The sequence below is a fragment of the Pseudooceanicola atlanticus genome, assembly GCF_000768315.1.
GTDB classification, from domain to species: Bacteria; Pseudomonadota; Alphaproteobacteria; order Rhodobacterales; family Rhodobacteraceae; genus Pseudooceanicola; species Pseudooceanicola atlanticus.
Genome location: NZ_AQQX01000004.1, coordinates 1 through 56,904 on the forward strand (window position 1 = coordinate 1; position 56,904 = coordinate 56,904).

51 protein-coding genes (1 of these 51 only partly in view) are annotated in these 56,904 nt (G+C 63.4%); 22 read left to right on the plus strand and 29 right to left on the minus strand.

Annotated elements, in window-relative coordinates; translation table 11 throughout:
* Window positions 1-437: 437 nt before the first annotated feature.
* From drt3b to ATO9_RS25050, 4 genes are all read right to left on the minus strand, one after another.
* Window positions 438-2,609 (minus strand): antiviral reverse transcriptase Drt3b, encoded by a 2,172-nt coding sequence (gene drt3b, locus ATO9_RS11165; protein WP_081979544.1) that lies wholly within the window; start codon window positions 2,607-2,609, stop codon window positions 438-440.
* Window positions 2,593-2,784, minus strand: a complete 192-nt coding sequence (locus ATO9_RS24270) for a hypothetical protein (protein WP_156127844.1) — start codon at window positions 2,782-2,784, stop codon at window positions 2,593-2,595. The genes drt3b and ATO9_RS24270 overlap by 17 nt, the downstream gene beginning before the upstream one ends.
* 273 nt (window positions 2,785-3,057) lie before the next feature.
* Window positions 3,058-3,975, minus strand: coding sequence for an antiviral reverse transcriptase Drt3a (gene drt3a, locus ATO9_RS24275; RefSeq protein ID WP_156127845.1), 918 nt, complete (start codon window positions 3,973-3,975; stop codon window positions 3,058-3,060).
* A 14-nt stretch (window positions 3,976-3,989) separates the two neighbouring features.
* Window positions 3,990-4,319 carry a hypothetical protein gene (locus ATO9_RS25050; protein WP_156127846.1) on the minus strand — a complete coding sequence of 110 codons (330 nt, stop codon included), beginning with the start codon at window positions 4,317-4,319 and terminating at the stop codon, window positions 3,990-3,992.
* A 535-nt stretch (window positions 4,320-4,854) separates the two neighbouring features.
* Here ATO9_RS25050 and lexA point away from each other — a divergent pair.
* A complete protein-coding gene (gene lexA / locus ATO9_RS11175) occupies window positions 4,855-5,556 on the plus strand; it encodes a transcriptional repressor LexA (RefSeq protein WP_043749689.1) in 702 nt (233 codons plus the stop codon).
* Here the strand turns inward: lexA and ATO9_RS11180 are convergent.
* Window positions 5,550-7,586 (minus strand): ComEC/Rec2 family competence protein, encoded by a 2,037-nt coding sequence (locus ATO9_RS11180; protein ID WP_043748804.1) that lies wholly within the window; start codon window positions 7,584-7,586, stop codon window positions 5,550-5,552. The two genes, lexA and ATO9_RS11180, sit on opposite strands and share 7 nt — an antisense overlap.
* Window positions 7,587-7,683: 97 nt before the next feature.
* Here ATO9_RS11180 and gltX point away from each other — a divergent pair, with 97 nt between their 5' ends.
* Both gltX and ATO9_RS11190 read left to right on the plus strand, forming a co-directional pair.
* The gene (gene gltX, locus ATO9_RS11185; RefSeq protein WP_043748806.1) at window positions 7,684-9,099 is read left to right on the plus strand and encodes a glutamate--tRNA ligase; all 1,416 of its coding nucleotides are present in this window, start codon (window positions 7,684-7,686) and stop codon (window positions 9,097-9,099) included.
* Window positions 9,100-9,169: 70 nt separating this feature from the next.
* Window positions 9,170-10,465, plus strand: coding sequence for a citrate synthase (locus tag ATO9_RS11190; RefSeq protein WP_043748807.1), 1,296 nt, complete (start codon window positions 9,170-9,172; stop codon window positions 10,463-10,465).
* 69 nt (window positions 10,466-10,534) lie between these two features.
* Here the strand turns inward: ATO9_RS11190 and ATO9_RS23465 are convergent, their stop codons facing one another.
* The 11 genes from ATO9_RS23465 to ATO9_RS11245 form a co-directional block, all read right to left on the minus strand.
* Entirely contained in the window at window positions 10,535-11,686 is a 1,152-nt protein-coding gene (locus ATO9_RS23465; RefSeq protein WP_052418258.1) for a Hint domain-containing protein, read from the minus strand.
* Between the two features lie 137 nt (window positions 11,687-11,823).
* Window positions 11,824-12,600 (minus strand): enoyl-CoA hydratase-related protein, encoded by a 777-nt coding sequence (locus ATO9_RS11200; protein WP_043748810.1) that lies wholly within the window; start codon window positions 12,598-12,600, stop codon window positions 11,824-11,826.
* Window positions 12,601-12,665: 65 nt separating this feature from the next.
* Complete coding sequence (locus ATO9_RS11205; RefSeq protein ID WP_043748812.1) at window positions 12,666-13,115, minus strand: cytochrome c-type biogenesis protein; 450 nt, start codon at window positions 13,113-13,115, stop codon at window positions 12,666-12,668.
* Window positions 13,112-15,085, minus strand: coding sequence for a heme lyase CcmF/NrfE family subunit (locus ATO9_RS11210; RefSeq protein WP_043748814.1), 1,974 nt, complete (start codon window positions 15,083-15,085; stop codon window positions 13,112-13,114). The genes ATO9_RS11205 and ATO9_RS11210 overlap by 4 nt, the downstream gene beginning before the upstream one ends.
* A 122-nt stretch (window positions 15,086-15,207) precedes the next feature.
* On the minus strand, window positions 15,208-15,744 hold the full coding sequence (locus ATO9_RS11215) for a holin family protein (protein WP_043748817.1): 537 nt from the start codon (window positions 15,742-15,744) through the stop codon (window positions 15,208-15,210).
* Complete coding sequence (locus tag ATO9_RS11220) at window positions 15,735-16,349, minus strand: holin-associated N-acetylmuramidase (RefSeq protein ID WP_043748821.1); 615 nt, start codon at window positions 16,347-16,349, stop codon at window positions 15,735-15,737. Before ATO9_RS11220 ends, ATO9_RS11215 begins: the two co-directional genes overlap by 10 nt.
* A 62-nt stretch (window positions 16,350-16,411) precedes the next feature.
* A complete protein-coding gene (gene ccmE / locus ATO9_RS11225; protein ID WP_043748824.1) occupies window positions 16,412-16,870 on the minus strand; it encodes a cytochrome c maturation protein CcmE in 459 nt (152 codons plus the stop codon).
* Window positions 16,871-16,879: 9 nt separating this feature from the next.
* Window positions 16,880-17,908 (minus strand): N-acetyl-gamma-glutamyl-phosphate reductase, encoded by a 1,029-nt coding sequence (argC, locus tag ATO9_RS11230; protein WP_043748827.1) that lies wholly within the window; start codon window positions 17,906-17,908, stop codon window positions 16,880-16,882.
* A 71-nt stretch (window positions 17,909-17,979) separates the two neighbouring features.
* Window positions 17,980-18,792, minus strand: a complete 813-nt coding sequence (locus tag ATO9_RS11235) for a glutamate racemase (protein WP_043748830.1) — start codon at window positions 18,790-18,792, stop codon at window positions 17,980-17,982.
* A 9-nt stretch (window positions 18,793-18,801) separates the two neighbouring features.
* Window positions 18,802-19,731: a lysophospholipid acyltransferase family protein gene (locus ATO9_RS11240; protein WP_052418259.1), complete on the minus strand. Its 930-nt coding sequence runs from the start codon at window positions 19,729-19,731 to the stop codon at window positions 18,802-18,804.
* Between the two features lie 81 nt (window positions 19,732-19,812).
* Entirely contained in the window at window positions 19,813-23,235 is a 3,423-nt protein-coding gene (locus ATO9_RS11245; protein ID WP_043748832.1) for an indolepyruvate ferredoxin oxidoreductase family protein, read from the minus strand.
* Between the two features lie 153 nt (window positions 23,236-23,388).
* Here ATO9_RS11245 and ATO9_RS11250 point away from each other — a divergent pair, with 153 nt between their 5' ends.
* Window positions 23,389-24,312 carry a LysR family transcriptional regulator gene (locus ATO9_RS11250; RefSeq protein ID WP_043748834.1) on the plus strand — a complete coding sequence of 308 codons (924 nt, stop codon included), beginning with the start codon at window positions 23,389-23,391 and terminating at the stop codon, window positions 24,310-24,312.
* 211 nt (window positions 24,313-24,523) lie between these two features.
* Here ATO9_RS11250 and ATO9_RS11255 read toward each other — a convergent pair whose 3' ends face one another.
* Entirely contained in the window at window positions 24,524-25,045 is a 522-nt protein-coding gene (locus tag ATO9_RS11255) for an RICIN domain-containing protein (RefSeq protein WP_156127847.1), read from the minus strand.
* A gap of 159 nt (window positions 25,046-25,204) precedes the next feature.
* On the opposite strand from ATO9_RS11255, the gene purL reads away from it, so the two are divergent.
* The 3 genes from purL to grxD all read left to right on the plus strand — a co-directional run bounded on the left by purL (window position 25,205) and on the right by grxD (window position 28,124).
* The gene (gene purL / locus ATO9_RS11260; RefSeq protein ID WP_043748838.1) at window positions 25,205-27,364 is read left to right on the plus strand and encodes a phosphoribosylformylglycinamidine synthase subunit PurL; all 2,160 of its coding nucleotides are present in this window, start codon (window positions 25,205-25,207) and stop codon (window positions 27,362-27,364) included.
* A 136-nt stretch (window positions 27,365-27,500) separates the two neighbouring features.
* Window positions 27,501-27,737, plus strand: coding sequence for a BolA/IbaG family iron-sulfur metabolism protein (locus ATO9_RS11265; RefSeq protein ID WP_043748841.1), 237 nt, complete (start codon window positions 27,501-27,503; stop codon window positions 27,735-27,737).
* A 24-nt stretch (window positions 27,738-27,761) separates the two neighbouring features.
* Complete coding sequence (gene grxD / locus ATO9_RS11270; protein WP_043748843.1) at window positions 27,762-28,124, plus strand: Grx4 family monothiol glutaredoxin; 363 nt, start codon at window positions 27,762-27,764, stop codon at window positions 28,122-28,124.
* 121 nt (window positions 28,125-28,245) lie between these two features.
* Here grxD and ATO9_RS11275 read toward each other — a convergent pair whose 3' ends face one another.
* Window positions 28,246-28,671, minus strand: coding sequence for a cell division protein ZapA (locus tag ATO9_RS11275; protein ID WP_043748845.1), 426 nt, complete (start codon window positions 28,669-28,671; stop codon window positions 28,246-28,248).
* Window positions 28,671-29,351, minus strand: coding sequence for a hypothetical protein (locus tag ATO9_RS23470; RefSeq protein ID WP_052418260.1), 681 nt, complete (start codon window positions 29,349-29,351; stop codon window positions 28,671-28,673). Before ATO9_RS23470 ends, ATO9_RS11275 begins: the two co-directional genes overlap by 1 nt.
* A gap of 263 nt (window positions 29,352-29,614) precedes the next feature.
* On the opposite strand from ATO9_RS23470, the gene tkt reads away from it, so the two are divergent.
* Together tkt and gap (ATO9_RS11290) are read left to right on the plus strand one after the other, a co-directional pair.
* The gene (gene tkt, locus ATO9_RS11285) at window positions 29,615-31,630 is read left to right on the plus strand and encodes a transketolase (protein WP_043748849.1); all 2,016 of its coding nucleotides are present in this window, start codon (window positions 29,615-29,617) and stop codon (window positions 31,628-31,630) included.
* Window positions 31,631-31,948: 318 nt separating this feature from the next.
* Window positions 31,949-32,950, plus strand: a complete 1,002-nt coding sequence (gene gap / locus ATO9_RS11290; RefSeq protein WP_043748852.1) for a type I glyceraldehyde-3-phosphate dehydrogenase — start codon at window positions 31,949-31,951, stop codon at window positions 32,948-32,950.
* An 82-nt stretch (window positions 32,951-33,032) separates the two neighbouring features.
* Here gap (ATO9_RS11290) and ATO9_RS11295 read toward each other — a convergent pair whose 3' ends face one another.
* Entirely contained in the window at window positions 33,033-34,061 is a 1,029-nt protein-coding gene (locus tag ATO9_RS11295; protein ID WP_202902132.1) for a serine hydrolase domain-containing protein, read from the minus strand.
* Window positions 34,062-34,241: 180 nt separating this feature from the next.
* Here ATO9_RS11295 and gap (ATO9_RS11300) point away from each other — a divergent pair, with 180 nt between their 5' ends.
* The 3 genes from gap (ATO9_RS11300) to ATO9_RS11310 all read left to right on the plus strand — a co-directional run bounded on the left by gap (ATO9_RS11300) (window position 34,242) and on the right by ATO9_RS11310 (window position 36,541).
* On the plus strand, window positions 34,242-35,243 hold the full coding sequence (gene gap / locus ATO9_RS11300) for a type I glyceraldehyde-3-phosphate dehydrogenase (protein ID WP_043748854.1): 1,002 nt from the start codon (window positions 34,242-34,244) through the stop codon (window positions 35,241-35,243).
* 125 nt (window positions 35,244-35,368) lie between these two features.
* A complete protein-coding gene (locus ATO9_RS24575) occupies window positions 35,369-35,512 on the plus strand; it encodes a hypothetical protein (protein WP_043748857.1) in 144 nt (47 codons plus the stop codon).
* A gap of 24 nt (window positions 35,513-35,536) precedes the next feature.
* Entirely contained in the window at window positions 35,537-36,541 is a 1,005-nt protein-coding gene (locus tag ATO9_RS11310) for an alpha/beta fold hydrolase (RefSeq protein WP_043748859.1), read from the plus strand.
* Here ATO9_RS11310 and coaD read toward each other — a convergent pair.
* The 3 genes from coaD to ATO9_RS11325 form a co-directional block, all read right to left on the minus strand.
* Window positions 36,507-37,001 carry a pantetheine-phosphate adenylyltransferase gene (gene coaD, locus ATO9_RS11315; RefSeq protein ID WP_043748862.1) on the minus strand — a complete coding sequence of 165 codons (495 nt, stop codon included), beginning with the start codon at window positions 36,999-37,001 and terminating at the stop codon, window positions 36,507-36,509. The two genes, ATO9_RS11310 and coaD, sit on opposite strands and share 35 nt — an antisense overlap.
* A 206-nt stretch (window positions 37,002-37,207) precedes the next feature.
* Entirely contained in the window at window positions 37,208-37,642 is a 435-nt protein-coding gene (locus ATO9_RS11320; protein ID WP_043748864.1) for a CBS domain-containing protein, read from the minus strand.
* Between the two features lie 59 nt (window positions 37,643-37,701).
* Window positions 37,702-38,619 (minus strand): LysR family transcriptional regulator, encoded by a 918-nt coding sequence (locus ATO9_RS11325; protein WP_043748867.1) that lies wholly within the window; start codon window positions 38,617-38,619, stop codon window positions 37,702-37,704.
* 100 nt (window positions 38,620-38,719) lie between these two features.
* On the opposite strand from ATO9_RS11325, the gene ATO9_RS11330 reads away from it, so the two are divergent.
* From ATO9_RS11330 to ATO9_RS11360, 7 genes are all read left to right on the plus strand, one after another.
* Window positions 38,720-40,219 (plus strand): CoA-acylating methylmalonate-semialdehyde dehydrogenase, encoded by a 1,500-nt coding sequence (locus tag ATO9_RS11330; protein ID WP_043748870.1) that lies wholly within the window; start codon window positions 38,720-38,722, stop codon window positions 40,217-40,219.
* Window positions 40,220-40,341: 122 nt separating this feature from the next.
* Window positions 40,342-40,761, plus strand: coding sequence for a hypothetical protein (locus tag ATO9_RS11335; protein WP_043748872.1), 420 nt, complete (start codon window positions 40,342-40,344; stop codon window positions 40,759-40,761).
* An 80-nt stretch (window positions 40,762-40,841) separates the two neighbouring features.
* Window positions 40,842-41,981, plus strand: coding sequence for an acyl-CoA dehydrogenase family protein (locus ATO9_RS11340; RefSeq protein ID WP_043748873.1), 1,140 nt, complete (start codon window positions 40,842-40,844; stop codon window positions 41,979-41,981).
* Complete coding sequence (locus tag ATO9_RS11345) at window positions 41,978-43,015, plus strand: enoyl-CoA hydratase/isomerase family protein (protein ID WP_043748874.1); 1,038 nt, start codon at window positions 41,978-41,980, stop codon at window positions 43,013-43,015. Before ATO9_RS11340 ends, ATO9_RS11345 begins: the two co-directional genes overlap by 4 nt.
* A complete protein-coding gene (mmsB, locus tag ATO9_RS11350) occupies window positions 43,012-43,884 on the plus strand; it encodes a 3-hydroxyisobutyrate dehydrogenase (RefSeq protein ID WP_043748876.1) in 873 nt (290 codons plus the stop codon). The genes ATO9_RS11345 and mmsB overlap by 4 nt, the downstream gene beginning before the upstream one ends.
* A gap of 169 nt (window positions 43,885-44,053) precedes the next feature.
* The gene (locus tag ATO9_RS11355) at window positions 44,054-44,473 is read left to right on the plus strand and encodes a hypothetical protein (protein WP_156127848.1); all 420 of its coding nucleotides are present in this window, start codon (window positions 44,054-44,056) and stop codon (window positions 44,471-44,473) included.
* Between the two features lie 238 nt (window positions 44,474-44,711).
* Window positions 44,712-44,993 (plus strand): hypothetical protein, encoded by a 282-nt coding sequence (locus ATO9_RS11360; RefSeq protein ID WP_156127849.1) that lies wholly within the window; start codon window positions 44,712-44,714, stop codon window positions 44,991-44,993.
* Window positions 44,994-45,047: 54 nt separating this feature from the next.
* Here ATO9_RS11360 and uvrA read toward each other — a convergent pair whose 3' ends face one another.
* Window positions 45,048-47,945, minus strand: coding sequence for an excinuclease ABC subunit UvrA (uvrA, locus tag ATO9_RS11365; RefSeq protein WP_043748879.1), 2,898 nt, complete (start codon window positions 47,943-47,945; stop codon window positions 45,048-45,050).
* Window positions 47,946-48,102: 157 nt separating this feature from the next.
* Here uvrA and ATO9_RS11370 point away from each other — a divergent pair, with 157 nt between their 5' ends.
* Window positions 48,103-48,459 (plus strand): rhodanese-like domain-containing protein, encoded by a 357-nt coding sequence (locus tag ATO9_RS11370; protein WP_043748881.1) that lies wholly within the window; start codon window positions 48,103-48,105, stop codon window positions 48,457-48,459.
* 77 nt (window positions 48,460-48,536) lie between these two features.
* Here the strand turns inward: ATO9_RS11370 and ATO9_RS11375 are convergent, their stop codons facing one another.
* The 5 genes from ATO9_RS11375 to ATO9_RS11395 form a co-directional block, all read right to left on the minus strand.
* A complete protein-coding gene (locus tag ATO9_RS11375; protein WP_043748884.1) occupies window positions 48,537-49,097 on the minus strand; it encodes a class I SAM-dependent methyltransferase in 561 nt (186 codons plus the stop codon).
* A gap of 461 nt (window positions 49,098-49,558) precedes the next feature.
* A complete protein-coding gene (locus tag ATO9_RS11380; RefSeq protein WP_052418308.1) occupies window positions 49,559-50,371 on the minus strand; it encodes a heme ABC transporter ATP-binding protein in 813 nt (270 codons plus the stop codon).
* A gap of 5 nt (window positions 50,372-50,376) precedes the next feature.
* A complete protein-coding gene (locus tag ATO9_RS11385) occupies window positions 50,377-51,450 on the minus strand; it encodes a FecCD family ABC transporter permease (protein ID WP_043748887.1) in 1,074 nt (357 codons plus the stop codon).
* Between the two features lie 4 nt (window positions 51,451-51,454).
* Window positions 51,455-52,297 (minus strand): heme/hemin ABC transporter substrate-binding protein, encoded by an 843-nt coding sequence (locus ATO9_RS11390; protein WP_043748889.1) that lies wholly within the window; start codon window positions 52,295-52,297, stop codon window positions 51,455-51,457.
* On the minus strand, window positions 52,294-53,385 hold the full coding sequence (locus ATO9_RS11395) for a hemin-degrading factor (RefSeq protein ID WP_052418262.1): 1,092 nt from the start codon (window positions 53,383-53,385) through the stop codon (window positions 52,294-52,296). The genes ATO9_RS11390 and ATO9_RS11395 overlap by 4 nt, the downstream gene beginning before the upstream one ends.
* Before the next feature lie 214 nt (window positions 53,386-53,599).
* On the opposite strand from ATO9_RS11395, the gene ATO9_RS11400 reads away from it, so the two are divergent.
* Together ATO9_RS11400 and ATO9_RS11405 are read left to right on the plus strand one after the other, a co-directional pair.
* Complete coding sequence (locus ATO9_RS11400) at window positions 53,600-55,636, plus strand: TonB-dependent receptor plug domain-containing protein (RefSeq protein WP_043748891.1); 2,037 nt, start codon at window positions 53,600-53,602, stop codon at window positions 55,634-55,636.
* Window positions 55,637-55,817: 181 nt separating this feature from the next.
* On the plus strand, window positions 55,818-56,904 hold the 5' portion of the coding sequence (locus ATO9_RS11405) for a tetratricopeptide repeat protein (protein WP_043748892.1). Its footprint extends 575 nt past the window's final position; only the first 1,087 of its 1,662 coding nucleotides appear in the window; it begins with the start codon at window positions 55,818-55,820; its stop codon lies beyond the right edge, outside the window.

A 56,904-nucleotide genomic window follows, 5' to 3' on the forward strand; every position in this document is an offset into this window, starting at 1 on the left:
GTTGGCGCAGACTCTACATTAAGGTGAGGGATTTCGCGGGGGGCAGGTCAAGGGCCTTAGGCGCTGTCCAGAACAGCGCAGGTCGGCCCAATGCAGACTTTCATCGGTCGACATGTGGCCGCAGTGCAGCTTCACTAGCCCGGACATTCGAAGCGTCCCGCAGCATTTGTGACAGGGCAAGGTCGGAAATCAGAGGTTCGCGGCGCAGCGGCAATTTTAGAGGTGCCCCGCATTGATAGGGCAATCTACACATGCTCTGCTATGTGCGCCGAGGATCACGCCCCCATCCTCGGCAGCAGACTCCCTTTTGACAAGTTGGTCTGCGAAGGCCTTGTGTGTAAGCAGTCAGCGCTACACGACCATCAAATACCGAAGCATTAAAAGGCGAGCGACGCACATGCCATTTCCGTCGGGCGTGGCCTCCACCGTCAATACAACTAACGCGACCGTTTCTTGTCAAGCTCCAAGGTCAAGTCAAAGCCTGACCAATCAATGAACCAGTGCGTATGGCATTGGCCAAGGTCGCGCATGAAACTCGGTGACTTACCCGCCGCCTTTGACAAGGTTTGTTTTTCTACTGGCTTAAGATGCGGACAGGTCGCCAAGTCTAAAAAGGTTATGAGTAGCTCTGCGTCTTTCTGCAGGTCGTGCTGTCGATTTCTGAAACGCTCAGCGAGTGCATCAATCAGACCCTTTTTGAAATTAGAATATCTGGCCTGATTCCTGATGTATAGAAGGCATACATCAGCTGTAAACATATCAATGTCTGAAAAATTTATTTGCCCCGAGGCCCTGTCAAACTCGGCGCCCAAAAAAAGGCATAACTGCTCTTGATTGTACCGATAGTATCTCCCCAACTTCATGTTGGCCAAAATCAAGTAAAGAGTTTCGATTCGCCTCGTTTCGGAGCCGCTGTACTTTCGTAGACACCAATGCAGGTTGTCCGCAATAGATTTGAGAACCCTTTCCTTGGTGTCAAACCCAACAATGATCTCATGTATCTCATCTACAATCATGCAGATTAATCGAGTAAGTCTAACTGAAAAATTCACCTTGGGGGTGGTTGCAAAAACGAAAAAGCTGAATTCTATCAGGTTTTGAAGATTCCTGCTTAAATCCACTTCTGACAGCGGCATATCGGTTATACCGTTGTCCTGAAATTCTTTCATCGCCCTCTTGTGGGAGCGCAGCCATGAGGCAGTTCTCCACTCAAGGTTGGAAAGCGTGAAGTTTAGCAGACTTGCGTAGGTTGTGCTTGTAGACTTTATAGCGGCCTTGAATTCAACGATTAGCTTATTGGCGCTAATTTTGTGATCTGGATAGCGAATATCTCCGGCGGATTCTTGTGCATAATCTTTCTGCTCTGGATTTAGATGGCTGCTGAGAATCTCCTTAATCTTATTTTTTGCTATAGTCTCGTTTGTTATGATGGGTTTCTCAATCGTGTGCTGCTTCTCTCGGCTAAGAGACAGTTTGAAATCTCGTAGCTGCGCCTCCAAAGTGTCGCAAAACAGCTTTGATGTGGCCTCTGAGTTGTAAAAGAGGAAATAGTCATCGACATATCGAAAAGCCTCGTAGTCCTTCCTGTGAAACGCACTTTGCCCACTTACGCCCATTCTCAACTGCTTTTCGACTTCTCCATCTACCTTTTGAAGAATTAGCTCAGCAAAAATTCTAGATATTTCCGGCCCAATGATGATGCCATTTGTCTCGCCATCATTCATGTTTTGCATCAACTTATCAATTTTCGAGGCGAAAGTGCGCGAAGCGGTCGTATCATCCCTAGTGATCGCGTCCTTCTCAACTTCTTTTGACAGTATTGCCCAGGAGATGGAGTGCGAATAGATGCTATCGAAGCACCGACTGATGTCGAGCTTTAGAAGCTTGTCAAATTTTTTCTCGGCATTGTGGTATAGCTTGGATTCATAGAAGCGATAAACGTTGCTGTACCTGTGATATCTAAAGAAGGACCCTAGGTGGTCGTACTCTTTGTGGCTTTCCTCTAAGAAGTGAAAGCCCTGAGCCATTCTTTTTCCGTGAATTAGGTCATTGAAGTAAATTAATTGTGCTACAGAATCTGGCTTTCGGATGGAAAAAGGGCTGATTCCGGAGTAATAAAGTATATCTGAAGAGTATTTTCCGTAAAACTCAGACGCTAAAAATTGATTGACCGGGTGAGGTACGGATAGCCGTCGGAAGGACGCCTCTTTGTGGCTAATGTCAAATGAGTACGCGCGGTTCCGACTGGAATAGTCTTTTAGCTTTATACGTCGCATTTTTAAGGTGTCGCCGTTTCGGGTGAAGCGGCCGCCAGACGTACTTCCACCGTCCACAGCCACTTCAAAATGCTCCACGCGGTTAACGTCATCGATCCCTTGAAGCACAAAGGAAATAGCGGAATCATATTTTGAGTTGTTCGCTGACCACTCGATGTAGGTTTTGGTTTTCTTACTACCAGGAACTGCATGAGTTACTAGCTTGGGATTGGTTTTCTGAAGGAAGTCGAAGAAACCTCCAGAATTGAAACCTGGCGGCACCTCAAATGGTAGGAGCTCGGTGAGAACCGGTCGAAAGCTCCTCGACTTGGACAGACTAACCTTTTTCCGCATAGGACCACGCTCCAACAATTTTATTCATTTCATCGCGGTCGCCTGGCTTCTTATGCCGGTTAAACCTGACCATTCGACGACGCATGAAGCCGATTTCAAAAGAAAGCTTATTGACCTCTGATTTTAGTGTGGGTTTTGCGGAAAGCTCTCTCCAAGCCCAAAGCGACAGAATCATGTCCAAGTCCCTCAACTGAGTGAGGTCGGTTAAAATCGGATTTGAGAAATATATCCCAGTATGCGCATTGCGCTTGGCGTTGCTCAGTTGAGTGTTTCCTGTTAGAAAGCGAAGTCTAGCAAGAAGCGACCTATATGCTCGCTTTTCATTTATGGATTTGTCCCTCTGGTATTCTTTCAGGGTCCTAATCAGCCTGGTGCGGTATCGGTCCATCTTTTTTTGAGAGAGTGCGACTTTAGAATTTTCTCCGCTACAGTGAAACACGCAACCAAGTTACTCTAAATTTGGCCTCTTCGAGAGAGAGACCTCGTATGTCTTGCCCTCATTTACCTCCAGACCAAAGGAAATAATGACCTGAGAGACACTGGGAAGGCGTGGTTGACTGTCTAAGTGTTTAGGTTGTGCAAAGAATACAATAATGTCGTCAACATATCTTGCGTAAAAGCACACGCCTTCTAGCTGCTTTATTTTTTCATCTAAGTCGCGCATGTAGAGCTCAGCTAAATCCGCGCTCACGTTCACTCCTCTCGGGATGCCCTTGTCCGTTCCGCCATTTGCAGTCGCATAGGTCTCTAGTACTTGCTTCAATATTCTTCTAGATTTTATACTCAAAAGGGAATCAAATTCAAGCTTCTCGATTAGCTTTTCTTGTGGGGCAGACTCATAAAAGGTCTTAATGTCCGCTCGGACAATATGATACTTGTATCCGTCCATTGCCATATTTAGGATTTGCGAGCATATTGCACTCCCGCTCGATTGCTTCACCCTATAAATTCGCCGGATGTTAATCGCAGTCTGCTTTAGTGCATAGTATTCGTCAGGCGTCTCTCCATACGCATAAGTCGGCTTTCCATTCGCGAAACCTGAGTGGAGTGATACGGAGAAAGATTTGCTTGATATTATTTCAGATATTCGTTGAAGTTCGTGAGTAAGAAGCTCACGCTTTCTTTTCTTTTCTGTCTTTAGGTTTTTGAATAGATTTCTAGCTTGCTCCTTGCGGGCCGCGGTTAGCTTTGAGCTTTGGGAGCTGTGCTTTTTGTAAAAATTCCTAATCGCACGTGCCTTCCGGTCAATTCTTAGGTTGGCCCGGTGAACGTTTGGGAAAAAGTCCTTATCTTTATTGACGCCGTTGCGGTTGTCTAAGTCATTGACTTCGAGAAAGCTTTCTGCAGAGTAAGCTTGTTGGCTCACGGTTTTCGACTGTTTTAAAATTCTAGGACACTTCTGTGAGCTTCGATCGAAAGTGTCAGAATTTCAAGCCCTTGCTGGAAGGGGTTTCGTGCTTTGATGCAGATCAATGGCTGAATTGAGGTGATGCGGCTTGATGGGGCTGCGCGGGGTTCATCGGCTTCGGTTTGGGCGACGCCGTCGGTGAACGTGCCGCCTTCGATCGTGTGCGGCAACTGGTTCTGGCAGTTCAGCTGGCGCCATTTCTGCGCTCTGACCAGAGTGGAGACTATCAGTTTTGAGGTTTTCTGTGAGTGGGCTCCCTTAGTCTGGATAGTGCGATGACGGACAGTTGCTAAGAGGCTCATGATCAGATTCGAGGCCCTCAGGGCACCTCGATATCGTGTCTGGTTTCTACGCACGGCATCCAATTTTGATCCCTGCAGCGAATGTCGGCTACCCGCCCTCCCTGTAGGTGCCCCAGGGTTCCGCGGCGCGATCCTGGTCGAGTGTCCGCTTCCGTGATCTGGCTGAGCTCAGTTCGCACGCGCAGAGAAGGTCCGGAATCCGCCCTTCCGGCCCGCCTGCTGGCGCGTGAGTTGCCAGAGCTTCCTCCTCCCTACCGTAACTAGCAACTAAAGTACTTACATCCTTCGTCGGATACCGTCACGACACGCCAAGCTGTTCCGCAATACGATCCGATCTGAGGTCGATTGGGTGGGCTCGCCAGCCTCGCGTCCGAATGTGCCCCACACACGCAACCGACCGCGCACCGACGTAATACCGACGTTGTACCGACGTGATACCGACGTCCCGAAAAGCGCCCTGTTCCGCCGCCAGTTGACACAAAACGTGAACACGTGTAGAACAAACGTTAACAGAAAGGGCGAGGGAGTAGTGCCTGTGCTGACCAAGAAGCAACTAGACCTGCTGGAATTCATCCACAAACGGGTGCAGCGCGACGGCGTGCCCCCCTCTTTCGACGAGATGAAGGAAGCCCTTGATCTGCGGTCGAAATCCGGTATCCACAGGCTGATCACGGCGCTCGAGGAACGCGGTTTCATCCGTCGTCTCGCGCACCGCGCCCGTGCCATCGAGATCGTGAAACTGCCAGAAAGCCTCGGCGGTGACGCGAACGGCTTTGTTCCCCGCGTCATCGAAGGCGGCGCACCCGATCCCGAACCCGCGCTCAGCCCCTCCCTCCCCGTCGAACCTGTCCACGCGCTCGAGCTTCCGGTTATGGGGCGTATCGCCGCCGGTGTCCCGATCGAGGCGATCAATCAGGTGTCGCATCACGTCGCCGTGCCGGGCTCCATGCTGGCGGGCAACGGCAATCACTTCGCGCTTGAGGTCCGGGGCGACTCGATGATTGATGCGGGGATCAATGACGGGGACGTGGTCGTCATCCGTGAAACCCAGACTGCTGATAACGGTGACATCGTCGTGGCCCTCGTCGAAGACCAGGAGGCGACACTTAAACGCTTCTTCCGCCGCACCGGCCAGGTCGAACTGGTCGCAGCGAACCCTGCCTACGAAACCCGTGTCCTGCCCGCCGACAAGGTGAAGGTGCAGGGCCGTCTGGTGGGCCTGATCCGCACCTACTGATCGTTCGACGGCCAAAACGGCCTTTCGCGAATATCTTCGGTATTCCAAAGCCTTCGGCCCGCAACCTCGCGGGCCGTTTGCTGTTTCAACCCGGCTTCCGACCGGATCAGCGACACGGCCCCCATGTCCCGCAAACGCGCCGGAGAATAGACCGCGCAGGGCAAATCCCGCGGCGGATCATGGGTCATGACCAGAACCTCGCCCGCTGTGCAGGTCACCGAATCCGCGGCGCGCTTGCCGGTCAGGTGACGCACCCTGCCCTCGCCGGACCAGAGAGCCGCTGCAATGGCCTGATCCGCGGCCGAACCGTCATTTTCCAACCAGACGGAAGCGACGAACCCCGCCCCGCGCGGCTTGCTGAGGGCGCGACCCTCGGGGCCAAGCACGCCGACAAGCTCTCCGCGCGAGGCGATCAGGATGTCCGGACGCTGCGCCCCGGCCCAGAGCCAGATCATCGCGACCAGCGGCAGGACACCCAGCCATCGCAACCATCCCTGCCAAAGGACCAGGATCAGACCGCCGATAGCGTAGAGCGGCAGGACCGCCGGCCCGGGCGCCGGGACGTGTCGGACGGCCTCCGGCCAGGCAGCGACCTCTCTCGCCACCAGCAGGATCCAGTCGAGGCCCCAGCCCATGACCCAGAGGGGGATCGCCTCCAGACCGAACGGCATCAGCGCCAGTGCAACGACACCGGCCGGCATCACCAACACGCCCATCAGTGGCACCGACAGCAGATTGGCGATCAGCCCGTACTGTGACAGCGTGTTGAAATGCGCCGCGCCGACCGGGGCTGTCGCGCCCCCCGCCACGGCGGAGGAGAGGATGACCGTCAGCACCGCCGCCACCGGTTTCGGCAATCCGCGTCCCTTGCCGCGCAACAGCCCGAAGACCGCGACCAGCGCAGTCGTCGCGGCGAAGGACATCTGGAAACCCGGGGATAACAGCGCCTCGGGGCGCAGGATCAGCACGACCAGCGCCGCAAGGGCCAGCGCCCTGAGGGAAAAGGCCCGGCGCATCACGACCAGCGCCAACAGCGCCACGGCAGCCATGACATAGGCCCGTTCCGTCGCGATGGCCGCGCCGGACAGGACAAGATACCCGGTCGCCGCAGCAAGAGCCGCCAGCGCCGCGATGGACCGCAGCGGCCAGTTCAGCGCCACCGGCCGGATCGCCGCCCCGATCATCCGCAAAGCGGCAAAGACAAAGCCGGCCACCAACCCCATATGCAGCCCGGAAATCGCCAAGAGGTGCGCGAGGTTCGTCTGCCTGAGCGACTCGATCAGCGGCTGCGGCAGGGCGGAGCGGTCGCCGGTCAGGATGGCAGACGCGAAGGCCCCGGTCTCCTCCGGCATGGCCGCGCGTATGCGGGATGCCAGCGTCAGGCGCAGGGACAGCACGCGCATCGCACCGGGCTGCGCTGGATGCAGGGTCAGCACCGGCACGCGGGTGTAGCCGATGGCGCCAAGGCCCTGAAACCACGCATGTCTTTGGAAATCGAAGCCGCCGGGTTCAACCGGACCACCGGGCGGTGACAGATGCGCGGTGGCCAGTATGGTTCGGCCCGGCTCCAACCGCGTGAAGCCCTGGTCGCCGTGCAGGGAGATACGGACGCGGTCCGGCGTGCGGGCGGGCGCCACGTCATCCAGCCGCACCCGGTCGAGGGTCAGGCGCACAGCATCGGAGGCCGAGCGGTCGATCCCGATGATCCGTCCCTCCACCGGGCCATAATAGCGAAAGCCCAGCACCGGCGCGGCCATCATATGCGCGCGCACCGCCCCAAGAACCAGCCCCGCCGCGACGAGCGAAATCAGCCAGAGCGGCGGCCCGATCAGGGCCCCGCCGCGCAAGGCGAGGCCGCCGATGGTCACTGCGACAAGCCCGGCCAGACCGATCAGTGCAATCCCGGGTTCTTCGGGCAGCATGAAATAAAGTCCGATGCCGAATGCCAGGCAGACCGGCACCCAGGGAAACAAATGCCCGCGCTGGATCAGCAGCAGCTGGGCCAGACGCTGCCGTCGGGACAGGGGCATCTCGGACGGGTCCTGCGGCACTTGTCACCCCCCTTCGGGCCAGCTAGATAATGCCCAGCTTGGCCCTCCCCTGGTTAATGAAAGGTTACAATCGACCGTGTCCACTCAACCCGAGACCGTCGAAACCGTTACCCGTTTCGCCCCTTCCCCCACTGGTTTCCTGCATATCGGCGGCGCCCGTACGGCGCTGTTCAACTGGCTGTATGCGCGTGGCCGTGGCGGAAAATTCCTGCTGCGGATCGAGGATACGGACCGCGAAAGATCGACCCCCGAAGCGACCGAGGCGATCCTGAAGGGCATGGAATGGCTGGGGCTGGACCACGATGGCGACGTGATCAGCCAGTTCGACCGCGCCGACCGTCACCGTGAAGTCGCGCTGGAGCTGCTGGAGGCCGGCAAGGCCTACAAGTGCTTCGCCACCCAGGACGAGATCCAGGCCTTCCGCGACGCGGCCAAGGCCGAGGGGAAATCCACCCTGTTCCGCAGCCCCTGGCGCGATGCCGATCCCGCGACCCACCCGGACGCGCCCTACGTGGTGCGTTTGAAGGCGCCCCGCGACGGCGCCACGGTGATCCGCGACCAGGTGCAGGGCGACGTGACCATCCGCAACGACCAGCTGGACGATCTTGTCCTGCTGCGCTCGGATGGCACGCCGGTCTACATGCTGGCAGTGGTGGTCGATGACCATGACATGGGCGTGACCCACGTGATCCGGGGCGACGATCACCTGAACAATGCCGCCCGCCAGATGGCCATCATCGAGGCCATGGGCTGGCCTGTTCCCGTCTACGCACATATCCCGCTGATCCACGGCCCCGACGGAAAGAAACTGTCCAAGCGGCACGGCGCGCTCGGCGTCGAGGAATATCGCGACATGGGCTATCCGGCCGCAGGCATGCGCAACTACCTTGCGCGGCTGGGCTGGAGCCACGGGGACGACGAGTTTTTCGACGACGCACAGGCCAAGGAATGGTTCGACATCACCGGGATCGGCAAATCGCCGGCTCGGCTGGACTTCAAGAAGATGGACAATATCTGTGGCCAGCACATCGCCGCCACGGAGGATGCTGCACTGCTGCATGAACTGGAAGGTTTCCTGGCTGCAACGGGCCGCCCCGCCCTGGAACCGGCCAAGCGCGAGATGATGCTTTCGGCGATGCCGGTGCTGAAAGAGCGGGCCAAGACATTCCCCGAACTGCTTGATAAGGCTCACTTCTGCCTGACGGATCGCCCGATCGGGGTCGAAGACAAGGCCGCCAAGAACCTGACCGAGGACAGCCGCGCATGGCTGTCCGATTTGACGCCGCAGCTGCAAAGTGCTACGTGGGACCGTCAGACCTTGGAGGGCCTATTGAACAGCTTTGCCGAAGATCGGGGCCTCAAGTTTGGACAATTGGCAGGACCCTTGCGCGCCGCACTCGCCGGCCGGGCCGCCACACCCAGTGTTTTCGACATGATGCTTGTTCTCGGACAGGAGGAAACGCTCCTCCGCATCGGAGATGCAGGGGCGTAACGCTCCGGCAACTCGCACCATTTAGAAGGGGCGCGCGGCGCTTACCCGCGCGGAATAGAGGAAGGGAAGTATGACTGATACGAACAAAACGGCAACTCTGACACTCGATGGTCAGAACTATGAACTGCCTGTACTTTCGCCGAGCGCCGGACCCGATGTGATCGACATTCGCAAGCTGTACGGTCAGGCGGATGTGTTTACTTATGACCCCGGTTTCACCTCCACCGCGTCTTGCGAAAGCGCGATCACCTATATCGACGGCGAGGAAGGCGTGCTGCTGCACCGCGGCTACCCGATCGACCAGCTGGCCGGCAAATCGCATTTCCTCGAAGTGTGCTACCTGCTGCTTTACGGTGAACTGCCCTCCGCCGCGCAGCTGGAGGATTTCGAGAAGCGTGTGACCAACCACACCATGGTGCACGAGCAAATGCACCGGTTCTTCACTGGTTTCCGCCGTGACGCGCACCCGATGGCCGTCATGGTCGGCGTGGTCGGCGCGATGTCGGCCTTCTACCACGACAGCACCGACATCTCGGACCCTTGGCATCGCGAGGTCGCCTCGATCCGCCTGATCGCCAAGATGCCGACGATTGCTGCGATGGCCTACAAGTACTCGATCGGTCAGCCCTTCGTGTACCCGCGCAACGACCTCGACTACGCGTCGAACTTCCTGCGCATGTGCTTTGCCGTCCCGGCCGAGGAATACCAGGTCGACCCGATCCTGAGCCGTGCGATGGACCGCATCTTTACCCTGCATGCGGATCACGAGCAGAACGCCTCGACCTCGACGGTGCGTCTGGCGTCGTCCTCGGGTGCGAACCCGTTCGCCTGTATCGCTGCCGGCATCGCCTGCCTCTGGGGCCCTGCCCATGGCGGTGCGAACCAGGCCGCGCTGGAAAGCCTCAAGGAAATCGGCACGCCGGATCGCATTCCGGAATTCATCGCCCGCGCCAAGGACAAAGACGACCCGTTCCGCCTGATGGGCTTCGGTCACCGCGTCTACAAGAACTTCGACCCGCGCGCGAAGGTGATGAAGCAATCCGCAGATGAAGTGCTGGACCTGCTGGGGGTCGAGAACAACCCGATCCTCGCCGTCGCGAAGGAACTGGAAAAGCAGGCGCTGGCCGACGATTACTTCGTCGACCGCAAGCTGTTCCCGAACGTGGACTTCTATTCCGGTATCATCCTCGAGGCCATGGGCTTCCCGACCTCGATGTTCACCCCGATCTTCGCGCTGTCGCGCACCGTCGGCTGGATTTCCCAGTGGAAGGAAATGATCGAGGATCCGGGCATGAAAATCGGCCGTCCGCGCCAACTTTATACCGGTGCGACCGCGCGCGACTATGTCGAGGTCGAGAACCGCTAAGTCACTAGCTGACTGCACAAGATCAGGAACCGCCGGGCCCTGCCCCGGCGGTTTTTTCTTGGCCCGACTTTATAAGGCGGGGGCCAGGACCAGACCGTTCTGCCGCCGACCATGCGCCTTGCGGCGTGCGAAGCGGGCGGTCAGGTCGCGATACTCCCTGCCCCGCCCCAGGCGCCGGGCCGGCTGACGCGCGGGCGGGCAGGTGGTGAAATCGGGAAACAGCTCTTCCAGCTCGCGGCGATGCGCGCGGGGCAGATCGCGCGCAGCGGTTTCGCCGATCAGCATGCTTTCGGTGGGCATGCCGTTGGCATAGATGACCTCGTGCCGGTCCAGCAGGATATGCCGATAGGTGACCCCGTCCCCTGCCCCGATCCGCCGCACACCGGGCAGGAAATCCAGGTGCTTCACGGCGATCAGCAGGTCGATGTCGCCGCACATCTTCTCGACGATGCGGCCGCCGGTCAGCAGGCGGTGCTGAGGCGACAGGGTCAGGTCGCGCATCGGCAGCCCGGCCCCGAAGCAATCGGCCTTCACCCTGTAGGGGCGCAGGTGTTTCTTTTTCTCGAGATCGGCCCCGGTTAGGACTGTCGCCCCGATCCAGCGGATCGGTTGGGGTCCGTGATCACGGGTCATGACCAGATCACCCACCTTGAGCGCGGTGATCGGGCGGTTGCCCTCAGGCGTGCGGATCATCGCGTCGTCGGTGAAGCAGGCCACGAAATTCAGGTCGTCGCGGGTCGTCTGGAATAGCCCGCCGTAATCGGTGTTGTCGACGCTGGTGATCTGGAAGGACGTCACCGCGCGATCGTCCAGCGTGGTCTGGGTGTCCCAGATCGTCAGGAACAGCGCGCCGGTCTGATCCTGGAAGACAGCGAAGGTTCCGGATTCGGTCGACCCGTCGTTGTAGGTGATGATGCCCTGGACCTGGGCCGCGGAATCCATCTGTGTGGTGACCGGCCCGTCACCCACATCGTAGCTGATCGTGTCGGGCGTCCCCTGATCCGCATGATCCAGCGCCACCTGATCTTCGGCGTCGGAACCACCATCGCCGCTAGGGCTGTTGGTCGTCACGTCCGTGATGTGCTTGTAGAGCGGATCGCCCGAAGACCCGTAAGTGGTCACCAGGGCGCCCGGATTCTCCATGACATTGTTACCCTCATCCGTATCCAGATCGGCAAACGTGCCGAGATAGAGGGTGGAAATCGTGACGTTCAGTGCCATTTTCTGCTCGTTTGTGTGGCGGCTCGTGATTTGCCCCTTAGGTCACCCATCAAGCCGGCGGCACTATGAACAGAAAATGACAATATTGCGTTTAAGGTAATATTGTTTACCTGATCTTTACAACTCAAGGGTGCAGATCAGCGCCCCTCGAAATGCGGCGGGCGCTTTTCGATGAAGGACATCACGCCTTCCTTGAAGTCGCGGGATTGGCCGCAGGCGCCCTGTGCCTTGCCTTCGTGATCCAGCTGCCCTTCCAGGGTTTCACCCCAGCTGCCGCGCAGGGTTTCCTTGATCTTGCGGAAGGCCATGGTCGGCCCCTTGGCGAGGTAAGCCGCACGGGATTGCCATTGTTTTTCAAAGGCATCGTCCTCGACCGCTTCCCAGATCATGCCCCAGGCATCCGCATCCCGGGCCGAGATCTTCTCGGCGAACAGCGCCGCGCCCATGGCCTTGGGCGACCCGATCGAGCGGGGCAGCCAATAGGTGCCAGCTGCGTCCGGGATCAGGCCGATCCGGCTGAAGGCCTGCAGGAAATAGGCGCTTTCGCTGGCGATCACGACATCGCAGCTGAGCGCGATATTGGCGCCCGCACCGGCAGCGGCACCATTCACGGCGGCGATGGTGGGGATCGGGCTGTCGGCGAGGGCCCGGACCAGCGGCTGGTATTCGTCCCGCAGGGTGCGTTCGAGGTCGGGATTGGCCACGTCGCCGCTGTCGCTGAGGTCCTGGCCCGAGCAGAAGGCCGGCCCGTTCCCCGTCAGCACGATCACCCGCGCCTTGTCGGCAGAGCTGCGGACCGCATCGGTCAGTTCGGCCCGCATCAGGCCGTTCAGCGCGTTGTATTTTTCCGGGCGGTTCAGCCGAATGACCGCGATGTCGTCGGCGATATCCAGGGTGATGGTCTGATAGGTCATGGTGGCCTCCCTTGTCTCGGGCCCATCCAATCGGAACGGACCCGAGACGCAAGGAAAACCGAGCGTCAGCGGTCGAGAATTTCTTTCAGCCGCGCCTCTTCATCGGTGCTCAGCACCTCTTCCTGGCCCTGGCCCCGCTTGCGGACATAGGCAAAGCCGATCCCGAAGGCGAGCAGCAGCATCGCGGGCCCAGCCAGCCACAGGATCATGTTGGTCCCGCCGGTGCGCGGCTGCAGCAACACGTATTCACCGTAACGCTCGGTGACGAAATCGATCACTTCCTCATCCGTGTCGCCCGCCACCAGCCGTTCGCGCACCAGCAGGCGCAGGTCGCGGGCCAGGTCGGCATTGCTGTCGTCGATATTCTCGTTTCGGCAGACAAGGCAACGCAGGCCCTTGGACAGCTCGCGCGCGCGGGTTTCCAGCGCCGGGTCGTCCAGCACCTCGTCGGGCTGCACCGCGAGGGCGGTCATCGGCATCAGGACCAGCAACAGGATCGTCAGAAAGCGTTTCATTCCGCGGGCACCCCCTGCCCCTTGTTCGGCGTGGGCGTGCGACGGGCGCCAGCCGCAACGCGGTAGCGGCGATCCGACAGGCTGAGCGCGCCGCCGATGGCCATCAGGATGGCACCGCCCCAGATCCAGTTGGCCAGCGGTTTGACATAGCTGCGGAAGGCCCAGCCCCCGGCATCCTGCGGATCACCGATCACCACGTAGACGTCCCGCATGATGCCATTGTCGATCCCAGCTTCGGTGGTGGGCATCCTTGCGACCGGATAGAAACGCTTCTCGGGGTTCAGTTGTCCGATCTCGCGCCCATTGCGCGACAGGGTCACGTGCCCGGTCGTCGAGATATAGTTCGGGCCCTGTATCCGCTCCACGCTGTCCAGTGTGATGTCGTAGCCGGCGAGGGTCAGGCTGTCGCCTTCCTGCATGACGCGGATATCCTCGCTCTGCCAGGCCAGCATGGCGGCAATCCCGGCGACGGTGACGCCCAGACCCGCATGAGCCGTGACGCGACCGTAATCATTGCGTGGCAGACGCAGCAGTCGCCCCGCCCCGCTGCGCCCGGTGCGCGCCCACAGGTCCGTCGCGGCCCCGGCCACCAGCCACGTGCCCAGCATCAGGCCGATGGGCCCAAGCGCGGACCGCCCCGTTTGCAGCGCGAAGACCAGCGCCAGAACGGCCACGGCCAGGATCATGGCGGGCATCAATTGCCGCATGACGCGGCCCAGCTTGGCCCGTTTCCAGGCCATCATCGCGCCCACAGGCAATGCCAGGCCAAGGCCCACGAAGAAGGGGGTGAAGGCCATGTTGAAGAACGGCTCCCCGACTGAAAGCTTGCGGTCGAAGGCAAGCTCGGAAATCAATGGCCAGATCGTGCCGACGAAGACGACAAAGGCGGCCACGGCCAGCAGGATATTGTTCAGCACCAGCATGCTTTCCCGGCTGACCAGCGAAAACACCCCGCGCGAGGACAGCGCCTCGGCCCTTGCAGCGAACAGGGTCAGCGCGCCGCCCATGAAGATCGCCGTGATCCAGAGCAGGAATACACCCCTTTCGGGGTCCGTCGCGAAGGCATGGACCGAGGTGATGATGCCCGACCGGGTGATGAACGCCCCGATCAGCGAGAAACCGAAGGCGACGATGGCCAGAAGGATCGTCCAGCTTTTCAGGCTTTCGCGCTTTTCCACCACGATGGCGGAATGCAGCAGCGCGGCCGCGATCAGCCAGGGCATGAAGGACGCGTTTTCCACCGGGTCCCAGAACCAGAAGCCGCCCCAGCCCAGCTCGTAATAGGCCCACCAGGAGCCGAGCGCGATGCCGATGGTCAGGAACACCCACGCAGCCAGCGTCCAGGGCCGGACCCAGCGGCCCCAGGCCGCGTCCACGCGCCCTTCGATCAGGGCGGCTACGGCAAAGGAAAACGCCATCGAAAGCCCGACATAGCCCAGGTAGAGGAACGGCGGATGGAAGGCGAGACCCGGGTCCTGAAGCAGCGGGTTCAGGTCGTTGCCATCCAGCGGCGGCTCCGCCAGGCGCAGGAACGGGTTCGAGGTGAAGATCAGGAAGGCGAGGAAGGCCACGCCGATGGCCCCCTGGACTGCGATGACCCGCGCCTTGAGCGTGGACGGCAACGCCCCGCCGAACCACGCGGCGGAGGCACCGAACAGCGCCACGATCAGCACCCAGAGCAGCATGGACCCTTCGTGATTCCCCCAGACACCGGTGATCTTGTAGAGCATCGGCTTCAGCGAATGGGAGTTCTGCATCACCAGCCGCAACGAGAAATCGGACGTCACGAAGGCATGGGTCAGCGCGGCAAAACTGAACGCGATCAGCAGGAACTGCGCATTGGCCGCGGGTTCTGCCACGGCCATCCAGCCCGGCCAGCGCCGATGCGCACCGATAAGGGGAACGACCGTCTGCACGATAGCGACAGCCAGGGCGAGGATCAGGGCAAAGTGGCCGAGTTCATTCAACATGGGGCATGTATAAAGCCCCATGCGATTTCGGCCAATGACTTCGCACGGATCGGGCGGATCACATTGTCGCGGGGGCGCCTGGTGGCGGGGTCATTCGCCCCCGCCCGGACCCTGTCACCGCGTCACGCCGCACGACTGGCCCGCCAGTCGCTGAGGGCAGGATTGGGATCGCGCGCCGCGGCCTGCTGGGCCTCGTCCTCCAGGCTGCGCAAGACCTTGGTGTTTTCGACCACCTGTGGAACGCGGGCCATGGTATGGGCGATATCCTTCTGGAATTGCTGCCCTTTCACCTGGTGACGTGCCCCGAAATAAAAGCTGACCACCGCCCCCATCAGCCACCACAACGCCTCTGGGACCAGGGCGAGGCCCTGCATCCGTTCCGCGAACCAGATCGGGTCCACCATGGCGGCGACGAACAGGCCAAGCGTCCCGAGGGCCAGCATCGGGCGCGGCAGCCGGTTGATCCCGTCCATCACCTGGTCAAACCAGCCGCGGCGGGCCCGGAACTCGGCCTCGTGCTGGCGGATCACGGCGGCAAAGCGGTCGCTCTCCCGTTGCCCCGCGGCCTCGGCATTTTCGCGAAAGACCTCGGCCGTTTCGCGCACCGCATTGCGCCCGCCGCCGAAGACGAGCGTCAGAACCTGACCGATCAACCCCATGACGCCACCCGTTCCCGAAAGTCACGGTCGGACATGTGGTAGCGGGGGGATATGAACTCCTCCGCCCGCGTGATCCAGCCACCTTTGCCGCCTGCCCGGCTGCGTGCATATTTGCGGCTCGCAGGGCGGCGGTCGGCCAGGGCGAAGTAGTAATTGCGCCGCGCGATCCCATAGGCGTCGGCGATATGATCCGGGGCGGCCTGCGCCGCCGCATGGGCCGCTGCAATCGTCTGCGGCCCGATTGCGCCATCAACGGTGATGTCGTGATCCATCCGGCGCAGCAGACGTTGCAGGATCTTCACCGCGTTGCGACCGGCATTGACCTGCATGTCAAAGACGCTGGCCCAGAGGACCTCTGGCAGATCAGAGATGCGGGGGCCGTGAAAGTATTGGTCGACGAAGAGCTCGACGGCCTGATCCCGGCTGAGCGCGCGGACGTCACGGGGGGTCACCGCGCCATCGCCATCCAGGTCCAGCCCAAGCCGTCGCATGGTGCCAATGGTCACGCCGAAATTGGTGGCTCCGCCCGGATCGTCCGGGTCGTTCACATAGCCGCCTTCCCGGGCCACGATCGCCCGGGCCATCTGCCTGATCGTCTGATCCATGAGGCCCTCCCGCAAGACACATTTGATGCGGGAAGGCTGGGCAAGATGGGTTAACGGAGGCTCTAGCTACCGCCCGTTGCGTCCTCTGGCTCCTGGTAGACGCCCTGTTCCTTCAACGCGTCCACGACCTCTTTCGGCATGTAGCTTTCGTCATGCTTTGCAAGGATTTCAGTGGCTTCGAAGGTGCCGTTCACCAAGCGCCCGGTGCCGATCATGCCCTGGTTCTCGGCAAAGAGGTCGGGCAGCAGGCCGGTGAAGGTGACCGGGATCGTGGCGTTGCCGTCGGTCACGGAAAAGCGGATCGCCTCTCCCTGGCCGCGCTGCAACGACCCTTCGGAGACCAGCCCGCCCAACCGGAAGGTTTCGGACGGCGATGGCGGTTCCTCGGCCACCTGGGTCGGCGAGCGGAAGAAATTGATGCCGTCCTGCATCGCGTAACCCACCAGCCCGGTTGCGATGGCCAGGGCCACGAAGGCCAGGACGATGATCTGGATACGGCGTTTCTTCTTCAGACCCTTCATGGCGTCACCTCATGGGAAAAGCGGAGCCATCATCAGCCCGGTCGTCTCCTCGATCCCGAGCATCAGGTTGGCGTTTTGCAAAGCCTGGCCCGACGACCCTTTGCAAAGGTTGTCGAGCACCGTGACGATGGTCGAGCGGCCCTCGATCCGGTCATCCTTCACCCCGATATGCACGAAGTTCGAGCCGCGCACGTCGTGGGTCGACGGCATCTCGCCGAACGGCAGAACCTTCACGAAGGGCTCGTTGGCATAGGCATCGTAGAAGGCCTGCAGGATTTCGCCCGACTCGCCGCGGACATAGCAAGTCGACAGGATGCCCCGGTTGGCGGGGATCAGGTGCGGCGTGAACTGGACCGTGACAGGTTTGCCGGCGATGGCCGAAAATTCCTGTTCGAACTCGCCCATATGCCGGTGGGTGCCGCCCACGGCATAGGCGTTGTAGCCCTCGGACAGCTCGGCATGGAGAAGGTTTTCCTTCAGGCTCCGCCCCGCCCCCGAGACGGCGCATTTCATGTCGAGGATGATATTGTCGAGGTCGATCACCCCGGCCCCGATCAGCGGACGCAGCGTGAACTGGCCCGTGGCCGCGTTGCAGCCCGTGCCGGCGACCAGCGAAGCCGCCTTGATCTCGTCTCGGTAGAATTCCGTCAGGCCATAGACGGCCGACTTCTGAAGCTCCACGGCGGCATGGTCATTGCCGTACCATTCCTTGTAGGCGGCCGGATCGCGTAGCCGGAAATCGGCCGACAGGTCGACGACCTTGGTGTGCTGCGCGATATGCGGGATCACCTCTTGCGAGGTCTTGTGCGGCAAGGCGCAGAAACACAGGTCGATCTGCGAGAAATCGATCTGTTCCCAGGTCACCAGCGTCGGCAGGTCCAGATGACGCAGGAAGGGAAAGACCGTGGACATGGCGAGCCCGGCCTTGGAATTGGCGGCAAGCGCCGTGATCTCCATCTCCGGGTGGGAGGAGATCAGCCGGATGAGTTCGGCGCCGGTATAGCCCGACGCACCGATGATTGCGATTTTCTTGGTCATGAGGCCCTCTTGAAGCCTTGGGTCGCCATTTTCATGGCGCATAGATAAGGGGTCGGCGTGGAAAACGCCACTCAGGCTGCGGTGAACGTGATTTTTCGTCGCAAGAACTGGGTCGCCCGCGAGGACACCTTGGCCGGGTCCCCGGTCGTCAGGAACAGGTTCTCTGTGCCCTTGCCCAGGAATTCCGGGCGGCGGTTCAGATAATCCTCGAGGCTGGCCGCCACGAGGTTGGCCTGGGAATAGACGTCCACATCCGCGCCCAGGGCGTCCTGGAACACGTCTTCCATCAGCGGATAATGGGTGCAGCCCAGGATCGCGGCCTCGGGTTTCGGCATCTTGCGCTTCAGCGCGTCCACGTGGGACCGCACCAGCGCCTCGGCCAGGATCATGTCGCCTTCTTCGATCGCATCGACCACGCCGCCGCAGGCCTGCGCCTCCACGTCCACGCCGATGGCGCGGAAGGCCAGTTCGCGCTGGAATGCGCGCGAGGCGACGGTGGCGGGCGTGGCGAACAGGGCCACGTGCTTGACCGCCACTTCGCGCGGCGGGGAATTGTCGCCCCATTGCCGTTCGGTCAGCGCCTCGATCAGCGGCACGAAGACGCCCAGCACCCGCTTGTCGGTGGGCACCCAGCCCTCCTGCATGCGGCGCAGAGCGGCGGCGGAGGCGGTATTGCAGGCGATGATCACCAGGTCGCATCCGGCCTCGAACATGCGGGACACGGCGGCGGTGGTCAGCTCGTAGATATCGTCGGCATCGCGCACACCGTAGGGCGCGTGACCGTTATCCCCGAAATAGACGAAGGGGACGTCCGGCAGGCGTTTCTGCACCGCATTCAGCACGGTCAGCCCGCCCAGGCCGCTATCGAAGATGCCTACTGCCATCGCTTTGCCCTAGTAAACCCTGCGGGGCTCGTCCCCGTTTCGGTGCTTATCCTCGAATTCGAACCCGTATTCAAAGGATTTCAACGGCTCAGGCGAAAGCTCGTAGGTGCGGTGGCGCAGGAAATCCATCAGCGCCCGCGTATCGCCCGACCGCGCCTGCAATTCGGACCGGGGTATCGGGTCGCCGATCACCACCTCGACCGGCGTGCCGATGCGGGACCGGAATTCCTTGATCAGCAACCCCATCCGCAGGGTCGAATGCAGGTGGCTGGCCAGTTGGAACAGGCGCGAGGTATGGCCCGCAAAGAACATTGGCACCACCGTCGCCTCGCTTTTCGTAATCATCCGGGCGGTAAAGCCGCGCCAGCCCGGATCCATCGGGCGCGAGAAGGGTTTCAGCCCGGTCGACACCGTGCCGCCCGGAAAGACACCGATCGCCCCGCCATCGGCCAGATATTGCAGCGCGGCTTTCCGTGTCTCGATGTTCTTCTGAACCGCCTCCCGCGTCTCGTCGAAGGAGATCGGCAGGATGACGCGGTTGATGTCCTCGGCCTTGCGGAAGACCTGGTTGGCAAGGATGCGGAAATCACCGCGCCGCTCATGCAGCACATGGCCCATCATCAGCCCGTCGAGGATACCGTAGGGGTGGTTCGAGATCAGGATCAGCGGCCCGGTGCGCGGGATATTCTCAAGCGACCCACCCGCGACCCGTAGGCTCAACTTGTAACGCTCGACCATGACGGACCAGAAATCCCGCCCCGAGGCAATTTCCGACGCATAGCCGTCCGCCCGCTTGATCAGGCCGGGACGGCCCGTGACGTTTTCCATCATCCGGATCAGCGCCCGCCCGCCCTTCGTCGCCGCGGAATGCGCGTAAGAGATATCGCGGGCAATCTGCCGGTTGCTGGGTTTCTCGGGTCTTGAGCTCTGCGCGGTCATGGCAACACCAAGGGGCCTGTTGGAGAGGATGTAATCCCCTCCAACGCTTCGATCCAGCCTTCTTCGCCGAAACGGGCGGCTTTATTCCGCCGCCTGCTTCATGCCGCCGCCGGCGCGGAAACTGGCCAGCAGGTCCTCGCGCTCTTTCGCGGCCTTGGTTTCGTTCGCCATTTTCACCGGACCGAAGCCACGGATCTTCAGCGGCAGTTCGGCAATCGCCACGGCAATGTCGCGGGTCTCTGCGCTGACCTTGGGCAGGATTTCGGCCATGTCCTTTTCGTATTGCTTGATCAGGGCACGTTCCATCTTGCGCTCTTCGGTGCGTCCGAACGGATCGAGCGGCGTGCCCCGCAGCGCCTTCATCTTGGTCAGCACGCGCAGCGGTGTGCGCATCCACGGCCCGAACTTGCGCTTGGCCGGGCGCCCGGCTGCGTCCGTGCCGCTAAGCACGGGTGGCGCCATGTGGAAGGACATGCGGAAATCGCCGTCGAATTGTTCCCGGGCCTTGTCCTCAGTTGTCAGAAGCAGGCGTGCAACCTCGTATTCGTCCTTGTAGGCCAGCAGCTTGTGATAGCCCTTGGCGACCGCAAGGCGCAGGCCCTCGTCCTCAATCCCGTCCACCAGCTTGCGGAACCGCTTGGAAAGTCGCTTGCCCTGGTAAGCCACCAGGTGATCGGCGCGGAAGTCGATCTTTTCCTTCGGGCTCATCGGCTTGGCGACGACCTCTCCGGCGACGCGCTTGGCGGCTTCCTCGGGGAAGAGCACGGCCCAGCGACCGATCTCGAAGGCTTCGAGGTTCTTTTCGACAGCCGCGCCGTTCAGCCGCACGGCCTGTTCGATCGCGTCATGCGACAGCGGCACGAGGCCGTTCTGCCAAGCCGCGCCCAGCACCATCATGTTCGAAAAGATCGAGTCCCCCAGCACCTTGCGCGCCAGTTCCGAGGCGTCGAACAGCGAAAGCCGATCCTGCATCCGCGCCGACAGCTGCATTTCCAGGCGGTCGAAGGGCAGCTGGAATTCCGTGTCGCGGGTGAAATCGCCGGTGATGATCTGGTGGGAATTAACCACGGCGCCGGTCTGGCCCGTGCGGGTCAGGCCAAGCGTCTTGGCACCGGCGCTGACAACCAGGTCGCCGCCGATCAGGGCATGCGCCTCGCCGGTGGCGACGCGGATCGCGCTGATATCCTCCGGCTTTTCGGCCAGACGGACATGGATATGCACCGCGCCGCCCTTCTGGGCGAGGCCGGCCATCTCCATCATGCCAGCGCCCTTGCCATCCAGCTGCGCCGCCTGGGCCATCACGGCCCCGATGGTCACGACGCCGGTCCCGCCGACGCCGGTGATGACGACGTTATGGGTGCCGTTGATCGCGGGCAGCTGCGGGTCCGGCATGTCGGGCAGGTCGATCCCCTGCCCTTCGGCCTTCTTCACCGTCGCGCCTTCGAGCGTCACGAAGGACGGGCAGAACCCCTTCAGGCAGGAGAAATCCTTGTTGCAGGCGGATTGGTCGATGGCACGCTTGCGGCCCAACTCGGTCTCTTCGGGAACGATGGCAACGCAGTTCGACTGCACGCCGCAATCACCGCAGCCTTCGCAGACATCCTTGTTGATGAAGACGCGCTGATCGGGATCGGGGAAATTGCCCCGCTTGCGGCGGCGCCGTTTCTCGGCCGCACAGGTCTGCACGTAAAGAATGACCGATACACCGTCGGTCTTGGCCATGTCGCGCTGGACACTGTCCATCTCGGCCCGCTCATGCCAGCCGATCCCCTTGGGGAAATCCTCGCGCCGCGGCTCTTCCTTCTCGTCATAGACCACATCGAGCTTGCTGACCCCCATGGCCAGCAATTCCTTCGCGATCTTGTCGGGGGTCAGGCCGCCCTCGTTCTTCTGGCCGCCGGTCATCGCTACGGCATCGTTGAAGAGCAGCTTGTAGGTCATGTTCACGCCCGACGCGATGGCCGCGCGGATCGCCTGGACCCCGGAATGGTTGTAGGTGCCGTCGCCCAGGTTCTGAAAGACGTGGGTGGTTTCGGAAAACGGTGCCTCGCCGATCCAGTTCGCCCCTTCGGCCCCCATATGGGTGAAGCCCAGAGTCGAACGGTCCATCCACTGCACCATGTAGTGACAGCCGATCCCGGCATAGGCGCGCGACCCGTCGGGCACCTTGGTCGAGGTATTGTGCGGACAGCCGGCGCAGAAATACGGCAGGCGTGCCGCGATTTCGGGGGCGTTGTCGTTGCGCTTCGCCTCGTCCAGGGCGGACATGCCGGCCTTGATTCCGTCGGTCTCGCGCCCCTCTTCCAGAAGGATGGCGCCCAATTTCTGGGCGATCATGATCGGGTCAAGCGCCTGCTTGGTCTGGAACAGCTCAGGCCCGTGCATGGAGCCCGCACCGCCACCCTTGTGCCAGCCATAGACACGGCGCCCGTTGCGGTCGTCAAAGATCGCTTCCTTGATCTGCACCTCGATCAGCTTGCGCTTTTCCTCGACCACGACGATCAGGTCCAGCCCATCGGCCCATTCGTGGAAGCTCTGCATGTCCAGCGGCCAGACCTGCGCGACCTTGTAGGTGGTGATGCCCAGCCGTTCGGCCTCTGCCTCGTCAATGCCCAGCAGCGACAGCGCATGGGTGAGGTCGAGCCAGTTCTTGCCAGCCGCCACGAAGCCGATCTTGGCCCCCGGCTGGCCCCAGACCCGCTTGTCGATGCGGTTGGCACGGGCAAAGGCCTCTGCGGCAAAGCGCTTGTGGTCGATCATCCGCGCTTCCTGTTCGGGCGGACTGTCGGCCAGGCGAATGTTCAGCCCGCCTTCGGGCATCTCATAATCCTCGGGCGTGACCAGCTTCATCCGGTGCGGATCGCCATCGACGACGGCCGTTGCCTCGACCGTGTCCTTCATCGTCTTCAGACCGACCCAAAGGCCGGAAAACCGTGACAAGGCATAGCCATAGACACCCAGATCGAGGATTTCCTGAACCCCGGCAGGGCTGACGATGGGCATGTAGGCATCCACCAGCGCCCATTCGGATTGGTGCAGCACGGTAGAGGATTCACCGGTATGGTCGTCCCCCATGGCCATCAGCACGCCGCCATTGGGCGAGGTGCCCGCCATGTTGGCATGTTTCATCGCATCGCCCGACCGGTCGACGCCCGGACCCTTGCCGTACCAGAGCCCGAAGACCCCGTCGAACTTGCCCTCGCCGCGCAGCTCGGCCTGCTGTGCGCCCCAGAGCGCGGTGGCGGCCAGGTCTTCGTTCAGGCCTTCCTGGAATTTCACGTCCGCCTGGGCCAATTGCTTGGCCGCGCGGTTCATCTGCATGTCGACCGCACCCAGCGGCGAGCCGCGATAGCCGGTCACATATCCTGCGGTGTTCAACCCCGCCGCCTGGTCGCGTGCTTTCTGCATCAGCATGAGGCGGACAAGTGCCTGGGTGCCATTCAGCAGCACAGGGCTTTTTTCGATATCAAAACGGTCGGATAGCGAAATGTCTTGCTTGGTCATGGGAACCTCCAGCCTTCAAGATAGCCCAATAATGGGTCAAGTTATATGACCAAATTCGGATTTTCCGCCAAAAGCCCTTAACCTATGCAATGCTAGGGGCTATGGCACAGGAGATTTCAAGAACTCTGGCTAGGCGAACGGATCGTTACGAGTATGGACTGGGACAAGCTAAGAATATTTCACGCGGTGGCGGATGCCGGCAGCCTGACCCATGCCGGTGATGCGCTCCACCTGTCGCAATCTGCCGTGTCCCGCCAGATTCGCGGGCTCGAGGAATCGCTGAACGCCACCCTGTTCCACCGCCATGCCCGCGGCCTGATTCTGACCGAACAGGGCGAGTTGCTGTTCGACGCCACCCGCGCCATGGCCAAGCGGCTCGACACCGCCACCGCCCGCATCCGCGACAGCGAAGAAGAAGTGTTCGGCGAATTGCGCGTCACCACGACGATCGGCTTCGGCACGTTGTGGCTGGCCCCGCGCCTGCCCAAGCTTTACGAGAAGTATCCCGACCTCAAGATCGACCTGATGCTCGAGGAACGCGTCCTTGACCTGCCCATGCGGGAGGCCGATGTCGCCATCCGCATGAAGGAACCCTCGCAGGCCGACCTGATCCGCAAGCGGCTGATGTCGGTGCGCATGCGTCTTTATGCATCGCCGGACTACCTGGACCGCGAAGGCCGCCTGACCCGGATCGAGGATATCAGCAAGCACCGCCTGATCTGCCAGAACCCGAGCGCGGCCCAGGTGTCGGCCGGCGCGCGGCTGGTGCAGGAACTGCTCAGCTACGAGGTTCCGTCCCTGCTGACGGTGAACAATTATTTCGGGGCGCTTCAGGGCGTCATCAACGGGCTGGGGATCGGCGTTCTGCCGGATTACCTGGTCGAGGATTTCCCGACCCTCGAACGCGTCCTGCCCGAGATCGAGTCGCAGGAAGTTCCCGTCTTCCTCGCCTTCCCGGAAGAGCTTCGCCATTCCAAGCGTATCGGCGCGTTCCGCGATTTCGTGCAGGAAGAGATCATCACGCATCGCCGCCACCTGCGGGAGCAGCGCCCCGACGAGGTCGACCGCACGAAGTGAGGCATGCACAACACGCATGTCAGCCTTGCCCCGCCTGCGTCATTTTGGTTCTTGAACGACTCTAAACCGGGGCTTATGTGCACCCGTGACGGTGATGCTGCCTAGTGTTTCATCACCTTCATACCTCCCTGTTGGACTTGGCCGGACTTTTGTCCGGCCATTTTTTTTGCCCTCTTTACATTCACCCGAATCGACGCCTGCGAAAAGCGACTCATTCCACGCGCGTTCCGGTGGGCATCAGACGCCAGAACTGACCCGAAAAATCACCGCAGGGCACCAGGTGCGTCGCGTTGTTGTCCGGCCCGCCATTGACCACGTCGAGGCAGAAATTACCGCCCCGGAACATTGTCGTCAGCCGGTATCGGTCCGCCCCGGCATTGGTGATCCGCCACAGCTGACCCGAGAAATTGCCGCAGGGCGTCAGTTGGGTCTGGTTGTTGCGCGGCCCGCCATTCACCACGTCGAGGCACATCGCGTCACCGCGAAACATCGTGGTCAGACGGTAATGCCCGTCCTCTGCCGGGATCACATGCCACAACTGGCCCGACACGTCGGCCGCCCCTGCCACTTGGGTAAAGTTGTTGCGCGGACCGCCATTGATGACGTCCAGCGGCATGTTCAGGCTTCGGAATTCGCTGCTCAGCCGATGATATATAGTCGGATCAAAGCTCTGCGCCTGCGCGGCTGCTCCGCCCAGGAAAAGGGCGGTCACTACAGTCAGTAAAGTTTTCACACGAATCTCCCCAAAGATCGCGACGCCAAATCGGCGTCGGACGGACGTTAGCACGCGGTTTCAACACGCCAACGTTCAATCGCGCCTCTGGCCTTCCTTCCCCCCTTCCCCCTATCGCCCCCTTGTCGTAAACGGGGCCAAGTTGCCAAGGGGGATACCATGCAGGAACCGGCCATCACCGAAGAGCTGATCTCGAGCCACGGGATCAAGCCCGACGAATATGCCGAAATCCTTCGCATCCTGAACCGGGAGCCGACCTTCACGGAGCTCGGTATCTTCTCGGCCATGTGGAACGAACATTGTTCCTACAAATCGTCCAAGAAATGGCTGCGCACCCTGCCCACCGAAGGCCCCCAGGTCATCTGCGGCCCCGGCGAGAATGCCGGCGTGGTCGATATCGGCGACGGACAGGCCGTGGTCTTCAAGATGGAAAGCCATAACCACCCCTCCTACATCGAACCCTACCAAGGTGCTGCGACCGGCGTGGGCGGCATCCTGCGTGACGTCTTTACCATGGGCGCGCGTCCGATCGCGGCGATGAACTCTCTCTCCTTCGGGGAAAAGGACCACCACAAGACCCGTCAGTTGGTCCATGGCGTGGTCGAGGGCGTGGGCGGCTACGGCAATTGCTTCGGCGTGCCGACCGTCGGCGGCGAGGTTCGGTTCGATCCCGCCTATAACGGCAATTGCCTGGTCAACGCCTTCGCGGCCGGCCTCGCCGATGCCGACAAGATCTTCTACTCCGCCGCATCTGGCGTCGGCATGCCGGTGGTTTATCTCGGCGCCAAGACGGGCCGCGACGGTGTTGGCGGGGCCACCATGGCCAGCGCCGAATTCGACGAGACCATCGAAGAGAAACGCCCGACCGTTCAGGTCGGCGACCCCTTCACCGAAAAGCGCCTGATGGAGGCGACGCTGGAACTGATGCAGACCGGCGCCGTCATCTCGATCCAGGACATGGGCGCCGCGGGCCTGACCTGTTCCGCCGTGGAGATGGGCGACAAGGGCCAGCTCGGCATCCGGCTCGACCTCGACGCCGTGCCCTGCCGCGAAGAGAACATGACCGCCTACGAGATGATGCTGTCGGAAAGCCAGGAACGCATGCTCATGGTCCTGCGCCCCGAGAAGGAGGCCGAGGCCAAGGCCGTCTTCGACAAATGGGACCTCGATTTCGCTATTGTCGGGGAAACCCTGCCCGAGGATCGCTTCCTGATCGTGCATCAGGGCAAAACCTGGGCCGACCTGCCCCTGTCCAAGCTGTCCTCGATGGCCCCCGAATACGACCGCCCGCACCAGGCGACCCCGGCGGCGGACCCGCTGGAAGACCTGCCCGCCGTCGACCCGATCGACGCGCTGAAGGCGCTGATCGGGTCGCCCAATTACTGCTCGCGCCAGTGGGTCTATGAACAATATGACAGCCAGGTCATGGCCGACACGATGCGCATTCCGGGCTTCGGGGCGGGCGTCATCCGCGTGCATGGCACCGAAAAGGCGCTAGCCTTCACCTCGGACGTGACCCCGCGCTACGTCAAGGCAAACCCGGTCGAGGGCGGCAAGCAGGCGGTGGCCGAGGCCTATCGCAACCTGATCGCCGCCGGTGCACGCCCCCTTGCCACCACCGACAACATGAACTTTGGTAATCCCGAAAAGCCCGAGATCATGGGCCAGTTTGTCGGTGCCATCCAGGGGATCGGCGCAGCCTGCATCGCGCTCGACATGCCGATCGTGTCGGGCAACGTGTCGCTCTACAATGAAACCGATGGCCAGGCGATCCTGCCGACCCCGACCATCGGCGCCGTCGGCCTGATCGAAAAGGCTGACGAGGCGATCACCGGCATCGCCCGCGAAGGCCACCTCGCCATGCTGATCGGCACGACCGACGGGCATCTGGGTCAATCAGCCCTGCTGGCCGAAATCTTCGGCCGCGCCGAGGGCGATGCTCCCGCTGTCGATCTGGACGCGGAAAAGCGCAACGGCGATTTCATCCTCGCCAACCGGGACTGGATCCGCGCCTGCACCGACCTGTCCGATGGCGGGTTGGCCCTTGCGGCCTTCGAAATGGCCGAAGCCTCTGGCGTCGGTGTCGTGATCGACGAAACCGACCAGGCGCAGCTTTATGGTGAGGACCAGGGCCGTTACCTCGTGGCCTGCAACTTCGACGCCGCAGAGGCGCTGATGGTGGCCGCCGGACAAGCGGGCGTGACGGTCACGACGGTGGGCCGTTTCACCGGCGACCAAGTCAGCATCGGGGGTGCCAGCGCGCCGCTGTCGGACCTGTCGGCGCTCTATCGCGGCGCCTTTGCCGACACCTTCGCCTGACGCAGGAGACGGCACGGGCGGCCTGTGCCCCCCCCGTGACCGTGATATCGCAGCCACCTGACCGGCCGGCCCTCCCCTTGCGGCGCTGCCTGTCAGGGTCTACATCTTACACACAGATCAAGCCCGGAGTTCCCGAATGCCCATCCAGGCACATGAAATCGAAGCCCTCATCCGCGAAAGCTTCCCCCAGGCCCGGATCGACGTCCAGGGGGATGACGGTCAGCATTTCGCCGCCACCGTCATCGACGAAAGCTTCCGCGGCAAGAACCGGGTGCAGCAGCAGCGCGCCGTCTACGCGGCCCTCAAGGGCAAGATGGACGGTGCGAACGGAGAACTGCACGCCCTGGCCCTCACCACCCGCGCGCCCGATTGAGCGGCGCCCATTGCGAGACCTCACATGACCGACGCAAAGACCCAGATCGACGAAACCGTCAAAGCCAATGACGTTGTCCTGTACATGAAGGGCACCAAGTCCATGCCGCAATGCGGCTTCTCCTCCCGCGTGGCGGGGGTTCTGAACTACATGGGCGTGGATTATTCCGACGTGAACGTGCTGGCCGATGACGCGATCCGCCAGGGGATCAAGGAATATTCCGACTGGCCGACCATTCCGCAGCTCTACGTGAAGGGCGAATTCGTCGGCGGCTGCGATATCATCACCGAGATGACCCTGTCCGGCGAACTCGACACCCTGTTCGACCAGAACGGCGTCTCCTACGACAAGGACGCGGCGGAAAAGATCCGGGCCGCCAACGCCTGACCGCCTGAACGCCTGAACGCCTGAACGGTTCTGACCGAACCGGCTGATACCAAAAGAAAAACCGGCGGAACGCTCAGACGTTCCGCCGGTTTTTCTTTATCGTTCAAAGTAATCGAAGCGGTCACTCCGCGTTGGTCGACGCCTTTTCCTCGACCTGTGCCGCCAGGCTTTCCGCCCGCGCGGCCAGTTCGGCCAACGTGTCGGTGACCGAAGACGGCACGACAGGCACCTCGACCCGTTCGGGCGGTGGTGCGGGACGATTCTGGGCGGCTTCGAGCGAGGTCTTCAGCCGCTCGTTTTCCGCCTTCAGCGCCTCGATCTCGTCCTCTTGGACCTTAAGGCGATCTTCGACACCCGCGGTGCGGTCAGCCAGCATCAGCCCGGCCATCAGCAGCATCCGCGCCTCGGGGATGCGCCCGGTCTGGGCGATCAGGGCGGAGGCCTCGGTGTTCAGCATGTCGGCGGCAGCCTGGAGGTAATGTTCCTCCCCTTCCTGGCAGGCCACATCGAAGGACCGGCCACCGATCAGGATTTCCAGCTCGGGCATCACACGTCCTCCTTGCTGGCCATGAGTTCCGCGGCAGGGCTGACCATCGGCGCCAGCGCGTCGATGATCGCGCGGGCCTCTGCCTCGCTGGCGGATTGTGCGGCGCGCAGGCCTTCCAGCTCGGTCATCATCGCCTTGTTGATCAGGTTCGCATCGCCCAACTGGCTTTCATTGGCGCTGCGCAGCGACTGGTTCACCTCGCGCAGCTGCGCGTTGTTCTTGCGCAGGCGGTTCATTTCCCGGTTCATCTCGGCCAGGGCGGTTTTCTGTTCCGCAACCTGCGCTTCCAGCGCTTCGATGCGATCCTGGGCTTCGGTGTCGGGCTCGGCCACTGGGGTCGCGACCGGGGCGACGGGTTCGGGGGCCGGCGCGGGGGCCGCGGCGGCCTGTTCGACGGCCTCGCTCAGGCGGGCAATCTCCGACTGCGCCTCGCTCAGCTTTGCTTCGGCATCCGCGAGGGCGGTGCGCTGATCGGCCAGCGCGGATTGCTCCGCCTCCAGCGCGGCCTTGGCTTCGGCATGGGCACCCTGCTCTTCCGCCAGCGCGGTTTTCAGGCTTTCCACTTCCTCCGGATCGATGCCGGAGGCCGAAGGAGCAGCGACGGGCAGAGCTTCGATGCCGTCGCCGATCCGATCCATCGCCGCGGTCAGACGTCGCTGAAACTCTTCGATATCACTCATTGCCGGGGACGCCCCTTGTGCCATTCTTGTTCGGTCCGCCTGCGGACCATGTTGGACGGGCTGGCGAATCACCAGCCCGGTCGTATTTGGGCCAAGTCTACCGAAACATGAAGGAAAGCCCAAATGCCTCTGGAACGATGGGATAATTTCGGCTGGCCGCTCCGACACACGCGATAGCGCGACGACAGGCCGCTTGCAACTCGTGGACTGGCTGGTATTGAGCGCTAACACCGCCACAAATGGACCCAAAGGAGCCGATTCCCGTGGATCTCGAAGCCCTCCGTTCCGCCAATCCGGACCATTGGTCCAAGGCCACCGCCATCCGCGCCCTGACGCTCGACGCCGTGGCTGCCGCCAATTCCGGCCATTCCGGCATGCCGATGGGCATGGCCGACGTGGCGACCGTCCTGTTCGAGAAACACCTGAAATTCGACGCCTCTGCCCCACTCTGGCATGACCGCGACCGGTTCATCCTGTCGGCGGGCCACGGCTCCATGCTGCTTTACTCGCTGCTGCACCTGACCGGCTACGAGGATTTCCCGCTGGACGAGCTGAAGAACTTCCGCCAGCTCGGCGCCAAGACCGCCGGCCACCCGGAGAACTTCCTGGCCAACGGGATCGAGACGACGACCGGTCCGCTGGGCCAGGGTATCTCCAACGCCGTGGGCTTTGCCATCGCCGAGGAAATCCTGCGCGCCCGCTTCGGCAAGAAGATCGTCGACCATCACACCTATGTCATCGCCGGCGATGGCTGCCTGATGGAAGGCGTCAGCCAGGAGGCGATCGCCCTGGCCGGCCGCCAGCAGCTGTCCAAGCTGGTCGTGCTGTGGGACAACAACAACATCACCATCGACGGCACCGTCGACCTGGCGGACCGCACCGACCAGATCAAGCGCTTCGAGGCCTCCGGCTGGGACGTGCGCGAAATCGATGGCCACAACCCCGAGGAAATCGACGAGGCGCTGACCTGGGCCAAGACCGGCAAGCGTCCCAAGATGATCGCCTGCAAAACCCATATCGCCCTGGGCCACGCCGCGCAGGACACCTCCAAGGGCCATGGCGCGCTGACCGATGCCGATCAGCTGCAGGCCGCCAAGATCGCCTATGGCTGGGATGCCGGCCCGTTCGAAATCCCCGCCGACGTGAAGTCCGCCTGGGAGGAAATCGGCCGCCGTGGCACCGAGGACCGCTTCGCTTGGGAAGCGCGGCTGGAAGAGATCTCGGACCGCAAGCGCGCTGAATTCCACCGCACCATGAACGGTGAAGCGCCGAAGAAACTGGGCGCGGTAATCCGGGCCTTCAAGAAGCAATGCGCCGAAAGCCAGCCCAAGGCGGCCACGCGCAAGGCGTCTGAAATGGTGCTTGAAGTGGTCAATCCGGTCCTGCTGGACACCGTCGGCGGTTCTGCCGACCTGACCGGGTCGAACAACACCAAGACCGGCGACATGGAAGTCTTCGACGAGACCAACCGCGACGGTCGCTTCATCCATTACGGCATCCGCGAACACGGCATGGCCGCCGCGATGAACGGCATGGCGCTGCATGGCGGTATCCGCCCCTATTCCGGCACCTTCATGTGCTTCACCGATTACGCGCGCCCCGCGATGCGCCTGTCGGCCCTGATGCAGCAGCCGGTCGTCTACGTGATGACCCATGACAGCATCGGTCTGGGCGAAGACGGCCCGACCCACCAGCCGGTGGAACACCTGGCCATTTCGCGCGCCACGCCGAACACCCTGGTCTTCCGTCCCGCCGACGTGGTCGAAACCGCAGAGGCCTGGGAACTGGCCCTGACGCAGACCGGCACGCCTTCGGTGCTGTCGCTGACCCGCCAGGGTCTGCCGGCCGTTCGCAAGGATCACAAGGCCAAGAACCTGACCGCCCAGGGCGCCTACGTGCTGGCGGATGCTGAGGGCAAGCGCCAGGCCATCCTGATCGCCACCGGCTCCGAGGTTGCCATCGCGATGGAGGCCAAGGCCCTGCTCGAGGCCGAAGGCATCGGCACCCGCGTCGTCTCCATGCCCTGCATGGAACTGTTCGCCGAACAGGACGAAGCCTATCGCAAGCGCGTGCTGCCCGCGGGCCCCGTCCGCGTCGCGGTCGAGGCCGGGATGCGCATGGGGTGGGATCGCTGGCTGCTGGGCGAACGTGGCCGCGAGAAGAAGGCCGATTTCGTCGGCATGTCGAGCTTCGGCGCTTCCGCCCCCGCAGAGGTCCTCTACGAACATTTCGGCATCACCGCAAAGGCCGTGGCCGGCAAGGTCAAGGCCCTGCTCTGATCGGCCCTGCGTTCGAAATTCAGAACCGCGCCGCCCCCGGGCTGGCGCGGTTTTTCTTTGCAGGGGGTATGCGCGGTCCTCGAAGCTGACCGGCGATGCGCCTGCCTGTCCCGGGGTGATTCCCCTCGCCACGGCATTCACGCTGCAGCGCAGCACCAGCCCTCCCATTGTTAGCGCCACCCCCGGAAACGGTTAGCGCCACCACATGGGAAACCGGCCAAGTTATCGCTAACACATTGTCCAGAAAGCGCTTTTTTTCTTACCCTGATGGGGGAGTCGCTGTATAGACCGGACCAAATCCCATTCAGGAGTTGTCCCATGACCGTCACGCTTGGCATCAACGGATTTGGCCGCATTGGCCGCAGCACCCTCGCTCATATCGCCGAGAAGGCGCGCAATGATGTGCAGGTCGTGAAGATCAACGCCACCGGCCCGATCGAAACCAACGCCCACCTGCTGCGCTACGACAGCGTGCATGGCCGCTTCCCCGGCGAAGTGAAGGTCGCGGGCAACACGATGGACCTGGGCCGCGGCCCGATGGAGGTCTTTTCGACCTACAACCCCGATGAGCTTGACTGGTCCGGCGTCGATGTCGTGCTGGAATGCACCGGCAAGTTCAACGACGGCAACAAGGCCAATGTGCACCTTGAGCGTGGCGCGAAGAAGGTCCTGATCTCCGCCCCCGCCAAGAACGTGCAGAAGACCATCGTCTTCGGCGTGAACCACCGCGACCTGGAAGTTGGCGACACGATGATCTCCAACGGGTCCTGCACGACCAACTGCCTGGCCCCGCTGGCCAAGGTGCTGGACGAGGCGATCGGGATCGAGTCGGGCATCATGACCACGATCCATTCCTACACCGGCGACCAGCCGACGCTGGACCGCCGCCATAACGACCTCTACCGCGCACGCGCTGCGGCGATGTCGATGATCCCGACCTCCACCGGCGCCGCGAAGGCCCTGGGCGAGGTGCTGCCGAACCTGAAGGGCAAGCTGGACGGCTCTGCCATCCGCGTGCCCACGCCGAACGTCTCGGCCGTGGACCTGACCTTCATCGCCCAGAAGGACGTGACCGAGGCCGACGTGAACGAAGTGGTCCGCGAGGCCGTCGCAGGCCATATGGGCGCCGTGATGGGCTATGACCCGGAACCCAAGGTTTCCATCGACTTCACCCATACCGAGCAGAGCTCGATCTTCGCGCCCGACCAGACCAAAGTGACTGGCAAGCGCCTGGTGCGCGTCCTGGCCTGGTACGACAACGAATGGGGCTTCTCGGCGCGCATGGCCGACGTGGCCGCCGCCATGGGCCGCCTGGTCTGATCGACCTGCCCCGAAACAAGAAAAACGCCCCGCTGGCCTGGCCGCGGGGCGTTTTTCGTTGTGCGCTTGTCTGGACCGGGCCTCAGGCGCTGCGGGCCGCCGACAGGACGGGGCCCCGGATCAGGTCCATCAAGTCGCCGAAATAGCCCCCGGACCGGGCCGGGCGCATCGGGTCCGACGTGATGGCAACCACGGTTTCCAACTCGGGCATCACGCAGATCACCTGGCCGCCATAACCGCGCGCCAGGGCAAAGCGCCCTTCGCCCTGCCCGCCCAGGAACCAGCCATAGCCATAGGACATGCCTGAAAACGGCGACCGGCCGCGCGGTTCGAACGACCTGTCCAGCCAATCCTGGCTGATGACCCGCGTGCCATCCAGTGTGCCGCCCTGGCGCACCATTTCCCCAATCCGCAGCATCGCGCGCGGTGACAGCGCCATCTCGTTTCCGCCCATGAAACGGCCCTGCGGATCCCGCGTCCAGGGCGGGATCGACACGTCCAGCGGATTGCCAAGCCATTGCCGTGCAAGGGAAAGCAGGCTGTCGCCCGTGACCTCGGACAGGACAGCACCCAGGATATGGGTTGACCCGGTGGAATAGAGCATCCGGCCACCCGGCTCCGCCACCATCGGCCGGCCAAGCGCGTCGGCCACCCAGTTGCCGCTGGCGACCCAGGCCCCGTATTCCGGGCCCGACGTCCGCTCCAGCCCGGCGCGCAGGGTGACCAGGTCTTCGAGCGTGATATCGGCCACTTCGGGCGCCGCATTGGCCGGGATCAGGCCCGGGGCCAGTTCCCCGATTGTCGCGTCGACGCCCGGCACCACCTCGCGGTCGATCGCCGCGCCCAAGAGCAGGGCGACCAGCGTCTTGGACACCGATTTGACATTGGCGGCGGCACTCAGGCCCGGACCGCGCGGCGCCTCTGCCACGACTGTTTCGCCGCCCTGCGCCACCAGGATTGCGTGAAGCTGGTCATGGCTTCGGGCGGCCTCTGCCACGGCCTCCCACGACGTCGCGGTCTGGGCAAGGCCGGGCCGCGCCAATGCGAGGGTTGCGGTGGTCATGGCCAGAAAGGCGCGGCGGTCGGGGGCAAGGGCGTGGATCTTTGTCATGACGCACAGACATGCAGCCCCCTGCCCAACCATCAAGCAACGCCGCCTCACAATAGCGTGTCACCCTGGCCCTGCATCGCCGCAGGACCCGGTTTGCGGTGAGGGGTTATTTACCTCCCGGGCCTTATTGTATAGGCTTGTTAGCGTTAACGGAATCTTGCGCAGCGAACGGGGACCAGCATGACCACCACTCTCGCCATCAACGGGTTCGGACGGATCGGCCGCAACGTGCTGCGCGCCATAGCGGAATCCGGCCGCAAGGATGTGGAGGTCGTGGCGATCAACGACCTCTACGACACCGAAACCAACGCCCACCTGCTGCGCTTCGACTCGGTCCATGGCCGCTTTCCCGGCGAGGTGACGGAAGGCCCCGATTGGATCGACCTCGGCGCGGGCAGGATCACGGTCAGCGCGGAACGCAATCCCGCCGATCTGCCGTGGAAGGATGTGGACGTCGTGCTGGAATGCACCGGGCTTTTCACCGCCCGCGACAAGGCCGCCGCGCATCTGGATGCAGGCGCGGGGCGCGTCCTGATCTCCGCCCCCGGCAAGGAGGTCGACAATACCGTCGTGATGGGCGTCAACCATGGCTCTCTCGCGGCGGATCAGACGGTGATTTCCAACGCCTCCTGCACGACCAATTGCCTGGCACCGGTGGCCAAGGTTCTCAACGATACCGTGGGGATAGATCGCGGTTTCATGACGACCGTGCATTCCTACACGGGCGACCAGCCGACGCTGGATACCGGTCACAAGGACCTCTACCGCGCCCGCGCCGCGGCCATGTCGATGATCCCCACGACCACCGGGGCCGCCAAGGCCGTCGGCCTTGTCCTGCCGGAGCTTGCGGGCAAGCTGGACGGCGTGGCGATCCGCGTGCCGACGCCCAATGTCTCCTGCGTGGACCTGACCTTCGACGCCGGGCGTGATACCACCGTGGACGAGATCAACGAGGCGATGATCGCCGCTGCCAACGGGCCCCTGAAAGGCGTGCTGGACGTGACGGACAAGCCGCTGGTGTCGATTGACCTGAACCATGCCCCGGCCTCTTCGACCTTCGCACTGGACCAGACACGTGTGATGGACGGCCGTATGGTGCGGATCCTGACCTGGTACGACAATGAATGGGGCTTTTCCAACCGGATGGCCGACGTGGCGGCCCTGATGGGCAAGCTGGGGTGACGGCATGCTCTGCCTGAAGAACGCCGCAACTACTCGAATGCATCTTTGGTCTCATATGCCAAAAGCTTGATTTCGTTGCGGCCCTCAGGCATAGCGTGACCCCACGACATCGCACGGGGAAGCGCATGACGAATCCGATCGCTCTGGTTCTGGGCGCCATCATTCTCGCCCTGGTCTTTGTCGATTGGCAGCTCTTCGACTGGACCTACGGCCTGTTCCTGGCCCGGAAATTCGCCGAATTGCTGGAATGGATCGCCTTCTGGCGCTAATGGACGGTGCAATCGAGCTGAAAAATGCCCAATCCTACGACTGTTGTTCTGATTGGCCTGCTGGTTCTGGTGGGCTTGGTTATCCTCGGGCTGATTGCGTTTGTCTGGAATTTCAAACGCCGCGCTGAACGGCTTGCCCCGCCGCGTGGCGCCTTTACCCGCATCTCGACCGGACGGCTGCATTACCTGGATTGCGGGTCCGGACCGGCGATCGTCCTGATCCACACGCTCGACGGCAACCTGGGCCATTTCGATCTTGGCGTGATCGACGAATTGGCCAAGAATTTCAGGGTTATAGCCGTGGATCGGCCGGGGTCCGGCTATTCGGACCGGCCCACCCATGCAGGGGCCAATATCCGCACCCAGGGCCGCCAGATGATCGAGCTGATCGAGAAGCTGGAGATCGACAATCCCCTGATCGTGGGCCACGGCATCGGCGGCTCCATCGCGCTGGCGCTGGCCGTCGAACGGCCCGACCTGATCTGCGGGTTGGCGCTTTTGTCGCCTGTGTCGCTGCCCATCGACCCGGATGACGAAGTCGACGCCTTCAGCGATTACCAGATCGGCACCAATGCCTCGCGCTGGATCCAGGCCTGGACCACGGCGGTCCCGCACCGCATCCGCCATCCCGGCAACATCGAGGACCGCGTTTTCGGCCCCGATATCATGCCACCGGAATTCCTGATCAAGGGCGGCGCGATCCTGTCGCTGCGGCCGAACGCCTTCTTCAATGCCAGCCGCGACTATATGGCCCTGTTCGAGGACCTGCCCGGACTTTCCCGTGATTACAAACGCTTGGCCGTGCCCGTGCGGATCCTGTTCGGCAGCGAGGACCGCCTGCTGAACCCCGATCACCACGGCACGACGCTGGTGACGCGTTACCCGCAGATGGCGCTGAAGATGGTGGAGGGCGGACATATGCTGCCGCTCACGCATCCCGAGGATTGCGTGGCCTTCATCCGGGACAGTGCGGCGGCCCTGAAGGACCGCCGGTTCATTTCCCGAGCTTCGCCCGAAGTTTATCGTTGACCGCCGGGGTCACGAATTTCTGCACATCCCCGTCAAGCCGGCAGATCTCCTTGACCAGTTTCGAGGCGATGGCCTGGTGCTTGGCATCGGCCATCAGGAACACCGTCTCGACCTTGCTGTCGAGCGAACGGTTCATGCCAACCATTTGATATTCATACTCGAAATCAGCCACGGCGCGCAGGCCGCGAACGATGATCGACGCGCCGACATCGCGGGCGCAATGGATCAGGAGGTTCTCGAACGGGTGGGCGACAATCTCGGTCCCCGTCATTTCGGAGAGCTTGTCGCATTCCGCCTCGATCATCGCGACGCGTTCTTCCAGCGAGAAGAGAGGCCCCTTGTCACGGTTGATCGCGACGCCGATCACCAGCCTGTCTACAAGAGCGGAGGCACGGCGGATGATATCCACATGGCCGAGGGTGATGGGATCGAAGGTACCGGGGTAAAGACCAATGCGCATGGCGTCCTCTCGTCATCGCGATTTCGGCGCACGCAACATTATTGCGCCACGGAATGCAAGGGGGTGCGGGATATTAGTTTTACCGCCCGGCCTGCCCCAGGGTTAACCGACCGAACGGGACGTCGGTATCACGTCGGTATCCGGTCGGCATTGCGTCGGTGCGAAATCGGCGCCGGCGCGTCACCGCGAGGCGTAGATCGCCGTGATCAATGCCCCGCGATCATCCCTTCCAGCGCGTCGCGCTCCATCGACAATTCGTTCAGGCGCGCCTTGACCACATCGCCGATGGTGACGATGCCGATCAGCTTGCCATCCTCGACCACCGGCATGTGACGGAAGCGGCCATCGGTCATCCGGCGCAGCACCTCGTCGGCGGTGTCGCGGCGGGTGCAGCAGATCGGGTCGGCGGTCATCAGGGCGCTGGCGGCCTCTTCGAGGATCGAACCGCCACGGCGGGTCAGCGCGCGGACGATGTCACGTTCCGACAGGATGCCGTCGGCCGTGTCGCCCTTGGCCGAGATCACGACGCCCCCGATCCGTTTATCGGCCAGCAATCGCACGACCTCGGCGATTGTCGTGCCGGGCTTGGCCGTCACGACCCCGTCAATACCTTTGGATTGAAGGATTTGCTGTACGATCATCGGGGGGTCCTCCTCTGACTCCGCTGATTTTGGCGGCCCCGCGGGGGCCACTCGTACAGTTAAGCGTCTGACGCCTGCGACATTTTGTCAAGCTCGCCTTCAAGTCGAGCAACCTCCTGCCGAAGGCCTTCGGTCAGTTGTGCCGCAAAACGGTTCATCCGCTCCAGCCGCGCATCATCGGCGTGGCGCACCAGGTAGAAGGCGCGGGAAATATGGACCCGGTCGACCAGCAGCCGCTGCAATTCCGGGGCGGAGGGCAGCGCGAAGTCATGCACGATGCCCAGCCCGGCCCCCTGCCGCAGCCAGTTCAGCTGCACCAGCACCGAATTGGAGGCGAGCGAGACGCGGGTCAGGCCCAGTTCGCCCAGGTAGTCGAGTTCCTTGTCGAAGATCATGTCGGGGATGTAGCCGACCATCCGGTGCCCGTGCAGCGCGTCAAGCGTCGTGATCGGCGGGTGCCGGTCCAGGTAGCTGCGCGCGCCCGCGAGATGCAGGTGATAATCGGCGATCTTCTGCACCAGAAGGCGCCCGGCCGAAGGCGGGCTGACGGTGACGGCCATGTCGGCCTCGCGCCGGGACAGGTTGAAGAGCCGCGGCAGGGCGACGATCTGCACTTCGAGTTCCGGGTTGTCGGCGGCGATGCGGGCGCAGACCTGGGGCAGCAGGAAATTCGCCGCCCCATCCGGCGCGCCGATGCGGATCTGGCCCGACAGGCGGCCCGCCTGCCCCGCGATCTCTTCGCCCGCGGCCAGAACGGCCTGTTCGGCGCGCAGGGCGTGATCCATCAGCCGCTGGCCCGCATCGGTCAGCGCGTAGCCCTGGGGCGACTTGGCAAAGAGCGCGGCGCCGATCTGTTCCTCCAGCCGCGCGATGCGGCGGCTGACGGTGGCCGGGTCGATGCGCAGACGGCGCCCCGCCGCGGACAGGCTTTCATCGCGGGCGACACCCAGAAAAATGCGCAGATCATCCCAGTGCATGGCGGCCTACCTTTGCAAAAACGCAAAACCTCTTTGCCCTATTTCCCCTTTTCGCCGCAAAACCGCAACTCTATCCTTCGCGCAATCGATGGAGGATCCCATGCAAGAAATGACCCATTATATCGGCGGCGAACATGTCAAAGGCACGTCCGGCCGCTTTGCCGATGTCATGAACCCGGCCACCGGCGAGGTTCAGGCCAAGGTGCCGCTGGCCTCGAAAGAGGAGCTGGACAAGGCCGTCGAAGTGGCCGCCGCCGCACAGCCCGCCTGGGCCGCCGTGAACCCGCAGCGCCGCGCCCGCGTTCTGATGGCCTTTGTCGGCCTGCTGAACCGCGACATGGACAAGCTGGCCGAAGCGCTGAGCCGCGAGCATGGCAAGACCTTCCCCGATGCCAAGGGCGACGTGCAGCGCGGGCTGGAAGTGGTCGAATACTGCATCGGCGCGCCGCAGATGCTGAAGGGCGAATACACCGACAGCGCGGGCCCCGGCATCGACATCTACTCGATGCGCCAGGCGCTTGGCGTCACCGCGGGCATCACGCCCTTCAACTTCCCCGCCATGATCCCGATGTGGATGTTCGCCCCCGCCATCGCCTGCGGCAACGCCTTCATCCTGAAACCGTCGGAGCGTGACCCCTCGGTCCCGCTGATGCTGGCGGAGCTGATGGAAGAGGCCGGGCTGCCCAAGGGCATCCTGCAGGTCGTGAACGGCGACAAGGAATCGGTTGATGCGATCCTCGACAACGAGGTGATCCAGTCGGTGGGCTTCGTGGGCTCGACCCCGATCGCGGAATACATCTATTCCCGTGGCTGTGCGGCCGGCAAGCGCGTGCAATGCTTCGGCGGGGCCAAGAACCACATGATCATCATGCCGGATGCCGACATGGACCAGGCCGCCGACGCGCTGGTCGGTGCGGGCTATGGGGCTGCGGGTGAACGCTGCATGGCAATTTCGGTCGCGGTGCCGGTGGGCGATGAAACCGCCGACCGCCTGATCGAAAAGCTGATCCCGCGGGTCGAGAAACTGAAAGTCGGACCCTACACCGCCGGCGACGACGTGGATTACGGCCCCGTTGTCACCAAGGCGGCCAAGGAAAACATCCTGCGGCTGGTGCAAACGGGCGTGGATCAGGGCGCGAAGTTGGTGGTTGATGGCCGTGATTTCAGCCTGCAGGGCTACGAGGACGGTTTCTTTGTCGGCGCGCACCTGTTCGACCACGTGACCACCGACATGGACATCTACAAGACCGAGATCTTCGGCCCCGTCCTGTCCACCGTCCGCGCCAAGACCTACGAAGAGGCGCTTGGCCACGCGATGGACCACGAATACGGTAACGGCACCGCGATCTTTACCCGCGATGGCGACACCGCGCGCGACTTTGCCAACCGGATCAATATCGGGATGGTGGGTGTGAACGTGCCGATCCCGGTGCCGCTGGCCTATCACACCTTCGGCGGCTGGAAGAAATCGGCCTTTGGTGACCTGAACCAGCACGGCCCGGACGCGTTCAAGTTCTACACCCGGACGAAAACGGTGACGGCGCGCTGGCCCTCGGGCCTGAAAGAAGGCGGCGAGTTCCATTTCAAGGCAATGGACTAAGTCAAAAAGTCGCAACCTGTATACAGGCTTGGATGTAGCGTTGAACCAATCGGTCAAATATGCATTCTGGTGGGTATGGTCTATCCTGACCATACCCAGCCAGAGTGTTCCGAGCCAATTCAATGCCGCTGACCTACACAATTCTGCCCGAGATCGGACTGGTCTACGTTCGTTACTGGGGCGTGCTGAACGTGCAGGAAACGACAGAGACCTTCGCCCGGTTTTCCCGCGATCCGCTGTTCCGGCCCGATCTGAAGCATCTGATCGACATGAAGGACGTCGTCGAATACGAACGATCCTTCCTCGACCTCATGAAATTGCAGGCAAATGTCGCCGACACGATCCTGAAGGCACCCACCCCGGTGCACCTGGTCTATTACGCGCCGACCCGGATGAGCCTGTCGCTGGCCCGCACCATCCTGAAATCCTGGGACGGGCTTGGATCGGTGATCGGGCGGATCGCACAGGACGAAGAACAGGCGCTCGTGATGCTGGGGCTGGGCCATCAGCGTTTCGCCGACCTGCCGATGAACCGCGTCTGAGACGCAGACACCCCTATTGCTATCCGGATACCGCGCGGCTTTAGCGCGGCGGTTCGTGACGTTCTTGGAGGAGGACAGGAATGGATTTTGCACTGAGCGAGGAACAGCAGGCGATTTTCGACATGGCCCATGCCTTCGGCCAGGACCAGATCGCCCCCCATGCCCGCGCCTGGGAAGAGGCCGGCACCATCCCCAAAGAGCTCTGGCCCGAAGTGGGCGCCCTGGGGTTCGGCGGGCTCTATGTCTCGGAGGAGAGCGGCGGCGCGGGGCTGGGACGGCTGGACGCGACGCTGGTCTTCGAGGCGCTGTCGATGGCCTGCCCCTCGGTCGCGGCCTTCCTGTCGATCCACAACATGTGCGCCAAGATGATCGACGCCTTCGCGGATGACGCGCTTCGCGACCGGGTGATGCCGGGGATCGTGTCGATGGACACCGTCCTGTCCTATTGCCTGACCGAGCCGGGATCGGGGTCGGACGCCGCCGCGCTGAAGACCCGCGCCGAGCGCACCAATGAAGGTTACCGGCTGAACGGGACCAAGGCCTTCATCTCGGGCGGGGGATATTCCGACGCCTATGTCGTCATGGCGCGGACCGGCGACGCGGGGCCGCGCGGTGTGTCCACGCTCTATGTCGAGGACGGCACGAAGGGGCTGTCCTTCGGCGGTCTGGAGCAGAAAATGGGCTGGAAGAGCCAGCCGACGCGCCAAGTGCAGTTCGACAATTGCGATGTTTCTGGCGGCAACCTGGTTGGTGAAGAAGGTAAAGGTTTCACATATGCGATGATGGGGCTGGATGGCGGCCGTCTGAACATCTCGGCCTGTTCGCTGGGGGCGGCGCAGGCCGCGCTGGACATGACGGTGGCCTACATGGCCGAACGCCAGGCCTTCGGTCAGCCGATCAACCAGTTCCAGGCACTGCAATTCCGCCTCGCCGACATGGAGATCGAGCTTCAGGCCGCCCGCACCTTCCTGCGCCAGGCCGCGTGGAAGCTGGACCAGGGCGCGCCGGATGCGACCAAGTTCTGCGCCATGGCCAAGAAGTTCGTGACCGAGGCCGGGTCGAAGATCGTCAATCAATGCCTGCAATTGCATGGCGGTTATGGCTACCTTGCCGATTACGGGATCGAGAAGCTGTTGCGCGACCTGCGGGTGCACGAAATCCTCGAAGGCACGAACGAGATCATGCGCCTGATCGTGGCGCGTCAGATGGTGGCAGCATGAGCGAAGAGATAGATATCCGCATCGTCGGCAAGGCCGGGCGGATCACCCTGAACCGCCCCAAGGCTTTGAATTCACTGACCTATGACATGGCGATGGCGATCGACGCCGCACTGAAGGACTGGGCCGGTGATCCTGCGGTCGCGCTTGTCGTGATCGACGCGGAAGGCGACAAGGCCTTCTGCGCCGGCGGCGATATCCAACAGCTCTACGAGCGCGGCACGGCCGGGGATTACGCCTATGGCCAGACCTTCTGGCGCGACGAATACCGGCTGAACGCACGGCTTTCGGAATTCCCCAAGCCCATCGTCAGCTTCATGCAGGGCTTTGTCATGGGCGGCGGTGTCGGCGTCGGTTGCCACGTCTCGCACCGGGTGGTGGAGGACGCGACGCAGATTGCCATGCCCGAATGCGGCATCGGCCTTGTGCCCGATGTGGGCGGGTCGCTGTTGCTGGCGCGGGCGCCCGGCCGGCTGGGCGCCTATCTGGGCCTCACCGCCGCGCGGATGGGCCCCGGGGATGCGATCGCGACGGGTTTTGCCGATCTGCATATTGGGCGCGACCATTGGGGCGGGCTGATATCCGATCTTGAAAATACCGGAGATATCAGCGCTCTGGACGGCAAAGCTCATGCAAATAGCGCGACGCCTTTGATGGAGAACTTCACCCAGGTCAACGATCTGTTCACCGGCGACCTGGAGGCGATCCGCGCCGCGCTTGCCGCGGCCGAGGGCGATTTCGCGGCATCCGCGGCCAAGGCCGTGGGGCGCAACTCTCCCCTCGCCATGGCCTGCACGCTGGAGATGCTGGCCCGGCTGGAGGGTGTGACCGACCTGCGCGAGGCGCTGGCGCTGGAATACCGCTTCACCGCCCGGGCGATGGAGCATGGCGATTTCCTGGAAGGCATCCGCGCGCAGATCATCGACCGGGACCGCAACCCGCAGTGGAAACACGACACGGTCGCCGCCGGGGACGTGGCGGCGATGCTCGCGCCCCTTGGCGCGGAAGAGCTGACTTTCGAGGAGGAAAGATCATGAAAATCGGATTCATCGGATTGGGCAACATGGGTGGCCCGATGGCCGCCAACCTGGCCAAGGCCGGGCACGAGGTTACGGGCTTTGACACCGCGAGCGTGTCGGTCGAGGGCGTGAGCCTGGCCGCCACGGCGGCCGAGGCCGCTGCGGGCCGCGACGTGGTGATCACGATGCTGCCCAATGGCCAGATCCTGCGCGCGGTTGCAGGCGACATCGTCCCGGCGATGGATGCGGAGACGGTGTTCTTGGATTGTTCGACCGTCGATGTCGCCTCGGCGCGCGACGTGGCGGAACAGGCTGAAAAGGCGGGACTTCTGCCGCTGGACGCACCGGTTTCCGGCGGTGTTGGCGGGGCGCAGGGCGGCACACTGACCTTTATGGTCGGCGGCTCCGAAGCGGCGTTTACGAAGGCGAAACCCCTTTTCGACATAATGGGCCAGAAGGCGGTTCATTGTGGGCCGTCCGGAAACGGTCAGGCGGCGAAGATCTGCAACAACATGATCCTCGGCGTGACCATGATCGCGACGTGCGAGGCCTTTGCCCTGGCGGACAAGCTGGGCCTCGACCGGCAGGCGATGTTCGACGTGGTCTCCACCTCGTCGGGCTACAGCTGGACGATGAACGCCTATTGCCCGGCGCCGGGCGTGGGGCCGCAATCGCCGGCGGACAATGGCTATCAGCCCGGCTTTGCCGCGGACCTGATGCTGAAAGATCTGCGCCTGTCGCAACAGGCGGCAGAGGCGGCGGATGCGGATACCCCCATGGGGGCCGCGGCTGCGGCGCTCTATGCCCAATTCGTCGAAGACGAGGATGGCGCAGGGCGCGATTTCTCGGCCATGCTGCCCCGGTTCGAAGGACGCGGGCGCGGCTGAGGACACAAGACGCGGGTCGGACCGGTTGAGGCTGGTCCGGCGGCGGTTTCGCAACATGGCGGGCCAGAAGGCCTGTCCAAGGCATGGGCAAAGTCCTGCCATAGCGATTGCCGCGAGGGAACCGAACAGGGCGATGGCGACTTGATCCCCCAAGAATTGGAGGTTCGAGATGAAGAAACTGATGATTTCCGCCCTCGCCCTGTCCCTGGCCGCACCGGTCATGGCGCAGGCCAATCCCGGCAAGGGGAACGGTCACGCCAAGGGCAATGGCAACCAGGCCGTGCAACAGGTCCGCGCGCCCGGCAACGTCGCCAATTGCCCGCCCGGACTGGCCAAGAAGAACCCGCCATGCGTCCCGCCGGGGCAGGCGAAGAAGCTGAACGGCTACGACGATTACAGCCTGCGCGTGGGTGACGTGCTGGACCCGGACGGGTTCGGTGACCGCTACATCCTGGTGCGCGATCCGGGTGGCTACGGGCTGGACCCCTATGGCACCTATTACCGCGTCGGTGAAAACGTGTACCGCGTGGACCGGGAAACCCAGGAAGTGTTGGCACTTGTCGGTGCAGTCACGGCGGTCCTGAACTGATTGTTTCCAAATCGCGTCTTTTCCCCCCTTGCCGCGACGTGTCAAAGTTGACGCGTCGCTGCTTGGGGGAGCGCGCATGCCAAGACCTGCCATTCTGGGCCTAGTATCGGCCCTTTGCCTGACGATCCCAGTCACGGAGGCTTCCGCACAATGTGCGGCGAGTGGCGCGCGTGTGCGTTGCGTCTACACCGGCCCATCGGCGGACGCCGGCGACCGCAGGGATATCGGGGCCCGTTTCGTGACCGCGACGCGACCCGCGGCTGGTTCGGCTGACGGCGTGCGGCGCGTGGGCCGGGTTGTGTGGCCCCTGCCCCGGACCCATTCCTCACCTGACCGCATCTACACGACCGGAGAGGTCCTGCCGGGCGATGTGCTGATCCTGATCGATCCGACGCGGTATGGCCTACCGAGGCCGCGCGACGGGTGGACCTATTTCCAGATGGGCCGCCAGATTTACCGCGCCACCATGCGGGGGCGCGAGGTTTTGAACCACGTCAATCCGCATATCGCCGGGTATTGAGAACCGGCCCCGGCTGACCGTCGCCAAATGAATGAGCGCTTGAAACGCGGCGGATCACTCCGCCGCGACGCGCCCGGCCTTGAGCATCGGTTTCAGGTAATGGCCGGTATGGCTGCGCTCGACCTCGGCCACATCTTCGGGCGTGCCGGTGGCCACGACCTCACCGCCGCCATCACCGCCTTCTGGGCCGATATCGATCAGCCAGTCGGCGGTCTTGATGACGTCGAGATTGTGTTCGATCACCACGACGGAATTGCCCTGATCGACCAATTCATGCAGCACTTCCAATAGCTTGCGCACGTCTTCGAAATGCAGACCGGTGGTCGGTTCGTCGAGGATATAGAGCGTGCGACCGGTCGACCGTTTGGCCAGTTCCTTGGACAGCTTGACGCGCTGCGCCTCTCCGCCCGAAAGGGTCGTGGCCTGCTGGCCGACCTTGATATAGCCGAGGCCCACGCGCACCAGCGCATCCATCTTTTCGCGGATCGAGGGCACGGCAGAGAAAAACTCCTGCGCATCCTCCACCGTCATGTCGAGCACATCGGCGATGGACTTGCCCTTGAACTTGATCTCGAGCGTTTCGCGGTTGTAGCGCGCGCCCTGGCAGGTCTCGCAGGTGACGTAGACATCCGGCAGGAAGTGCATCTCGATCTTGATGACACCGTCGCCCTGGCAGGCCTCGCAGCGGCCGCCCTTGACGTTGAAGCTGAACCGACCGGGCTTGTAACCCCTTGCTTTCGCTTCGGGAAGTCCGGCGAACCAGTCGCGGATCGGGGTGAAGGCGCCGGTATAGGTGGCGGGGTTCGACCGCGGGGTGCGCCCGATGGGGCGCTGGTCGATATCGATCACCTTGTCGAGATGTTCCAGCCCCTTGATCGTCTCGCAGGGCGCGGGCGTCTGGCGCGCGCCGTTCAGCCGCATCGAGGCTGTCTTGAACAGCGTTTCGATCGTCAGGGTCGACTTGCCGCCGCCCGACACCCCGGTCACGCAGAGAAACTTGCCCAGCGGGAAATCCACCGTGACGTTCTTGAGGTTGTTGCCGGTCGCCTTCGACACGGTCAGCTTTTTCTTGTTGCCTTTCCGACGCTTGGCCGGAACCGCAATCTCGCGCGTGCCGGCAAGGTACTGCCCCGTCAGGCTGGCGGGATCGGCGGTGATCTCGTCCGGGGTGCCCTTGGACACGACGTTGCCGCCATGCACGCCCGCGCCCGGGCCGATGTCGAAGACGTAATCGGCCTCGCGGATCGCTTCCTCGTCATGTTCGACGACGATCACGGTGTTGCCCTGGTCGCGCAGGTTCTTGAGCGTGGTCAGAAGCCGGCCATTGTCGCGCTGGTGCAGCCCGATGGAGGGTTCGTCCAGCACGTAAAGCACGCCGGTCAGCCCCGACCCGATCTGCGAGGCCAGCCGGATCCGCTGGCTTTCGCCGCCCGACAGCGTGCCGGAATTGCGCGACAGGGTCAGGTATTCCAGCCCGACATTATTCAGGAACCCAAGGCGTTCACGGATTTCCTTGAGGATCGCGCGGGCGATTTCGTTCTTCTGGTTGGTCAGGTTGTCGGGGACGGTCTGGCACCAATCATAGGCCTCGCGGATCGATTTCTCGACCACGTTGCCGATATGGAGCAGGTTGTCCGCATCGCCGGAGGGACCGATGCGCACCGCCAGCGCCTCTTCCTTGAGGCGGTAGCCGTCGCAGGTGCCGCAATGGCGGTTGTTCTGGTATTGCTCGAATTCCTCGCGGATCCAGTTGCTGTCGGTCTCGCGGTAGCGGCGTTCCATGTTGGGAATGACGCCTTCGAAGGTGCGGGAGACCTGGTAGACGCGCCCGCCCTCGTCATAGCGGAACTGGATTTCCTCGTCGCCGGAGCCGTGCAGGAAGACCTGCTGGACATGGGCCGGCAGGTCCTTCCAGCGGGTTTTCGGGTCGAATTCGTAATGCTTGGCGATGGCTTCGATCGTCTGCAGGAAATAGGGCGACTTGCCCTTGCGCCAGGGCGCCAGCGCGCCGTCGGCGATGCGCAGGGTGGCGTCGGGCACGATCAGCCGTTCGTCGAAGAAGAGCTCGACCCCAAGGCCGCCGCAATCCGGGCAGGCCCCGAAAGGCGCGTTGAAGGAAAACAGCCGCGGTTCGATCTCAGGGATGGTGAAGCCACTGACGGGACAGGCGAATTTCTCGGAGAAGGTGAAGCGTTCGGGCTCGGGCTCCACCCCGTCGTCATCGGCGCGCGGTGCGGTTTCGAGGATCGCGATCCCGTCGGCCAGGTCCAGCGCGGTGCGGAAACTGTCGGCCAGCCGCGTTTCCATGCCTTCGCGCACGACGATCCGGTCGACGACCACGTCGATGTCATGGCGGAACTTCTTGTCCAGCGTGGGCGGTTCGTCCAGTTCATAGAACGATCCGTCGACCTTGACCCGCTGGAATCCCTGCTTTCGCAGTTCCTGGAATTCCTTTTTGTATTCGCCCTTCCGGTCGCGGATGATCGGGGCGAGGAGATAGCCGCGCGTGCCCTCTTCCATCCCCATGACGCGGTCGACCATGTCCTGGACCTGCTGCGCCTCGATCGGCTGGCCGGTGGCGGGGCTGTAGGGCGTGCCGACGCGGGCAAAGAGCAGACGCAGGTAGTCGTAGATCTCGGTCACCGTGCCGACGGTGGAGCGCGGGTTCTTGGACGTCGTCTTCTGTTCGATGGAAATCGCTGGGCTGAGGCCCGAGATGTGATCGACGTCGGGCTTTTCCATCATGTCGAGGAACTGGCGCGCATAGGCGGACAGGGATTCGACATAGCGGCGCTGGCCCTCGGCATAGATCGTGTCGAAGGCGAGCGACGACTTACCCGAGCCGGAAAGCCCGGTGATCACAACGAGTTCGTTGCGCGGAATATCCACGTCGATGGATTTGAGGTTGTGTTCGCGCGCGCCGCGCACCTCGATGTTCTTCAGCTCGGCCATGGGCCCCCCGGGGATGATTGCCCTAGAAATAGTCGAGACCCCGCGCCCGTCCAAGCGAAAAAGAAGAACATTTCGTGAACTTTCGCAGGCAGGTCTTCACATTCCATTTCTTGAATGCTATATGCGTCGGGAACCGGCATTCCACAGGAGCCCCAAGATGCTGTCCCTCTTTTCCCGCAGCCCGGCGCAACCGGGCCTCACCGCCGCCGATGTCGTCGCCGACCCCGATGGCATCCTTGTTCTGGACGTGCGCGAGCATGGCGAGGTTTCGGCCTCGGGCAAGGCCAAGGGCGCGTTGCACATCCCCTTGATGATGCTGCAATTCCGCGCCGATCCGGCGCATCCCGATCACGAACCGCTGTTGCAGCGCGATGCGCGGATCGCCGTCTACTGCGCCTCTGGCGGGCGGTCCCATGGCGCTGTGCAGATGCTGCGCAAGCTGGGCTATGACGACGTCCACAATATCGGCGGACTGGGTCACTGGGCCCAGGCCGGCGGCGCGATCGAGCGTTGAAAAATTGGGCGGGGGCCGGTTTTCGCCGGTCCCTGCGTCGCTTTGTCCGGCCCTGATCCGCAGGGATCCGGGGCCGGTCAGGTCTTCTGGGCGATGGCCCAGGTCACCATCGGGAAATCCGGATCGTCCGTCAGGTCGTCCTCGCCCTCGCGGTATTCCGGCGGCCAGGGCGTTTCCAGGTTGCGCTGCGCCGCATGCCGATTGCCCCATTGCGCGGAGCGGATCGCGCTGTCCTCGAACCCGCATTCGATCAGCAGGTTCTTCATCCCCCGCGCCGACCACCGCGAACAGTCGATCGGAGCGCCGTGATAGGGGATGAAGAAGGGCGTGGCGACGTAGAAATGCGCGCCCTTCCGCAGCATCTTGTAGACGTTCTTGGTCGCCGCGTAGGGGCGGTCGAGGTGTTCCCACACCTGGTCGGCGATGATCAGGTCGAACTTGCGCGGCTTGCCGTCGGCATCGGTGAAGGGGCCTTCGCAGATGTCGTAGTCCGGGTAGCGGAACTGGTCGTAGGACTTGAACTTGAAGCTTTCCCCCCATTTGCCCGAGATCTCGGCCACGCGGAGTCGGTCGGGCCCCAAGGCATTGACCCATTGGCGCGAGGATTTTCGCATGACGATGCGGTTGATGCTGGGCATGGGCGGTCTCCTTGCCCGGCACTGAAGCAAGCGGGGGGACGCGACGCAAGCGCCGGGGCGGGTGTTCGGGGATGTCAGTTCCGGGGTGTGCGGTCAGGGCCTCAGATCCGGGGCAAGGCCATCGGGGTGGCACTGTCGCACCACCCCGCGGGCCCCGGCGGCATGGGCCGGAGGGCTGCCCCAAACCAGCCTTGTCCGACCGCCACCAGGACGTGGGTTGTCAGGGGTTGTTGGCCGTATTGCCGCCCGTCTGCAGCGACCTGGACGCGGAATGCCAAGGGCAGTCCCCGGCCGCGGGTGGGGGCGAGAGCCCCCGCCCAGGCGGGCGGTCGGGGGCTGCCCGGCGGTGCCCGCCGGGCGCGAGGCAGGATCGGAGATACGCGTGACGCCGTGGCGCGCCCCGGCGAGCAGAGGGAGAGAAGATATGATTGGCGTTGCCCCGCGCTCCATGCAGCCTCCCCTCACAACGGCGGCGGCAGGACGACGGGCAGGTCGGTCTGCGGGTGCCGGCCGACCGTGACATCGCAGCCATAGGCGCGCGACAGCGTCTCGGCCGTGATGATCTGCGACACCGGACCGTCGGCCAGCACGCGGCCCGCCTTCAGCACCAGCACCCGGTCGGCAAAGAGCGCGGTGAGGTTGAGGTCATGCATCACCGCCAGCACGCCGCCTCCGGCCCGGGCATGGTCACGGGCGATGCGGATCACCTGCATCTGATGCGCGATGTCGAGGGCCGAGACAGGTTCATCTAGGAACAGCCAGCGCGGCCCGTCGGGACCGGACGGATCGCGCACCTGAAGCAGCACGCGGGCCAGTTGAACCCGTTGCTGTTCGCCGCCCGAAAGCTCCTGGTAGAACCGGCCGCCGTAATCGCCCAGCCCGACCTCGGCCAGGGCATGGCGGATCGGCACCGGGTCGCGGGCGGCGGGGCGGTCAAGGCCGACGACCTCGGCCACGGTGAAGGGGAAGGACAGCGGCGTTGCCTGCGGCAGCACCCCGCGCATCCCCGCCAGTTCATGCGGCGCCATACCCGACAGGTCACGCCCGCCCAGGCGGATCGTGCCGGTATGGCCGATCTCTCCGGTCAGGGCGCGCAGGAGGGTCGTCTTGCCCGACCCGTTGGGCCCGACGATGCAGGTCACCTGCCCCGTCGCCGCCCCCATGTCGATGCCGTCGAGGATCGTCTTGCGCCCCAGCTGCACACCGACATTTCGGGCGGTGAGGCCTGTTTCGGTCGCCGGGTCGGAGGACGGGTCCGGGTGGATGTCGGTCATCAGGGTCACAGGTCCAGTGCTCCTTTCTGGCGGAAGAGGATCCACAGGAAGACCGGCGCACCCAGAACGGCGGTGACGATCCCGATGGGCAGTTCCGACGGAGCGATAATCGTACGGGACACGATATCGGCGAGCAGCAGCAGCGCAGCACCCAGCAGGGCCGAATTGACCAGCAGGTGCCGGTGATCGGGGCCGGATGCGAGGCGCAGCAGGTGCGGCACGACGATGCCGACGAACCCGATGCCGCCCGACATGGCGACGGCGGCACCGGTGGCGGCGGCGACCGACAGGATCGCCACGTTCTTGACCCGCTGGACATGGATGCCGAGGTGGAAGGCCGCCGCCTCGCCCAGGGCCAGCGCGTTCAGGCCACGGGCCAGGAAGGGTGCGGCGATCAGCGCGGGCAGCATGATCGGCAGACCGGTCAGCACCTTGGACCAGGTGGCCCCGGCCAGCGATCCCAGCCCCCAGAAGGTCAGGTCGCGCAGCTGGGCGTCATTGGCCATGTAGACCAGGATGCCCGACACCGCGCCGGCCAGCGCCCCAAGGGCGATGCCTGCCAGCAGCATCATCGCGACCGAGGTCCGCCCGGCCCGCGTCGCCACGCGATACAGCAGCAGGGTCGACCCCCAGCCGCCGAGGAACGCCGCGGCGGGCACGATGTAATAGCCAAGCGCATCGGCCAGCGCGACGGGCAGCAGCCCCGCCAGCACGATGGCGGCAATCGCGCCAAGGCCCGCCCCTGCCCCGACCCCGACGATGCCGGGATCGGCCAGCGGGTTGCGGAACAGCCCCTGCATCAGTGCACCGGACACGGCGAGCGAGGCGCCCACCCCGATGCCCAGCAGGGTGCGGGGCACGCGGATTTGCCACAGGATGACACGGTCGGCCAGGGCGATCTCCTCGCCCCGGGCCAGGGCCGCGAGGGTCGACCAGAGCGACGTGCCCGCCGCCCCGATCGCCAGGCTGAGCAGCACCGCACCGGCCAGCATCAGGGCCAGCAGGATGGTCAGCAGACGCGCGCGGTCGGCGCGGTCTCCGCTGGCCTCGGCGGAGGCGGAAAAGCCGATCGCGACCATCCGATCAGCCCTGCACGTGCGACAGCGCCCGGGCCAGGTCGCGCACCGCCTGCGGCGTGCGCACCGAGAAGCCCAGCAGGTACATGCCGTTCATCCGCACGACGGCGCGATTGGCCGCCGCCGGCGTGGTGGAAATCGCCGGATGGGCCAGCAGCTGATCGTTGGCGGCGGCGTGGTCGCCGTCGCGGTCCATCATCAGGATGACATCGGGGGCAGCCTGGGCCACGGCCTCGTCCGTCAGGGGCTTGTAGCCCTCGAAGGCGTCGACCGCGTTGGTCGCCCCGGCCAGCCGGATGATCCCGTCGGCGGCGGTGCCGGTGCCGGAGGCCAGCACCCTGCCCCCCTGCATGGACAGGATGAAGAGCACCCGCTTGCCCGAGGCGTCGATGCCGTCAAGCGCGGTGTCGAGGTCGCTGGCCACCTGGTCGGCCAGCGCCTGCGCCTTTTCCGGCACGTCCAGCGCCGCGCCCACCGTGGTGATCTTGGACAGGATCGCGTCGCGGGTGAAGCCGTCGGGCACCTCGGCGAAGGGGATGGCGGCGCTTTTCAGCAGCTCCACCGCTTCGGGCGGGCCGGCGCCCTCCTCGGCCAGGATCAGGTCGGGCGACACCGACAGGACCCCTTCGGCGGACAGGGCGCGGATATAGCCGACATCCGGCAACTCTTCCGCGGCCGCCGGGTGGTCGGACGTCGTGTCGCGGGCGACAAGGCGGTCTTCTTCGCCCAGGGCATAGACAATCTCGGTCACGGCCCCGCCGAGCGAGACAACGCGCGAGGCTGGATCGGCCAGCGCCTGCCCGGCCAGCGCCGCGGTGAAGGACAGGGTCAGAAGCGCGGGACGGATCATTCCGCCACCTCTGCCGCCGGGGCGTTGTCCGCATCCTGTGCGTCATCTGCAGAGGGCATGGAGGCGACAAGCTCCATCCAGGCGTCGTTATGGTCGACCTCGGCGGTGCGGTGGCCGAAGACCTGGGTGATCAGGCCGCCCTGGGCATCGAAAGCCTCGACCGAGACGGCAGGGCCACGGCGGGTCGGCTTGGTGACGGCCCAGACCTCGGCCACGTGATCGCCGCGCAGGTGCATGTCGAAGCCCGGATCGAGCACGTTGAGCCACGGCCCCATGGTCGAGATCGGGCCGATCGGGCCGGACTTGATCTGGATGCAGCCTTGGTTGCCGACGAAGATCATCCCCGGCACCCCGGTTTCGCCCATCCGGATCAGCAGCGCGCCCAGCCCTTCGGCGTTCAGGCGGCGGGCATAAGGCTCACCGGCCATGCGGTAGGCGCCCAGCCGGTTGATCTTGAGCCGCCGGGTCAGCATCAGGAACTGGTGGGTGTCGGTCAGCGCATCCCATTCCTGGCGCAGCTTGTCGGCCTTTTCGGGATCGGTGCGGGCGTCTTCGACGGCGGGGCGCGGTGCCGTTTCCAGCCGGTCGGAGCTGTCGCCGGTCGCGAGGCTGTCGCGCAGCGCATCCCAGTCGGAGGGGTCGGCATCGAGCGGCAGGTAGACCTTGTGGATCGCGTCACCGGCGGCATCGAAGACCTGGAAGGACCGGCGCAGGCCCTGCTTGGTCTCGGCCTCGACCGCGAAGCCGTGCACCCAGTGCTTGGGGAAGATCCGCAGGTCAATCTCGTCGCCCAGCACCAGCGCGGCGTGATCCCCGGCGCGGTAGCCGCCATAGGTGCCGTGCACCTCGGAGACGATGGAATCGTTGCGCGTCAGGGCCATCAGCCGGCCAAGGCTTTCCAGCCCGGGCAGCAGGCGGTCGGGGTTCGGGTCGATCCGGGTGACGCCATGGCCGGTGCGCGCGGCCAGCAGATGCGCCTCGGACACCGAAAGCGATTCTGCCAGGTCACGGGGGCGCAGGGTTGCCTCGGCCTGGGCCTGGCGCAGCGCCTGGGGGTCGTTTGCGGGAATATCGGTTTGCACAGCCATCGTGGGATCCTTTGCGTGCTGGCGGTTGAGACCTGGTCAGCTGGCGCGCGGATGCGGCTGGCGAGCCGGATCGGATTGACCCGGCGACATTTGTTGACAACTTTAGTCAGATAAAATAGCCAATGCAAGAGCCGGGCCCATCAACCGGCCAAAATCATTCAAAAATCGCCAGCCCCGCGCCAGCCGAACCCACGAAAAACTGGAAGGGGACACTATGCCCGTGCAATCCATGCGCGCGCTGCTGATGTGCAGCGCCGCCCTTTGTCTTGGTGCCCAGAGCGCTGCCGCGCAGGACCAGACAGACCCAACCCTCGCCACCCAGGACACGATTGTGCTGGAGGCGATCAACGTCGACAGCAAACGCGCCGTCCAGACCGATGAGACAACCTCCGAGACCGTGGTCGACGCCGAAGAGATCGAGGATCGGCAGGCTGGCACCATCGCCGAACTGGTCGATAGTGTCCCCGGCGTGAACCTGATCAACGGCGGCTCGCCCGTCGGATCGGGGATCAACATCCGCGGCTTTGGCGCCGGCGGCACCTATGGCACCGACCAGAAGGTCGGCATCCAGGTCGGCGGCGCGGCCAAGGGCAGCGAAGAGCTGTACCGGATCGGCACGCAGCTGTTCACCGATCCCGCGCTCTACCGCGAGGCGGTGGTCAAGCGCGGCATGGGCGGCACCTTCGAATACGGGTCGGGCAATTTCGGCGGCCTGCTGCTGCTGGAACCGATCCAGGCCAGCGACATGACCGGCGGCGAAGACGGCGTGCGGCTGCGCCAGACGCTGCAATATTCCTCGAACGGGGACGGACTGGTCAGCTCCACCACCGGGGCGGTGCAGCATGGCAACCTGGAAGTGCTGGGGAATTACACCTACCGCAAGGAAGGCATCACCACCGATGGCTCCGGCGTGGCGCGGTCCTTGCAGGGCTACGAACTGCCCTCCTGGCTGGTCAACGGACGGCTGACCTTCGGCGATGCGGATCAGCACGAGATCAGCCTGCTGCTGTCGGAAACCCAGACCGACGAGTCGGACGTGCCCTACGATTCCTTCGGCACCACCGGCGGCAGCTTTGGCAACGTGGACCGGCAGACGCGGGACAAGACCGCCGTGCTGCGCTACGATTTCAATGCGCCGGATACGGACCTGGTGAACCTGCGGGTGGAATTGTCCTATTCCGATCAGCAGATCGACCAGGAATACGTGCCCGGAAGCTCTACCTGCGAAGGCCCGGGCATGCCCTGCGGGATGCCCTTTCCGGCCGGTGGCTTTGCCTCGGTCAATGCCGATCACCGTTACCAGACGACCGGCCTCACGGTGCGCAACGTGGCGCGGTTCGACACCGGATCCATCGCGCATGAACTGCGCACCGGGGTGCAGTATTCGCATCGCGAACGGCTGGACGCGGCCTCCGCCCCCGGCGGGATCGACGAACGCGTCGCGGTCTTTGCGGTGGACGAGATGCTGATCGGCAATGCCGTCACGCTGATGCCCGAACTGCGCTACGAACATCAGCAGATCGGCGGCGCGACCTATGGCAATTACACCAATGACGCGCTGATGGGCGGGATCTCGGGCTCTGTCGCGCTTGGCGGCGGGTTCAAGATGCTCGCCGGTGCCTGGTACAACGAGAACCTGCCGATCCTCGACGACCTGAGCACGCCCGCCTACATGACCCAGTCCGAGAAGGCGACGACCTACGAGGTCGGCTTTGCCTATGACGGGGTCGACGTTCTGGCCGCGGGCGATGCGCTGGCCTTCAAGGCGGTGGCCTACCGGACCAACATGTGGGACGTCACCAGCTATACCACGCCGACACGGGTGCCCTACACCACGGTCGACCTGGAAGGCATCGAGATCGAGGCAGCCTGGTCCCATGGCTCGGGCTTCTATGTCGACATGAACGCCAATATCGCGCGCGGCAGCGGGTCCGCGGCGGGCACGCGCTACGATTGGGGCGGCATCCCGGCGGACGAACTGCGCCTGACGCTGGGAAAGAAGTGGGACGACACGTTCGACGTCAGCTGGGAGATGGTGGCCGCGGCCGACATGACCCGTTCGACCACCCCGACGCCGGGCTACGCGGTGCACAACCTGCGTGCCGTCTACCGCCCCGAAGCGGGCGTGCTGCGCGGGGCCGAGATCCGCGTGGGCGTCGAGAACCTCTTCGACCGCGACTACCGCCCGCACCTGGCCACCCGCCAGGCCACCGGCCGCAACATCAAGGTCACGCTGGCCAAGACGTTCTGATCGGGCCGACCGGCCCCCTGCCCTGAAAAAGAAGGACCCGGCGCCATGGCGACCGGGTCCTTTGCGTTTGGGAGTGGGTGTCGGGCGACCTGAAGACCTTGGCGGCCGATCTGCCGAATACTTTTTCCCGGCAAAATCTGGTAGGATGCCAACATACCGGACAAATGGGAATTTTCACCGCATGACCGATTATCCATTCGACCTTGGCGCCTATTCCCGTCACGTATCGACACAAAGCGCGGACGCTCAGACCTGGTTCGACCGGGGCCTGAACTGGACCTTCGGCTACAATCTCGAAGAAGCCGTCCGCTGCTACCAGCGCGCGACAGAAGCCGACCCGTCCTGTGCCATGGCCTGGTGGGGCATCGCCTACGCCGTCGGCCCCCATTACAACATGCCCTGGTGGAGAATGGACCCGGCCGGCCAGGCTGCATCGCTCGAAGCGGCGCGTGGCGCGCTGCAGCAAGCGCTCGGGCTGATCGAAGGCGCGTCGGCGTCGGAGCGCGCCCTGATCGAGGCATTGCAGGCCCGCTATCCGCACCCCACGCCGGCCGACGACATGAGCCCCTGGGACGATGATTATGCGGATGCCATGCGCCGGGTCCATGCGGCCTTTCCCGACGATCTGGACGTCGCCTGCTTCTTCGTCGAGGCCATGATGAACCGGACGCCATGGCAGATGTGGGACCTTGCCACGGGCACCCCGGCAGAAGGCGCCGACACACTGGAATGCCGCCGCGTGCTGGAACGGGCCTTCGAACGGGCCGAGGCCTGGTCCCATCCCGGCCTGCTGCACCTCTACATCCATCTCATGGAGATGTCGCCGACGCCCGAAGCGGCGCTTCGAATGGGGGATGCCTTGCGGACCCTGGTGCCGGATGCGGGCCACCTCATCCACATGGCCACTCATATCGACGTGCTTTGCGGCCAATACCAGAATGTCGTGCACTGGAATCAGGCGGCCACGGCGCCGGACCTGCGGTTCTTTCAGCGCGAGGGGGCGGAGAATATCTATACCGGTTACCGTCAGCACAATTACCATTTCACCATTTACGGCGCGATGTTCCTGGGCCAGATCGGCCCCGCCCTGGAGGCCGTTCGGGGCCTGCGCGACACGACCCCGGAAGAGGTGCTTCGCATCCCGTCGCCGCCCATGGCCGACTTCTTCGAAGCCTATCTGAGCTTCGAGCCGCACATCCTCGTGCGTTTCGGACGCTGGCGCGACTGCACCGAGCTGGCTTTGCCCGAGGATCAGGAGCTCTACTGCA

What these genes read in the sequence shown, in the direction of transcription:
- ATO9_RS11330 (WP_043748870.1), top strand. Translation starts at nt 38,720, where the DNA reads ATGCAAGAAATGACCCATTATATCGGCGGCGAACATGTCAAAGGCACG.
- ATO9_RS23470 (WP_052418260.1), bottom strand. Translation starts at nt 29,351, where the DNA reads ATGAGTGATATCGAAGAGTTTCAGCGACGTCTGACCGCGGCGATGGAT.
- gap (WP_043748852.1), top strand. Translation starts at nt 31,949, where the DNA reads ATGACCGTCACGCTTGGCATCAACGGATTTGGCCGCATTGGCCGCAGC.
- ATO9_RS11400 (WP_043748891.1), top strand. Translation starts at nt 53,600, where the DNA reads ATGCCCGTGCAATCCATGCGCGCGCTGCTGATGTGCAGCGCCGCCCTT.
- purL (WP_043748838.1), top strand. Translation starts at nt 25,205, where the DNA reads ATGCAGGAACCGGCCATCACCGAAGAGCTGATCTCGAGCCACGGGATC.
- ATO9_RS11375 (WP_043748884.1), bottom strand. Translation starts at nt 49,097, where the DNA reads ATGCCCAGCATCAACCGCATCGTCATGCGAAAATCCTCGCGCCAATGG.
- uvrA (WP_043748879.1), bottom strand. Translation starts at nt 47,945, where the DNA reads ATGGCCGAGCTGAAGAACATCGAGGTGCGCGGCGCGCGCGAACACAAC.
- drt3b (WP_081979544.1), bottom strand. Translation starts at nt 2,609, where the DNA reads ATGCGGAAAAAGGTTAGTCTGTCCAAGTCGAGGAGCTTTCGACCGGTT.
- ATO9_RS11390 (WP_043748889.1), bottom strand. Translation starts at nt 52,297, where the DNA reads ATGATCCGTCCCGCGCTTCTGACCCTGTCCTTCACCGCGGCGCTGGCC.
- grxD (WP_043748843.1), top strand. Translation starts at nt 27,762, where the DNA reads ATGACCGACGCAAAGACCCAGATCGACGAAACCGTCAAAGCCAATGAC.
- ATO9_RS11340 (WP_043748873.1), top strand. Translation starts at nt 40,842, where the DNA reads ATGGATTTTGCACTGAGCGAGGAACAGCAGGCGATTTTCGACATGGCC.
- ATO9_RS11235 (WP_043748830.1), bottom strand. Translation starts at nt 18,792, where the DNA reads ATGGCAGTAGGCATCTTCGATAGCGGCCTGGGCGGGCTGACCGTGCTG.
- argC (WP_043748827.1), bottom strand. Translation starts at nt 17,908, where the DNA reads ATGACCAAGAAAATCGCAATCATCGGTGCGTCGGGCTATACCGGCGCC.
- ccmE (WP_043748824.1), bottom strand. Translation starts at nt 16,870, where the DNA reads ATGAAGGGTCTGAAGAAGAAACGCCGTATCCAGATCATCGTCCTGGCC.
- ATO9_RS11245 (WP_043748832.1), bottom strand. Translation starts at nt 23,235, where the DNA reads ATGACCAAGCAAGACATTTCGCTATCCGACCGTTTTGATATCGAAAAA.
- ATO9_RS11200 (WP_043748810.1), bottom strand. Translation starts at nt 12,600, where the DNA reads ATGACCTATCAGACCATCACCCTGGATATCGCCGACGACATCGCGGTC.
- coaD (WP_043748862.1), bottom strand. Translation starts at nt 37,001, where the DNA reads ATGCGCATTGGTCTTTACCCCGGTACCTTCGATCCCATCACCCTCGGC.
- ATO9_RS11325 (WP_043748867.1), bottom strand. Translation starts at nt 38,619, where the DNA reads ATGCACTGGGATGATCTGCGCATTTTTCTGGGTGTCGCCCGCGATGAA.
- ATO9_RS23465 (WP_052418258.1), bottom strand. Translation starts at nt 11,686, where the DNA reads ATGGCACTGAACGTCACGATTTCCACCCTCTATCTCGGCACGTTTGCC.
- ATO9_RS11190 (WP_043748807.1), top strand. Translation starts at nt 9,170, where the DNA reads ATGACTGATACGAACAAAACGGCAACTCTGACACTCGATGGTCAGAAC.
- ATO9_RS11210 (WP_043748814.1), bottom strand. Translation starts at nt 15,085, where the DNA reads ATGTTGAATGAACTCGGCCACTTTGCCCTGATCCTCGCCCTGGCTGTC.
- ATO9_RS11320 (WP_043748864.1), bottom strand. Translation starts at nt 37,642, where the DNA reads ATGATCGTACAGCAAATCCTTCAATCCAAAGGTATTGACGGGGTCGTG.
- ATO9_RS11250 (WP_043748834.1), top strand. Translation starts at nt 23,389, where the DNA reads ATGGACTGGGACAAGCTAAGAATATTTCACGCGGTGGCGGATGCCGGC.
- ATO9_RS11355 (WP_156127848.1), top strand. Translation starts at nt 44,054, where the DNA reads ATGAAGAAACTGATGATTTCCGCCCTCGCCCTGTCCCTGGCCGCACCG.
- mmsB (WP_043748876.1), top strand. Translation starts at nt 43,012, where the DNA reads ATGAAAATCGGATTCATCGGATTGGGCAACATGGGTGGCCCGATGGCC.
- ATO9_RS24270 (WP_156127844.1), bottom strand. Translation starts at nt 2,784, where the DNA reads ATGATTCTGTCGCTTTGGGCTTGGAGAGAGCTTTCCGCAAAACCCACA.
- ATO9_RS24575 (WP_043748857.1), top strand. Translation starts at nt 35,369, where the DNA reads ATGACGAATCCGATCGCTCTGGTTCTGGGCGCCATCATTCTCGCCCTG.
- ATO9_RS11220 (WP_043748821.1), bottom strand. Translation starts at nt 16,349, where the DNA reads ATGGATCAGACGATCAGGCAGATGGCCCGGGCGATCGTGGCCCGGGAA.
- ATO9_RS11380 (WP_052418308.1), bottom strand. Translation starts at nt 50,371, where the DNA reads ATGACCGACATCCACCCGGACCCGTCCTCCGACCCGGCGACCGAAACA.
- ATO9_RS11310 (WP_043748859.1), top strand. Translation starts at nt 35,537, where the DNA reads ATGCCCAATCCTACGACTGTTGTTCTGATTGGCCTGCTGGTTCTGGTG.
- ATO9_RS11370 (WP_043748881.1), top strand. Translation starts at nt 48,103, where the DNA reads ATGCTGTCCCTCTTTTCCCGCAGCCCGGCGCAACCGGGCCTCACCGCC.
- ATO9_RS11240 (WP_052418259.1), bottom strand. Translation starts at nt 19,731, where the DNA reads ATGACCGCGCAGAGCTCAAGACCCGAGAAACCCAGCAACCGGCAGATT.
- ATO9_RS11205 (WP_043748812.1), bottom strand. Translation starts at nt 13,115, where the DNA reads ATGAAACGCTTTCTGACGATCCTGTTGCTGGTCCTGATGCCGATGACC.
- ATO9_RS11345 (WP_043748874.1), top strand. Translation starts at nt 41,978, where the DNA reads ATGAGCGAAGAGATAGATATCCGCATCGTCGGCAAGGCCGGGCGGATC.
- ATO9_RS11275 (WP_043748845.1), bottom strand. Translation starts at nt 28,671, where the DNA reads ATGCCCGAGCTGGAAATCCTGATCGGTGGCCGGTCCTTCGATGTGGCC.
- ATO9_RS25050 (WP_156127846.1), bottom strand. Translation starts at nt 4,319, where the DNA reads ATGAGCCTCTTAGCAACTGTCCGTCATCGCACTATCCAGACTAAGGGA.
- ATO9_RS11215 (WP_043748817.1), bottom strand. Translation starts at nt 15,744, where the DNA reads ATGGGGTTGATCGGTCAGGTTCTGACGCTCGTCTTCGGCGGCGGGCGC.
- ATO9_RS11180 (WP_043748804.1), bottom strand. Translation starts at nt 7,586, where the DNA reads ATGCCCCTGTCCCGACGGCAGCGTCTGGCCCAGCTGCTGCTGATCCAG.
- gap (WP_043748854.1), top strand. Translation starts at nt 34,242, where the DNA reads ATGACCACCACTCTCGCCATCAACGGGTTCGGACGGATCGGCCGCAAC.
- ATO9_RS11385 (WP_043748887.1), bottom strand. Translation starts at nt 51,450, where the DNA reads ATGGTCGCGATCGGCTTTTCCGCCTCCGCCGAGGCCAGCGGAGACCGC.
- ATO9_RS11395 (WP_052418262.1), bottom strand. Translation starts at nt 53,385, where the DNA reads ATGGCTGTGCAAACCGATATTCCCGCAAACGACCCCCAGGCGCTGCGC.
- ATO9_RS11335 (WP_043748872.1), top strand. Translation starts at nt 40,342, where the DNA reads ATGCCGCTGACCTACACAATTCTGCCCGAGATCGGACTGGTCTACGTT.
- ATO9_RS11265 (WP_043748841.1), top strand. Translation starts at nt 27,501, where the DNA reads ATGCCCATCCAGGCACATGAAATCGAAGCCCTCATCCGCGAAAGCTTC.
- ATO9_RS11295 (WP_202902132.1), bottom strand. Translation starts at nt 34,061, where the DNA reads ATGACAAAGATCCACGCCCTTGCCCCCGACCGCCGCGCCTTTCTGGCC.